The organism is Psychrobacter sp. AOP5-GZ1-6 (genome assembly GCF_052376345.1).
GTDB lineage: Bacteria > Pseudomonadota > Gammaproteobacteria > Pseudomonadales > Moraxellaceae > Psychrobacter.
Window position 1 is genome coordinate 1 of record NZ_JBQSVP010000003.1, and the last position, 57,671, is coordinate 57,671.

Annotated in this window: 52 protein-coding genes, 1 tRNA gene and 1 pseudogene (1 of these 54 running past the window's edge); 26 read left to right on the forward strand and 28 right to left on the reverse strand. The window is 40.4% G+C overall.

Features of this window, described 5'->3' with window-relative positions; genetic code table 11:
- The coding region (locus ACT3RN_RS00895; RefSeq protein WP_444518394.1) for an Mpo1 family 2-hydroxy fatty acid dioxygenase at positions 1 to 355 on the forward strand (355 nt) is incomplete at its 5' end.
- Positions 356 to 576: 221 nt separating this feature from the next.
- On the opposite strand, the gene ACT3RN_RS00900 is transcribed toward ACT3RN_RS00895, so the two are convergent.
- The 6 genes from ACT3RN_RS00900 to ACT3RN_RS00925 form a co-directional block, all read right to left on the reverse strand.
- A complete protein-coding gene (locus ACT3RN_RS00900; RefSeq protein ID WP_192992564.1) occupies positions 577 to 942 on the reverse strand; it encodes a hypothetical protein in 366 nt (121 codons plus the stop codon).
- Between the two features lie 584 nt (positions 943 to 1,526).
- On the reverse strand, positions 1,527 to 1,925 hold the full coding sequence (locus tag ACT3RN_RS00905; RefSeq protein ID WP_192520510.1) for a roadblock/LC7 domain-containing protein: 399 nt from the start codon (positions 1,923 to 1,925) through the stop codon (positions 1,527 to 1,529).
- 14 nt (positions 1,926 to 1,939) lie between these two features.
- Positions 1,940 to 2,473: a GTP-binding protein gene (locus ACT3RN_RS00910; protein WP_192992563.1), complete on the reverse strand. Its 534-nt coding sequence runs from the start codon at positions 2,471 to 2,473 to the stop codon at positions 1,940 to 1,942.
- Positions 2,474 to 2,477: 4 nt separating this feature from the next.
- Positions 2,478 to 3,221: a BLUF domain-containing protein gene (locus ACT3RN_RS00915; protein WP_192992562.1), complete on the reverse strand. Its 744-nt coding sequence runs from the start codon at positions 3,219 to 3,221 to the stop codon at positions 2,478 to 2,480.
- A 290-nt stretch (positions 3,222 to 3,511) separates the two neighbouring features.
- Positions 3,512 to 3,871, reverse strand: a complete 360-nt coding sequence (locus ACT3RN_RS00920; protein ID WP_192520507.1) for a hypothetical protein — start codon at positions 3,869 to 3,871, stop codon at positions 3,512 to 3,514.
- Between the two features lie 757 nt (positions 3,872 to 4,628).
- Positions 4,629 to 4,703, reverse strand: a tRNA-Gly gene (locus ACT3RN_RS00925).
- A 616-nt stretch (positions 4,704 to 5,319) separates the two neighbouring features.
- On the opposite strand from ACT3RN_RS00925, the gene ACT3RN_RS00930 reads away from it, so the two are divergent.
- The 4 genes from ACT3RN_RS00930 to ACT3RN_RS00945 all read left to right on the forward strand — a co-directional run bounded on the left by ACT3RN_RS00930 (position 5,320) and on the right by ACT3RN_RS00945 (position 8,254).
- Positions 5,320 to 6,132, forward strand: a complete 813-nt coding sequence (locus ACT3RN_RS00930; RefSeq protein WP_192520506.1) for a M48 family metallopeptidase — start codon at positions 5,320 to 5,322, stop codon at positions 6,130 to 6,132.
- Positions 6,133 to 6,820: 688 nt separating this feature from the next.
- A complete protein-coding gene (locus tag ACT3RN_RS00935; protein ID WP_192991992.1) occupies positions 6,821 to 7,144 on the forward strand; it encodes a BolA family protein in 324 nt (107 codons plus the stop codon).
- Positions 7,145 to 7,269: 125 nt separating this feature from the next.
- On the forward strand, positions 7,270 to 7,629 hold the full coding sequence (locus ACT3RN_RS00940) for a SirB2 family protein (protein ID WP_192991991.1): 360 nt from the start codon (positions 7,270 to 7,272) through the stop codon (positions 7,627 to 7,629).
- Positions 7,630 to 7,852: 223 nt separating this feature from the next.
- Positions 7,853 to 8,254, forward strand: coding sequence for a hypothetical protein (locus tag ACT3RN_RS00945; protein WP_192520503.1), 402 nt, complete (start codon positions 7,853 to 7,855; stop codon positions 8,252 to 8,254).
- Positions 8,255 to 8,407: 153 nt separating this feature from the next.
- Here the strand turns inward: ACT3RN_RS00945 and ACT3RN_RS00950 are convergent, their stop codons facing one another.
- From ACT3RN_RS00950 to ACT3RN_RS00960, 3 genes are all read right to left on the reverse strand, one after another.
- Positions 8,408 to 8,854, reverse strand: a complete 447-nt coding sequence (locus ACT3RN_RS00950) for a thioredoxin domain-containing protein (RefSeq protein WP_192991990.1) — start codon at positions 8,852 to 8,854, stop codon at positions 8,408 to 8,410.
- 107 nt (positions 8,855 to 8,961) lie between these two features.
- A complete protein-coding gene (locus ACT3RN_RS00955) occupies positions 8,962 to 9,144 on the reverse strand; it encodes a YgaP family membrane protein (RefSeq protein ID WP_192991989.1) in 183 nt (60 codons plus the stop codon).
- Between the two features lie 154 nt (positions 9,145 to 9,298).
- On the reverse strand, positions 9,299 to 10,171 hold the full coding sequence (locus ACT3RN_RS00960) for an MBL fold metallo-hydrolase (RefSeq protein ID WP_192991988.1): 873 nt from the start codon (positions 10,169 to 10,171) through the stop codon (positions 9,299 to 9,301).
- A gap of 349 nt (positions 10,172 to 10,520) precedes the next feature.
- Between ACT3RN_RS00960 and ACT3RN_RS00965 the strand changes: the two genes are divergently transcribed.
- The 4 genes from ACT3RN_RS00965 to ACT3RN_RS00980 all read left to right on the forward strand — a co-directional run bounded on the left by ACT3RN_RS00965 (position 10,521) and on the right by ACT3RN_RS00980 (position 13,660).
- Positions 10,521 to 10,811 carry an ArsR/SmtB family transcription factor gene (locus ACT3RN_RS00965; RefSeq protein ID WP_192520729.1) on the forward strand — a complete coding sequence of 97 codons (291 nt, stop codon included), beginning with the start codon at positions 10,521 to 10,523 and terminating at the stop codon, positions 10,809 to 10,811.
- Positions 10,812 to 11,042: 231 nt separating this feature from the next.
- Positions 11,043 to 12,752, forward strand: a complete 1,710-nt coding sequence (locus ACT3RN_RS00970; protein WP_192520727.1) for a SulP family inorganic anion transporter — start codon at positions 11,043 to 11,045, stop codon at positions 12,750 to 12,752.
- 115 nt (positions 12,753 to 12,867) lie between these two features.
- Positions 12,868 to 13,194 carry a beta-lactamase hydrolase domain-containing protein gene (locus ACT3RN_RS00975; RefSeq protein WP_192520726.1) on the forward strand — a complete coding sequence of 109 codons (327 nt, stop codon included), beginning with the start codon at positions 12,868 to 12,870 and terminating at the stop codon, positions 13,192 to 13,194.
- A gap of 133 nt (positions 13,195 to 13,327) precedes the next feature.
- On the forward strand, positions 13,328 to 13,660 hold the full coding sequence (locus tag ACT3RN_RS00980; protein ID WP_192520725.1) for a TIGR01244 family sulfur transferase: 333 nt from the start codon (positions 13,328 to 13,330) through the stop codon (positions 13,658 to 13,660).
- Here the strand turns inward: ACT3RN_RS00980 and ACT3RN_RS00985 are convergent.
- Complete coding sequence (locus ACT3RN_RS00985) at positions 13,649 to 14,545, reverse strand: LysR family transcriptional regulator (RefSeq protein WP_192991835.1); 897 nt, start codon at positions 14,543 to 14,545, stop codon at positions 13,649 to 13,651. The two genes, ACT3RN_RS00980 and ACT3RN_RS00985, sit on opposite strands and share 12 nt — an antisense overlap.
- 177 nt (positions 14,546 to 14,722) lie before the next feature.
- On the opposite strand from ACT3RN_RS00985, the gene ACT3RN_RS00990 reads away from it, so the two are divergent.
- Positions 14,723 to 15,469: a glutathione S-transferase family protein gene (locus ACT3RN_RS00990; protein ID WP_192518523.1), complete on the forward strand. Its 747-nt coding sequence runs from the start codon at positions 14,723 to 14,725 to the stop codon at positions 15,467 to 15,469.
- Positions 15,470 to 15,617: 148 nt separating this feature from the next.
- Positions 15,618 to 16,478, forward strand: coding sequence for a bile acid:sodium symporter family protein (locus tag ACT3RN_RS00995; protein ID WP_192991836.1), 861 nt, complete (start codon positions 15,618 to 15,620; stop codon positions 16,476 to 16,478).
- An 83-nt stretch (positions 16,479 to 16,561) separates the two neighbouring features.
- Here ACT3RN_RS00995 and ahpF read toward each other — a convergent pair whose 3' ends face one another.
- Positions 16,562 to 18,142, reverse strand: coding sequence for an alkyl hydroperoxide reductase subunit F (gene ahpF, locus ACT3RN_RS01000; RefSeq protein ID WP_192991837.1), 1,581 nt, complete (start codon positions 18,140 to 18,142; stop codon positions 16,562 to 16,564).
- A 490-nt stretch (positions 18,143 to 18,632) separates the two neighbouring features.
- On the opposite strand from ahpF, the gene ACT3RN_RS01005 reads away from it, so the two are divergent.
- Entirely contained in the window at positions 18,633 to 18,887 is a 255-nt protein-coding gene (locus tag ACT3RN_RS01005; protein WP_192518526.1) for a YdcH family protein, read from the forward strand.
- Positions 18,888 to 19,080: 193 nt separating this feature from the next.
- Here ACT3RN_RS01005 and ahpC read toward each other — a convergent pair whose 3' ends face one another.
- Positions 19,081 to 19,647, reverse strand: coding sequence for an alkyl hydroperoxide reductase subunit C (gene ahpC / locus ACT3RN_RS01010; protein WP_192518527.1), 567 nt, complete (start codon positions 19,645 to 19,647; stop codon positions 19,081 to 19,083).
- A 314-nt stretch (positions 19,648 to 19,961) separates the two neighbouring features.
- Here ahpC and ACT3RN_RS01015 point away from each other — a divergent pair, with 314 nt between their 5' ends.
- Together ACT3RN_RS01015 and ACT3RN_RS01020 are read left to right on the forward strand one after the other, a co-directional pair.
- Positions 19,962 to 20,870: a hydrogen peroxide-inducible genes activator gene (locus tag ACT3RN_RS01015; RefSeq protein WP_192991838.1), complete on the forward strand. Its 909-nt coding sequence runs from the start codon at positions 19,962 to 19,964 to the stop codon at positions 20,868 to 20,870.
- A gap of 2 nt (positions 20,871 to 20,872) precedes the next feature.
- A complete protein-coding gene (locus ACT3RN_RS01020; RefSeq protein ID WP_192518529.1) occupies positions 20,873 to 21,556 on the forward strand; it encodes an HD domain-containing protein in 684 nt (227 codons plus the stop codon).
- Here the strand turns inward: ACT3RN_RS01020 and ACT3RN_RS01025 are convergent.
- The 7 genes from ACT3RN_RS01025 to ACT3RN_RS01055 form a co-directional block, all read right to left on the reverse strand.
- Positions 21,530 to 22,132 (reverse strand): methyltransferase domain-containing protein, encoded by a 603-nt coding sequence (locus tag ACT3RN_RS01025; RefSeq protein WP_192518530.1) that lies wholly within the window; start codon positions 22,130 to 22,132, stop codon positions 21,530 to 21,532. The two genes, ACT3RN_RS01020 and ACT3RN_RS01025, sit on opposite strands and share 27 nt — an antisense overlap.
- Before the next feature lie 174 nt (positions 22,133 to 22,306).
- On the reverse strand, positions 22,307 to 22,909 hold the full coding sequence (locus tag ACT3RN_RS01030) for a M48 family metallopeptidase (RefSeq protein WP_192518554.1): 603 nt from the start codon (positions 22,907 to 22,909) through the stop codon (positions 22,307 to 22,309).
- A gap of 79 nt (positions 22,910 to 22,988) precedes the next feature.
- Positions 22,989 to 24,611, reverse strand: coding sequence for a DUF1513 domain-containing protein (locus tag ACT3RN_RS01035; protein WP_192991839.1), 1,623 nt, complete (start codon positions 24,609 to 24,611; stop codon positions 22,989 to 22,991).
- Positions 24,612 to 24,614: 3 nt separating this feature from the next.
- Entirely contained in the window at positions 24,615 to 25,760 is a 1,146-nt protein-coding gene (locus tag ACT3RN_RS01040) for an imelysin family protein (protein WP_192991840.1), read from the reverse strand.
- A gap of 107 nt (positions 25,761 to 25,867) precedes the next feature.
- Positions 25,868 to 27,523 (reverse strand): di-heme oxidoreductase family protein, encoded by a 1,656-nt coding sequence (locus ACT3RN_RS01045; RefSeq protein ID WP_192518533.1) that lies wholly within the window; start codon positions 27,521 to 27,523, stop codon positions 25,868 to 25,870.
- Positions 27,524 to 27,783: 260 nt separating this feature from the next.
- Positions 27,784 to 29,244, reverse strand: coding sequence for an imelysin family protein (locus tag ACT3RN_RS01050; RefSeq protein ID WP_192518534.1), 1,461 nt, complete (start codon positions 29,242 to 29,244; stop codon positions 27,784 to 27,786).
- 422 nt (positions 29,245 to 29,666) lie between these two features.
- Positions 29,667 to 30,320, reverse strand: a complete 654-nt coding sequence (locus ACT3RN_RS01055; protein ID WP_192518535.1) for an OmpA family protein — start codon at positions 30,318 to 30,320, stop codon at positions 29,667 to 29,669.
- A 542-nt stretch (positions 30,321 to 30,862) separates the two neighbouring features.
- Here ACT3RN_RS01055 and ACT3RN_RS01060 point away from each other — a divergent pair.
- The 5 genes from ACT3RN_RS01060 (at position 30,863) to minE (ending at position 35,625) form a co-directional block, all read left to right on the forward strand.
- Positions 30,863 to 31,816 carry an acyltransferase gene (locus ACT3RN_RS01060; RefSeq protein WP_192991841.1) on the forward strand — a complete coding sequence of 318 codons (954 nt, stop codon included), beginning with the start codon at positions 30,863 to 30,865 and terminating at the stop codon, positions 31,814 to 31,816.
- A 319-nt stretch (positions 31,817 to 32,135) separates the two neighbouring features.
- Entirely contained in the window at positions 32,136 to 33,233 is a 1,098-nt protein-coding gene (locus ACT3RN_RS01065) for a hypothetical protein (RefSeq protein WP_192518537.1), read from the forward strand.
- 139 nt (positions 33,234 to 33,372) lie between these two features.
- Entirely contained in the window at positions 33,373 to 34,197 is an 825-nt protein-coding gene (minC, locus tag ACT3RN_RS01070) for a septum site-determining protein MinC (RefSeq protein ID WP_192518538.1), read from the forward strand.
- A gap of 322 nt (positions 34,198 to 34,519) precedes the next feature.
- On the forward strand, positions 34,520 to 35,332 hold the full coding sequence (minD, locus tag ACT3RN_RS01075) for a septum site-determining protein MinD (RefSeq protein ID WP_192518539.1): 813 nt from the start codon (positions 34,520 to 34,522) through the stop codon (positions 35,330 to 35,332).
- 2 nt (positions 35,333 to 35,334) lie between these two features.
- The gene (minE, locus tag ACT3RN_RS01080; RefSeq protein ID WP_192518540.1) at positions 35,335 to 35,625 is read left to right on the forward strand and encodes a cell division topological specificity factor MinE; all 291 of its coding nucleotides are present in this window, start codon (positions 35,335 to 35,337) and stop codon (positions 35,623 to 35,625) included.
- 120 nt (positions 35,626 to 35,745) lie between these two features.
- Here the strand turns inward: minE and ACT3RN_RS01085 are convergent, their stop codons facing one another.
- From ACT3RN_RS01085 to pilG, 9 genes and pseudogenes are all read right to left on the reverse strand, one after another.
- Positions 35,746 to 36,273: a cytochrome b gene (locus ACT3RN_RS01085; RefSeq protein WP_192518541.1), complete on the reverse strand. Its 528-nt coding sequence runs from the start codon at positions 36,271 to 36,273 to the stop codon at positions 35,746 to 35,748.
- Between the two features lie 135 nt (positions 36,274 to 36,408).
- A complete protein-coding gene (locus ACT3RN_RS01090; protein WP_192518542.1) occupies positions 36,409 to 36,900 on the reverse strand; it encodes a hypothetical protein in 492 nt (163 codons plus the stop codon).
- Positions 36,901 to 36,917: 17 nt separating this feature from the next.
- Positions 36,918 to 37,922, reverse strand: a complete 1,005-nt coding sequence (locus tag ACT3RN_RS01095; protein WP_192991842.1) for a chemotaxis protein CheB — start codon at positions 37,920 to 37,922, stop codon at positions 36,918 to 36,920.
- Complete coding sequence (locus ACT3RN_RS01100) at positions 37,912 to 44,841, reverse strand: Hpt domain-containing protein (protein ID WP_192991843.1); 6,930 nt, start codon at positions 44,839 to 44,841, stop codon at positions 37,912 to 37,914. The genes ACT3RN_RS01095 and ACT3RN_RS01100 overlap by 11 nt, the downstream gene beginning before the upstream one ends.
- A gap of 30 nt (positions 44,842 to 44,871) precedes the next feature.
- A complete protein-coding gene (locus tag ACT3RN_RS01105; protein WP_318779512.1) occupies positions 44,872 to 45,843 on the reverse strand; it encodes a CheR family methyltransferase in 972 nt (323 codons plus the stop codon).
- Positions 45,844 to 45,977: 134 nt separating this feature from the next.
- A pseudogene (locus tag ACT3RN_RS01110) lies at positions 45,978 to 47,030 on the reverse strand (methyl-accepting chemotaxis protein); the annotation flags it as partial.
- 519 nt (positions 47,031 to 47,549) lie between these two features.
- The gene (locus ACT3RN_RS01115; RefSeq protein WP_192518546.1) at positions 47,550 to 48,080 is read right to left on the reverse strand and encodes a chemotaxis protein CheW; all 531 of its coding nucleotides are present in this window, start codon (positions 48,078 to 48,080) and stop codon (positions 47,550 to 47,552) included.
- A gap of 3 nt (positions 48,081 to 48,083) precedes the next feature.
- Positions 48,084 to 48,446, reverse strand: a complete 363-nt coding sequence (locus tag ACT3RN_RS01120; protein ID WP_192518547.1) for a response regulator — start codon at positions 48,444 to 48,446, stop codon at positions 48,084 to 48,086.
- 276 nt (positions 48,447 to 48,722) lie between these two features.
- The gene (pilG, locus tag ACT3RN_RS01125) at positions 48,723 to 49,100 is read right to left on the reverse strand and encodes a twitching motility response regulator PilG (RefSeq protein ID WP_192518548.1); all 378 of its coding nucleotides are present in this window, start codon (positions 49,098 to 49,100) and stop codon (positions 48,723 to 48,725) included.
- A gap of 683 nt (positions 49,101 to 49,783) precedes the next feature.
- Between pilG and ACT3RN_RS01130 the strand changes: the two genes are divergently transcribed.
- The 7 genes from ACT3RN_RS01130 to ACT3RN_RS01160 form a co-directional block, all read left to right on the forward strand.
- Positions 49,784 to 51,079, forward strand: coding sequence for an efflux RND transporter periplasmic adaptor subunit (locus ACT3RN_RS01130; protein WP_192518549.1), 1,296 nt, complete (start codon positions 49,784 to 49,786; stop codon positions 51,077 to 51,079).
- Positions 51,080 to 51,314: 235 nt separating this feature from the next.
- The gene (locus ACT3RN_RS01135; RefSeq protein WP_192518550.1) at positions 51,315 to 52,037 is read left to right on the forward strand and encodes a response regulator transcription factor; all 723 of its coding nucleotides are present in this window, start codon (positions 51,315 to 51,317) and stop codon (positions 52,035 to 52,037) included.
- 103 nt (positions 52,038 to 52,140) lie between these two features.
- Positions 52,141 to 54,228 carry a HAMP domain-containing sensor histidine kinase gene (locus tag ACT3RN_RS01140; protein ID WP_192518551.1) on the forward strand — a complete coding sequence of 696 codons (2,088 nt, stop codon included), beginning with the start codon at positions 52,141 to 52,143 and terminating at the stop codon, positions 54,226 to 54,228.
- 435 nt (positions 54,229 to 54,663) lie between these two features.
- Positions 54,664 to 55,434, forward strand: coding sequence for a methionine ABC transporter ATP-binding protein (locus tag ACT3RN_RS01145; protein ID WP_192518552.1), 771 nt, complete (start codon positions 54,664 to 54,666; stop codon positions 55,432 to 55,434).
- A 21-nt stretch (positions 55,435 to 55,455) separates the two neighbouring features.
- Positions 55,456 to 56,142, forward strand: coding sequence for a methionine ABC transporter permease (locus tag ACT3RN_RS01150; RefSeq protein ID WP_192518553.1), 687 nt, complete (start codon positions 55,456 to 55,458; stop codon positions 56,140 to 56,142).
- Positions 56,143 to 56,384: 242 nt separating this feature from the next.
- A complete protein-coding gene (locus tag ACT3RN_RS01155) occupies positions 56,385 to 57,359 on the forward strand; it encodes a MetQ/NlpA family ABC transporter substrate-binding protein (RefSeq protein WP_225739084.1) in 975 nt (324 codons plus the stop codon).
- Positions 57,360 to 57,592: 233 nt separating this feature from the next.
- Positions 57,593 to 57,671 carry the beginning of an aldo/keto reductase gene (locus ACT3RN_RS01160; RefSeq protein ID WP_192519707.1) on the forward strand. Its footprint extends 770 nt past the window's final position, so only the first 79 of its 849 coding nucleotides appear in the window; its start codon is at positions 57,593 to 57,595; its stop codon lies off the right edge, out of view.

The window sequence follows — 57,671 nt, forward strand, 5'->3', positions numbered from 1 at the left end:
AAAAATTCATTGGCTATGTGTTCCAACCATTTTTATCAGCCTGTTAGGTGTCGGGATGTCACTCTCTGTCTGGTTTACCTTAGTACTTAGCGCCTTGGTTTTATTGTTTTATATGCAATTATCTACGCCACTATTCTTAGCCATGGGTATATTCATCTTACTATGCTTATCTGTGATGGCGCTGTTACCTTTAGGCTTCAAAGTTTGGGCAGGTATATTCATTGTCGCTTGGATCGGACAGTTTGTCGGTCATAAAATCGAAGGAGAAAAGCCTTCATTCTTCAAAGATCTACAGTTTTTGTTAATTGGGCCAGCATGGGTCGCCAATAGCTTAATGAGCCGCAAAAATAGTTGATATCATTTATATTTTTTGTCTTCTTAAATACAAAAATCGCTATCCAACCAACAGTTGGATAGCGATATTCGTATTACAGTTGTCTAAATAGCGTGAAGCGTAACTTGCTGTGTCTCTTTATCTATTGACTGTCTTTCTAAGACAGCAAACAACTAGCTAGGCGCGCAAACAACTACAAAACCTCAATAAAATATACATCGGTTTAAGTCTGAATCACCGCATTATACTTCTAAGCTTTTCTCTACTGACAGTACTTTGCGACGTGCTAATGCAAGGTTAGCTTTTGATTTATCAAGTACCAAATAAATAAACAAATCTTCGTGGTTATGTGTAGGACGAATGATATGAATCTGAGATTCTAAAGTGATTAACATATCGTCAATTTCACCTTTAATACCAAGCGATCTCATGGTAGCAACTTTTGCTTTTACGACTTGTGCGTTACCTGCTGCGGCAAGCTCTAAATCAATACTACCACCAGCACCGGTCATACCTAATACCATACCTGACATGTAGTCGACAATACAGGCACCCATAGCACCATCAAGACCCATTAACTCTTGTAAAGACGCATCGATATTTGACATATTTTCTCTCATTCACTTGATTGTAATTAAAAAAGATAACGCTAAAATTGTGAGATATTTTTGTTAAAAAAATATCAATGGCTAAGTATGTTTTTCATATAAATAATGCACCACACTATTTAAAAAAACTAATATCACTTAGTAGTTGCTATTATACTACTTATGCCAGAACACCGATGTTTTTGAACTGACCGTTCACCACCTAATAACTACCGTTGAGTAGGAAAAATAAAGAATTTTATGAGTTTTTAACTATTAATCGAAGTAATTACTCTAATATGAGTGAATTTCGTACATAAATCACTATATTTAAGGCATATTCTCAACCTGAATATTAAATTTTAAATAGGTTAAACGTTGCAATTCTGCATCGAATAACTTACTAATATCTGAATATTATTTGTACAGCCCTCCTTATTTGGCTGCCATTTTTTATCACTATTTTCAAAATAAGAACATGCTCTAGTTATACCTAGCATCAACATCTAAACCACGAAAAAAAAGCACCACCCAACCATTAGTTGAGTGGTGCTTTTTATTTGGCACGTAAAGCGCGCTATACTAAATTGTCCTGAGTACCCTACCTACTCTGTGATAGCAGATATCTCTCCGATCAGTTTTTTAGTTTTATATCTTGCTTCGGCCAAGGCCATCTTATTATGCGCCACAAGCGTCAAGACACAAGGTTTTCCAATATAGTCCGTTTTTACGAATAATATATTCCCAGAGGTCGCTTCAACGATAGTAATATCACACTGTCCTTGCTTCATTTGATTCGCAGACGAGTCACTCAGTGACGATAACGTACTACTCATTGCCGCAAATTTATCCGCTTGATTGCTCAGTTCACTGACGGAAAAACAACTGATAGGAAAGCCATCTGTCGTACATAGGCTGACCAGCATAATTTCTCTATTGGCATCGCACAAGGTTTTGATGTGATGTAACAGCGCAAGTTTCGCTGGTGATTTTTCATTTGGCATAGTCATATCCAACATTAGTCTTGGTTGTTAAGAGTATTGAATAGTGATAAAAGAGATACAGCCGATTCTCTACTTCTAGGATCGGTATTGATCACTGGCGCTACCACGTTATGCTGCATTAGCATAATTCTTATTTCTTGACCCAACGTTGCAAGCTTCTCTTTATCAGCATCTTCACTGTGAGTAATACCGACAATACAAGTGGTCTGGTTTTTTTCTGGTGCAAAAAACTTTAACAGTTTATCTATGTTGGCGTAGTCTGGTGTCTCGCCATACTTAATTAAAATGAGTAAGCCCCATAAAGACTGGTTGACAAACTCCCATAAAAAAGAAAAACGCTCTTGACCTGGCACCCCATAGATACCCAAGGCCATTTCATCTGATAAGGTGATACGCCCATAATCAATGCCTACCGTGGTGTATTTCTTACCGATATCGATACTAGATTCTGCTTCTGTTTCGATAGGATTGATCTCACTTAATGTGTTGACCAACTGAGTTTTTCCGGCGCCCACTTCACCAATGATAGCTAGCTTTTGATAATTCAATTTTTTACCTCATTCCTAAGAATTTTTTGATCGCACCGTAAAACTTACTAGGTTTTTTCTTGCTGACCACTTTCTCTTCTAATGGCTCTCCGTCAGTGACGCTTAGTATGCCTGATTTCTCAAACTCTCTGACCATCTGTGTGACTTGCTGGTGTGTTCCAAACTCACCACTATCCACCAAAAAATTGAAAGGATAAGGCTTTTTGGTCAGCTTTATACATAGGTTCATAACCATTTGAGGATCACTTTCATTATTCAGATCAGGCCAGGCTATCAACCTTAAGTTCTTGCCTTGATAATATTGATCAGGAACCGCATCAATCTTTTTTATGTCAATAAAAGGCTGAATACGGTCTTTCTGCTGTTCATTAAAGATATTAAAAACTGCTCTATTGCTCTCTATAAAATTATCAAAGAAAACACCTTTATCCACAAAATTGAAGACACTAACGCTCCAATTAGGAAAGATACGCTCAGTAATGCTTTCGTTTAAAAAGACCCAAAGATCTTCGTGTCTAGGATCAGCTGCTATCTTAGCCATCAATGTGTCTATTTCCAAATCAGACCCTTCTAGTATTTGAAAATACTGGCCCTCACGGTAAGAGATGATTCCAGTAATTTGCGCTTTTGGGTTATGCTTACTAGAGGCACTAATGATGTCTGATAATCCAGTAGGCATACGTACACTATTATTACTGATAAGCGCTCTACAGATAGGTGCTCTACTAACGTATGCAATACATTTCATTTTATCACCATTTAATAAGGCATCTAAGGGTTAGCTAGATCATCGTCATACAGCCAATCCTATATAAAGCTGATACAATTTTAGCCTTGCGCAGTTTGCTATTTATCACGCTTGAACTGGCTTTTAGGTATTCAAATTATATTAAACTGACTATATATAAAAAGATTATATTCGTTATATAACATATTTAGATAACAAATATAATCTTGCTACTTGTGCTTTTCAGAAAAGCAAAAGTAACAAGAGCATTTGGATTAAAAAATTCGATTATCCAAATATAAAAAATCAAATTATATTTCTATTTTAGTGTCTACTGTTTGTACTTTACGGCGTGCTAGTGCAAGGTTGGCTTTTGATTTATCAAGTATCAAATAAATAAACAAATCTTCGTGGTTATGTGTAGGACGAATGATATGAATCTGAGACTCTAAAGTGATTAACATATCTTCAATTTCACCTGTGATACCAAGCGACTTCATGGTAGCAACTTTTGCTTTTACGACTTGAGCATTACCTGCTGCGGCAAGCTCTAGGTCAACACCGCCACCAGTCATACCAAGCACCATGCCTGACATGTAATCAACAATACAAGCGCCCATAGCGCCATCAAGCGTCATTAAATCCTGTAAACAATCATTGATATTTGACATTTTTTTCCCCTATTAACTTAGTTGTTGTTCAGTAAAGCAATGCTGTTGCAATAGTTTAATACTAAACTAAATTTGATTTATAGTTAACCAGTTCCACTTATTACTTCTTTTTAGATAAATCTAAATTTGAAAAATACCGGTCATAATAAAGTCATAAATAACTAAGCATGCTTTTTAAGATAAGCCATACATCACACTTATTACAAAACTTAACATTACTTAGTAGATTTTATTATACACATATATTAACACTAAAAACATATTTATTAGAGGCTTTCATCATCAAATCAATAATACGAGATGCAGAGAAATAGAAATACCCAAGAAGTCGCAAAAGAACTTAAATAATTATTGCTACTAATAACTATTTTTATTCAAGAAACGCTATCATTAATCATCACTATTTTTTTGTTCCAAAAGATGGCCAACAGTCATTCTTATAAAACCAAAGAACAGCGTTATATAACAGAAAAATCATAGAATAAATAAGCTAGGATAGCCATAGACAGTTCAAGATATGTCGGTTCAATTTAGAGGTAGTACAAGACAACCAAATATAAAGATATATTTAATGTTTAAAGCGAGGCTAAAGCAGTCGTACTTTTATAGTGGCGGGACAGGTATCTTAACCCTCCTATGTATTGAAGCAACTATAGCCATTAGAAGAACCATGGTCGCATACTCAACATGCTCTAGTTATTTTTAATATTTCATGCACAAAAAAAAGCCTCACTGTTAAGTGAGGCTTTTTAGAATTTGGAGCGGGAAAAGAGATTCGAACTCTCGACCCCAACCTTGGCAAGGTTATGCTCTACCACTGAGCTATTCCCGCTAATTATCAAGTTATAATAGTTAACTACTACGTCTCGATAGGATGGCTATTTTAGCAAAAATTCTGAGTGTGTCAACACCTTTTTCAGTATTTATTTCTAATAAATTTACCGACGTTATTTTCTTACTATATAATATCAACTAAGCATTTGATTTAATGACAAATACCTACCGTAAGAGAGTAAAAATAATTTTACGGTAATAAAAGTAGTCTAAGACTATCTAATCAAAAAAGTACTAAATAACATGTATCGCCATCACTTGATTCTGTTTTTGAAGAGAACAAGGCATAAATATTACGTCTTTCTCCTAATTTCATGCTTATACATGGCTGTTTTGCTTACAATCATACCTTGTATTGTTACTTTTTCTACATTGGTTTTGCTGCATTCACATTATTATACTTAGATGGAGCTTGTGTCTTAAATTCGCTCGCTAATCATCTAAATAAGCTAAAAACTAAGACACGCCCTAATAACAGTTCAAGTGATTTTTTATAATTGAGGCAGAACAACATATGTTAGCCAATTATCGATAATTAACTGACTTTCGACTTATGCTACCTCCCCATACTTTGTTCAACTTTTCCTTTTATCATTTACAGCGAGGATGTTTTTATGAAAAAACTACTGACTACTACCGTCATGGCAGTATCATTATCAACATTGACTTTAGCCGGTTGTACTAGCACAACTAATACAGGTACCATTGGAGTTGATCGTCAGCAGCTGTTATTAGTTTCTAGTGAGCAAGTTTTAGAATTGTCAGCACAAAGCTATGCTAATACGATACAAGAAGCCAAGTCGAGTGGCGTACTAGATACCGACTCTGCACAACTCAATCGCCTAAAAATTATTGCCAATCGTTTGATTGGTCAGGTTGGTGTCTACCGCACAGATGCGGCAGCGTGGGATTGGGAAGTACATACCATCAAATCCGATGAGCTAAATGCTTTTGTGGTACCTGGTGGTAAGATTATGTTTTATTCAGGGATTATTGATCGCTTGAGCCTAACTGATGATGAGATTGCCGCGATTATGGGACATGAGATGTCACATGCACTACGAGAGCACTCACGTGAGCGTCTCTCTCGTGAATATGCAACGCAAACAAGTATCGGTGTGGCTGCCAGTATATTTGGTTTATCACAAGGACAAACCGAGTTAGCAGGTACTGCCGGTAATTTAGGCTTAAGCTTACCTCATAGCCGTACTCAAGAGTCTGAAGCCGACCAGATTGGTCTTGAGCTGATGGCGCGTGCAGGTTATAACCCACAAGCAGCAGTTAGTTTGTGGCAAAAAATGCAGAAGGCAAGCGAAGGCGAGCCGCCACAGTTTTTAAGCACTCACCCATCTAGTAGCAATCGTATTTCTCAGCTGCAGTCCCTAATGCCTAAAGTGATGCCACTGTATGAAAAGGCTCGTCGTTAATTTATTATGTCGTTGTAGACTCTGTACACTAAGTCAATACGAATTACGCTTTAAGAGCAGAGTGCACCTATCTATTGTGCCCTGCTCTTTTTCTTTTTTAACAAGATATGCTATTACTCAAAAGCCTTGTGGTTTATTAGGGCGTGTTGAACATTCAAATGTGGTGCTGGCAGTGACTATTTTTTAGACAATATGCAGTGAAGTTTTTGATGCCTAGTCATTCTAGGTGAAACAATTTCGCCATGTATTGGCAAAAAAGAGTACTGCCCTCCACTCGAGCATAGCTCTCGCCTTGCAAACGGGCAAAGCAGAGCTTTGCTGGATCCGTTCTCAAGGCTGATGCTAAAATCACCCCAAACGTCGTTACAAGCCTAGTTAAGGTCTCGACATTATCGTCGGCTTGCGCCTAGTTTGGTGCAATTTTAGCGATCAGCAGCCCTAATATTTGAATGTTCAACACGCCCTACTATATTTTTGACAACTTGATTCAAGTAATGATTGAACATGACAGCAGGACCTACAAATTAATAGCCCACTGTTCAAATAATGACGTCTGCTATAATACATACAATATATTATTCACATACTGCTAATGGCTATTAGGGCTTTATCCTCAACTTAATCTATAACTATCTCACTAGTCTAAAAGTGAGAGCACACTCTACGTAAAATATATAAAAGGACTGCTATGAGTACCACACCAATCGCTGATGCGCTCAATACTGAGCTACAATCTTTACAGCCAAAATATTTAGAATTGATAAATGAATCGATGGATCATGCTGGCTATTTTGATGGCAAAGAAAGCCATTTTAAGCTCACTATTGTCAGTGATGTTTTTGAAGGTAAACGATTAGTCGCACGCCATCAGTTAGTATATGAACAGGTTAATTCACTGCTAACATCACAAGGTGGTCAAGTACATGCATTGGCTATCCATGCCTATACACCAATCGAGTGGCAAGGACAAAGTCCTAATAGCCCATCATGTGCCGGACAAAGTAAAAAATAAAAAACCAAATAGATATTAGGGTCTGTTGAACGTTCAACAGACCCTATTTGAGCGACATTTTTTAGACGATAATTGAATTCTATAAACCAGCTAAGCACATGCCACTTTAAGGAAAACGATATTCAATGAAACATTTACATATGCTCATCGCCTTGCTGATCATTGTGCTATTCTTATATCAAAGTTATTTGGTATTAAGCGCGAATAGACGAGCACCACGTCCAGTTAAGATAATCTCTCATATGCTCTATGCCTTTTTGATTGTATCAGGGGCTGTCATGCTAATGCAGCTAATGAGTGTTAATGCGCCTGTACAGTGGGTGTTCGCCAAAATAATTTTACTTTTTGCAGCTATTAGCTCTAGTGTAAAAGCTTTTAAGAATCACTCCACACCCAATCAACAGAAAGCAGGTATTCTCATTGCTGGTATCGCATATCTAGGTATTATAGTACTTGCCTTTGCAAAACCTGGTAACTTATTTTAATAGCTCTTTAGCATGACGACATGCTCTATGTTTTTAAAAACAGCTATACTGCTAAAAGCATTTGACGCGTGTTGAGCATTCGACCATGGCACTGAAGAGTGCTATTTGTGAACATTCAATGCGCCCTATATGTGATAGTCGATATACTTTCAATATCTTAATTATGTTATCTTTGCTATCTTAAATGAATATAACTACAACCATTTAGCCTCATGGAGCTACGATGAAAACTCTTGCGACAGCGACACTACTTGCGATTACTGGCATTTTCGGGCTCTCAGGCTGTGCTTCTACTGGCAATGTAACGCCGCAGTATGTGCCACCAAGCACTTATCAAAGCTACGACTGCCAAGCACTTAACCAAGAATATGCTCGTGTCAATCGTTATGTAGATGCGGCACTTAATGAGCAATCAACTCTATCTAGTACTGGTGTGGGTATCGGTGTCTCGGCAGGTAGTTGGGGCATTTCTCCTAACATCAGCTTTGGTTTGGGTAAAAGCGAAAACACCAAAGCACGCGATGCAAAATTATCGCGTCTCTACGGTGAGCGTGATGCGATTGTGCAATCTGCCCGTCTTCAAAACTGTGACTTTGTCGATGGTATCAAGATTTATGGCGAGTAATATTCAAAGTAGTATCACTGATGGTTCACATTGAACTTAGCCTTATATTATCATCACTATAAAAAAGCCAATACGCGATAAGCATATTGGCTTTTTTGTATTTATATGAGGATGCTAGCAGAAAGAATGGCGTTTTATGCTAAGCGTTTTGTGTTAGGCCTTTAAACTCCGCACCCACTGGACAATTTGATCACTTGGCAACGCACCTGATTGGCGTGCTATTTCTCTGCCATGTTTAAAAGCCACCATGGTTGGCAAACTTCTAATATTATATGGTGCAGCGGCTTGTTCGTATTTATCCGTCTGCAATTTTGCAAATACTACTTGTGGTAATTGACTGGCCGCCACTTTAAACTGCGGTGCCATCATAATACATGGCTGACACCAACTTGCCCAAAAATCAACGATAGTCAATACGTCATTCTTTCGAATGACTTTATTCGTAGTTTGCGCGTTCAGTTCTTGAGGGCTAGCCGTCAGTAGTGGCTGACCACATTTACCACACTTCGGCGCCGCATCTAGTTTTACTGCTGGTACACGGTTAGTCGCTTGGCAGTGTGGACATACCAAATGATAGTCTTGCATCTTTTTTTCACTCATATGATGACTCCTATACTGAGCATATATGTTTTGAACACAGCAACTTTGATCGACACGCTTGACCTGTTTATTACTTTATCATGAAATCACCTAATAAGTGAGTCATGTTAACGTTTACAAGTATTGGCACCCAGCATTTTGTATAGTGGGCAGAAACGGAACAATCCCGTCAATAGTGGCACTAAACCAACCACACCCCACCAACTTTGATAATAAAAACCAACCGCAATGATGACGACACCAGCGATAATACGAAGTGTACGATCGGTACTACCAACATTGATACCCATGATGATCTCCTTAACAAGACTAAAAAAACAACCGTTACGATAAGCATTCAGTTGACAATCAATCGTGTTTGAATACGACAAACAGATATGATGACAACTGACGCTCACCTTGTACTTACATAAGATTTCAGTTCTTACTTACGCTTATATCCGTTCATTGTCCAAGAACATTAATTGGTACTTTCAAATAACGAGTACCATTGTCTTCTGCCTTTGGAAAATGACCTGCATCAATATTGACTTGTACTGACGGAACAATCAGACGTGGCATTTCAAGAGTGGCATCACGGCGCTCACGCATTTGTACAAACTCTGCTTCATTGATACCATCTTTTACATGGATATTGCCCATCTTTTGCGCAGCAACGGTAGTGGTTGGGCAATGCTTGCGACCTTTGCTCGGATAGTCATGGCACAGATACATAATCGTATCTTCAGGCAGTGCAAGCAGCTTTTGAATTGAGTGATACAAAGTTTTAGCATCTCCACCTGGGAAGTCACAGCGAGCCGTGCCCACATCAGGTGCAAACAAGGTATCGCCAACAAAGACCACCGTTTTTTCATTGTCAGCAGCAATATAAGCCATATCAGCCGGTGTGTGACCTGGCACATACATAACGGTAATGGTGATGTCGCCAAGCATGAAGCTCTCACCATCATCCGTTAAAATATCAAACTGACTGGCATCAGTCCGAAAGCTGGTGTCAAAGTTAAAAATTTGCTTAAATATTTTTTGTACTTCGGTGATATGCTGGCCTATGACGAGTTGCCCACTAAGTAACTCTTTTACGTGAGCAGCAGCTGATATATGATCTGCATGGGCATGGGTTTCTATGATATAGCTCAGTTTCCAACCATGCTCACGCACAAACTCAATCACTCCATCAACGCTAGTAGTACCAGTACGTCCTGACTTGGCATCAAAATCTAATACTGGATCGATGATGGCACATACTTGATTTTGAACGTCTGCGAGTACGTGAGTATAGGTTTCTGTATCGCTGTGTAAGAAAGAATGTACTTGCATGGCTACCTCTTTTCTTTTAGATGAATATTTTATTTTTTTATAAATTCTTAAGTATAATATGTGCTTGGTTATCGTATTTACCATTACATACTGACTTGCTATGTATGCTAATATAGCAATTGCCTAACAATTTATCAATTTATATAATGTAAATAAACATAACTTGATATGTCTTACAATATCATTGATAATTAAGTATGTTTATTCATAAATCTTAAACTTCACCATTTATACTCTATATAAGGAGCTCGCTCTGAATACCTCAGTACTGAGCACATCGAACATTAGCGCTAGCGAAAATATCTCGCCTAGTGAAACAGACCTTGTACCTTCAGACCTTGCTGAGCAAATGCAACAAGCCTCTATGCAAGCTAGTCAGTTACTAAAGTCACTCTCACATCCTGATCGCTTGTTACTCCTATGTCAGCTAACTCAAGGAGAATACTGCGTCAGTGAGCTTGAGAAACTGGTTGGCGTTGGGCAGCCAAGCTTGTCACAGCAGCTAGGAATCCTACGCAAGGATAAGCTCGTTTCAACACGCCGTGAAGGTAAACAAATCTACTATAGCATCGCCAGTGATGATGCTTTAGCAGTACTAGACCTACTTTATCAACGCTTTTGTGCCAAAATAGACAGATAGCTTGTACACTAGGGCGTGTCTTCAATTCATTCGATAGTTATCTCAATGGGCTAAAAATGGCTGCATCTTGTTAAACATCGTCAAATAGTTGGTTAATATCCCGATATTATCTGCGCTATTTTCCTTGTTTAACGGCAATTTATCTCATTTTTATCACCATTTTTGAAATGAAGACACGCCCTAAGTACCTAGATGTAGTTAACTTTTTTCTTATGATGACGACCTATTGTTATGCCTTCTATTGCCGCTCGTCTGATACCTGCTTGGCTACGCCAATACAAGCTATCTGCGCTGCCGACTGACGTCATCGCAGGGTTGGTAGTTGGTGTGCTTGTCATTCCACAAAGTTTGGGCTATGCAGTGTTGGCAGGACTGCCACCCGTTTATGGCCTATATGCGGCTATCGTTCCTGTCATTGTCTATGCGTGGATAGGCTCAAGTAACGTCCAAGCGATAGGGCCTGTGGCTATCACAGCAATCATGACAGCCAGCAGTCTACATCCCTACGCATCAGATGGCGCTCAGCAATATGTATTGATGGCCAGCTTACTGTCATTAATGGTGGGGGCGATGTTATGGTTAGCAGGTCGGCTCAAGCTTGGCTGGATTATGCAATTTATCAGTCGGGGTGTTTCTGCTGGTTTTATCAGTGGTGCTGCGGTGCTTATTTTTGTTAGTCAGCTTAAATACTTGACTGCTATCCCTATCTCAGGGAACGGATTATTCGGTTATTTATCGAGTATGCAACTATATTTCCATCAACTACATCCGCTAACCTTGCTTATCGGCATCATCGCTTTTACTTTACTCATTGCTAATCGTTATGGCAGTAAATGGGTATGGAAATCTTGGTTACCACTAGCTTATGCCAAATGGGCAGAACGTTTGTTTCCGCTTATCCTGCTTGGTATAACGATTATCTTAAGTATCAGCTTACATTGGCATACGAGCGGTGTGGCAACGATTGGTAGTATTCCGCAAGGGCTACCCAATTTCACGCTTCCCTATGTACCAAACTTTGATGTCGCACTGAACCTATTACCTAGCGCAGGACTGATGGCACTGATTGTATTTGTATCAAGTAGTTCAGTGGCGAGCAATTATGCGCGCTTACGCGGTGAGACCTTTGATGCCAACCGCGAGCTAACTGGACTGGGTGCTGCTAATATCGCGGGTGGATTTTTTCAGAGTTTTGCTGTCGCCGGCGGCTTTTCACGCACCGCAATCAATGCTGATTCAGGTGCCAAAACGCCTGTCGCTAGTCTAGTGACTGTGATAGTTATGCTGGCCGCTTTGATCGCTTTTGGCAATACTTTATCACCACTTCCTTATGCCATATTAGGCGCGACCATCATGGCCTCTATCATCGGCCTCATTGATATATCAACCTTAAAGTCAGCATGGCAACGTGACCGTATCGATGCGGCTAGCTTTATGGCAGCCTTTGCTGGTGTTTTAATGTTTGGACTAAATACTGGCTTAGTGATTGGTTTGATGGTGTCTTTTGCTAGCTTGATTTGGCAGTCAAGTAAACCGCACGTGGCCATCGTCGGGCAGTTAGCAGGTACAGGACACTTTCGTAATATCAATCGTCATGATGTGGTGACATTCGACAATTTATTGATGCTGCGTACCGATGAAAGCTTGTTTTTTGGTAACAGCGAAGCCGTTCATCGGCGGGTAATACAAGCGACCCAACAGTACCCACAAGCTCATGAGATTATCCTCATTATGTCAGCAGTCAATCATATTGATTTGACTGGACAAGAGATGCTGATCAGCCTTAATAAAGAGCTTCTCAGCCAAAATAAGCACTTAAATTTTAGCTTTATTAAAGGCCCTGTGATGGATATCATTGAACATACCCCTGTGATCACTCACCTCTCAGGCTATGTTTATTTGAGTACCATGGATGCAGTAGAGGCTCTAAAAGATAGTTAATTCTAGCTATACTAAAAGCTGTGTTATGCTAACGCCTAAAAGTACAGTCTAAATGACAACTTTAAAAAACATTCTATATTCAAATGCCTTTTAATATCTGCGACCGAAGTAATTTATGACCGATAACTTAACCATTTATAAGCAAATTTATCCAAGCCAATGTAACAAAATTGCCGAGCTTGGCTACCGCTCTGTGCTTAATATCCGTCCTGATGCTGAGACGGAGACGCAGCCCAATAGCTGCGACTTTGTCCATGCAACTGCAGATGCCAACTTGACCTATCATCATCTGCCGTTTGATGATGAGCGACTAAGTCTGCTAACTATAGAGCAATTTGCCGAGTTTTATCACTCTATGCCCAAGCCCATACTCATGTTTTGTGGTACTGGCGCACGTGCCAAGCTGCTGTATCAAAGTGCATTAATGCAAGGCCTGTTATAGTTGGTTCAAGATAATACTGTAATACCCTTTACACAGTACCTCTTTAGAAAGTTACACATTCAGCTTAGGCTTAGCACTGTACTCAAATAATAAACCTATCACCTACTTATATAGAAAATAATAAGGAATTCTTATGAGCCATCAAGTTAACTTCACTGGACAAATCACTCCTGACCAAGTAGCCATGATTGCCGAAAACGGTTTCAAAACCATTATTAACAATCGCCCAGATGGTGAAGAGGCAAACCAACCGACCAGTGCTGAGATTGAAGCGGCGGCTAAAGAAGCAGGCCTTGCTTATAAAGAGGTTTCTTTTGCAGGTAGTGAGCTGAACCAAAACCATGTCGAAACCTTTGCTGACTTTTTCAATCAAGCTGAGCAGCCAATATTGATGTTTTGTCGTACAGGCAACCGCTCAAACGGTATCTATGAAGCCGCCAAGCAGATGGATTTGTTAGACGACTGAGTGATCACTCATAGATTGTAAATAGTTATCACACACTATCGATAATTGCGCCCGTCCAAAATTTGGATGGGCGTTTGCCGTTATGACCATTTCGATAATAACCTCTGGCAATTTTGGTAAGACAAAAGGCAATGGATTATTAGCTTTTGTTAAGGCTGTCATCTGACCCAAGCTGCTTTTAGCCACCACAGTTATCCCTTGCCCTGTCAGTATTAAACTACTTATTGCACCAACGCTATTCGCGCTACAGACCACTTGACTAGCAACATTGATTTGGCTCAACCCTTGGATAGCTGCATGATGAAAATGGCAGCTTTCATCAAATAAAATTAAAGGCACACTAGCATTATTGTCATAGCTTTTTGCCAAGCGACTCGTATTGCCATCAAATGCCCAGACACCATTGTCTTGCTGCAAGAAATGCCCTGCCTCTTTAGCGGATGAACGTGAGACGATAGCCGCGTCCAAGACACCTGTGCTTAATAGCTCACGTAAGCGAATTGAATTGTGACAATGAATATGCACGGGTAAATTAGGTACGCATGCCTTAATATATTGGATAACTTTAGGCAAAACTACTTGTGCGTAATCATCAGGACATCCTAATTGTAAAGGTCTAATAATCTGTTTGCTCTGCTGCATTTGTCTTAATGCATCATCATGTAAGCTAATGATATGACGCGCATAGCCGAGCAAAAACTTACCGTCTTCAGTTAATTCAAGCACACGTCCTGATTTAGTAAATAATGACTTATCTACCTGTTCAGCCAATTTTTGCATTTTTTGGCTAACGGCACTTTGACTACGGTGCACCTGCTCGGCTGCCTGCGTATAACTGCCTGTCTCTACCACTGCGATAAAACAACGTAATACCTCTATGTCCATTCGCCAATCCTTTGCCTGTCGATATCTTGTATATATCAGAGAGTAGCACATTGTCATTTTTAATAAACAAAACTAATGCTGCGAATCTCTTATAGGTACTGTTAATATTTTGCGTTGGCCACTTACGGTTCGTGAAGACATAATAAAATTTCATTCAGCAGATTATAGGGAATTGATATGCAAAAACCTCTACTCATTATCGGTAATAAAAACTATTCGTCATGGTCATTGCGGGCTTGGCTATTGCTAAAAGCCTTTGACGTTGATTTTGATGAGCAATTGATTGAGCTTTTTGATGACTCTGCCCGTCCTATTCTCGATGAGCATGCGCCAACGGGAAAGGTTCCTATTTTGGTTTATGGTGAAAGTGCTGCAAAAGTCACTGTTTGGGATACCCTAGCCATCGCCATTCATGCCAATGACTATCTAACAGATATAGATATTTGGACCGGATTAAGCAAATCTGACGCTAACGCACAGAATAACAATCAACACCGAATCAACAGTGCCTACTGCCAGAGTATCGTCGCTGAAATGCATTCAGGGCTAATGGGTATTCGTAATGAGATGCCAATGAACATCCGAGCCACAGCAAAGATACAACCGAGTCGTGCTTGCTTAGCTGACCTCGCTCGCATTGAGAATATTTTTGCCGATTGCTTAACAGCTCGCTCAACAGACAGCTACTTGTTTGGTCAATTCACCGCTGCTGACGCTTTTTTTGCCCCTGTGGTTCTACGTTTGCAAACGTATGCTGACGCCTCGACCATAGAGTTAAAACCAACAACCAAACAGTACTGCGAGACGATGCTAAAAAACCCTCATATACAAGCGTGGCGCAAAGCTGCACTAACAGAAACCCGCATCATTGACGAAGATGAAGCTGGTCAGATAGTCTCATTGGTTGGGGACTTGGCCGATTAAACTTAGATGAAACATAGATCAAGCCCATATCAAACTTAAGGTCAAAGGTTTACTAAATTTTTAATAACACTTAAGATAATAGAGACACAAGGAATGTGTCTCTATTTAAAAAGCCGTTTATGGCTTTTAATTCAACAAGGAATGTTTTATGAGCGGTACTGCTCTAGCTTTACTCCCCTTGGCGCTTGCCTACATTATGTTTACCTTAGGGACAGGGCTAAAACCCAGTGACTTTAAGGTTATCATCAATTATCCCAAAGCTTTTTTGATAGGCCTGATTAATCAGGTTATTTTTGTACCTTTGATTGCTTTAGCGGTGGTCTTAGTGATGGCGCCGCCACCAGAGATTGCCTTTGGTATTATGCTGATTAGCTTTTGTCCAGGCGGTGTCACGAGCAATATGCTCACTTACTATGCCAAGGGCAATGTCGCACTATCAGTCGCCCTCACTGGCGTGGTCAGCCTGTTATCTGTCATTACCTTGCCTATTCTAATCACCTTAGCGTTTAACCACTTTATGCAAGACCAAACGGGATCTATTAGCGCGGTAAAGATTGGCGCTGTCATGTTTTTGTTGACGACGTTACCCGTGACTCTTGGTATGCTAGCTCGCTATAAATTCACTGATTTTATGGTACGCAGAAGTAGCATTCTAAATGGCTTGGCCAGTATCTTTTTTGTGCTGATAGTCTTCGCTGCGATCGCGTCTAATTGGGAGTTGCTGAAATCACAATTGACATCTATGGGGCTTGAACTGGTTCTTATTATTATGGCTTTATTTATATTTAGTATTTTGACCTCTAAATTATTAAAGCTGAGCTGGTTTGACACCAAAACCATCTCTATAGAGACGAGCATTCAGAACAGTACCACGGCGATTACTTTAGCACCTATCATTATGGGAACAGCCGTTGGTCTGCCTGCTATCGCTTTACCCGCGGCGGTATATGGGGTATTGATGTATGTGGTTGCGCTGCCAGTTATTGCGTTGATTCGGAATAAGAACTGATTTTAGTAAACATAAAAAAACCACCTCAAAAGAGGTGGCTTCTTAGATTAAGCTTAGCACTGTAGAATTTAGATTTGAGCAGCCTATTGCATCACTAAGTACTCGAACGCTGCTAATGCTGCTTTACTACCCTCACCCATCGCAATATTAATCTGCTTGAATGGCACAGTCGTTACATCACCACAAGCGAAGATACCTTTGCGATCGGTACGGCAGCGCTCATCAATCTCAATCTCACCGAAACGGTTTAAATCAACAAAACCTTTAACAAATTCAGTATTCGGTACTAGACCAATTTGTACAAACACTGCGGCTAAGTCTACTTCTTTAGTCTCACCAGAGTTGCGATCTTCGTAGACAACAGAGCTAACTTTACCGTCTGTGGCTTTGATCTCTTTCGTAGCCGCGCTGGTAATGATATCAATGTTGGCCTTTTCTTTGGCTTTATTGATCAGCACTTGGTCAGCTTTTAGATCATCGGCAAACTCAAATACCGTGACATGTTTTACGATACCTGATAAATCAATGGCAGCTTCGATACCAGAATTACCACCACCAACGACTGATACGTCTTTACCTTTAAAGAACGGACCATCACAGTGAGCACAGAACGCCACGCCTTTACCGATGTTCTCTTCTTCACCTGGTACGCCAAGCTTACGCCATTGGGCACCAGTGGCTAGGATAATACTGCGAGTCTCAAACGTCTCACCAGTGTTCAGATGAATACGATAGTTCTCATCTTCAGTTTCGCCGATTTCTTTTACGCTCACATGCTCTTTTAGGGTGATATTGTACTCATGCAAGTGCTTCACAAAGTTATTTGATAGCTCGGTACCGTTGGTTAGTGGTACTGAAATCAAGTTTTCGATGTCTTGCGTGTCTTTAACCTGCCCACCGATACGGTCAGCAACCATAGTGACTTTTAAGCCTTTACGAGCGGTATAAATCGCAGCCGCTACCCCTGCAGGACCAGCACCGATGATAGTTACATCTTGCTGCTCTAGTTGCTCAGCATCATCTTCATCAGCATCGCTTAATAAATCAGGAAACTGCTCTTGCAATTTCTCAATCAATTTGCCCGTATCAATCTTACCATTGGCAAACGGTTTACCGTTCAAGAATACCGCTGGAACACCTTGAATGTTATTGGCATCAACTTGTTCTTGGAACAATGCACCATCGATCATCTCGTTACTGATGTCATCGTTTAGTAGCGCAAACTGATTCAGCGCTTGCACGACATCTGGGCAGCTATGGCAAGAGAGCGATACATAGGTCTGAAACTGTAGCGGCTTGTTAAAACGTTTGACTAGCTTTTGGATACCTTCGTCTAGTTTTAACGTGTGACCGCCCGCTTGCAAAATTGCCAAAATCAGTGAAGTAAACTCATGACCACCAGGAATCCCGCTAAAGACGATACCCGTGTCAATCAACTCGTCATCAGCATGGCCGCGAACTGCAAAACTGATCGGGCTAGGTAGACTGTCATCGTTCGCTGTCGCATCAAAATTAATTTTATCTGTCGTACCAGCGATTTTAGTCAAAAAATCAATCAATTCGGCACGCTTACTATGCTCACCGCTACCCAATACAAAGGTAATAGGACGAGTCATATTTTCGCTGTAGCTCTTAATCGCGTCTAATAAACTTTGGTCTATCATGTTTGTTCCTTATTATTACTGAATATGTAACGGCAACTACTATATTGCACGTTTAAATAGGATTTATTTACTGCTAATAGTTTGACCTAAAATGTTGTAAGCAAGAGACTTATGCCCTTTGATGTCTCTATTATCATAGCTTTCAGGATTTCGGGCAAGCTGAGAAATTCAAACCTCATGTTTTATAAAACAAATCGTAAACCATGGTTAATATCTAATTATTAAACCATTAACAATGTGATAGTCATGGTACATAGTCCATTTTTTCGCTACAATCAAGTTAAGCAAATAAGAAAAATTCCTATTTGTCTCATTGCAGTTTGGCTTTTATGTGAACTTATTAAAGCGCTTTCTGCTAGTGCTGAACCTTATCACTATTGCATCAACTCATGATTTGGTTGAGTGAAAATCACGTCTCAAAATCATAAAAATCTTAACGATAATGCGCGAATCTTATGACTAATTTGCGCTTCACAACAAGGATGAACACATGAGAAAGACTGATACATGGCAAGACAATAAAGACATCATTGCCGAACTTAAGCTAACAGATAGCCATTTTGCGAGTGTTTTTGATGAGCACGCTCAGCTCGATCAAAAAATCAATTACCTCGAAAAAGATTTGGTAAAGCATGCCAGTCGCGATGAAGAAATAGAACAAATGAAGCGTCAAAAATTACATCTCAAAGACGAGATCTATAAAATTATTGACGCGAGTAAAGCAGATGATGCCAATCAAGCATAAGTGATACTAGGCGTACATCATGATTTGACACAAATTATGATACAGATAATACAAAATTGCATAGACGTAAAAAGACCCCATCAGTAATCGCTAATGGGGTCTTTGTTTGTATGTCAGCTGATATAACAGTCACTGCCTATCAGCCAACCTACTATTCTAGTACCTTGTAGATACTCTCTAAGACTTTATGGTCTTAGATTTTACCAACTAGATCTAGACTTGGTTTTAGCGTTTCTGCGCCTTGTTCCCAAGCTGCTGGACAAACTTCGCCATCGTTTTCACGAACATACTGTGCTGCTTTTACTTTACGTAGCATGTCTTTTGCGCTACGGCCGATACCGCCAGCATGAATCTCAGCAACTTGGATTAGGCCATCTGGGTCTACTAAGAACGTACCACGTTCGGCTAGACCAGCTTCTTCAATCATAACGTTGAAGCCACGAGTGATTTTACCAGTAGGATCGCCGATCATTGGGTAGTTTACTTTACCGATAGCGTCTGAAGAATCATGCCATGCTTTGTGCGTGAAATGAGTGTCAGTAGATACTGAGTACACTTCTACGCCAAGGCCTTTTAGCTCGTCGTAGTGAGCTGCCATGTCTTCTAACTCAGTTGGGCAAACAAACGTGAAATCAGCTGGGTAAAATAGGAAGATTGCCCAGTTGCCTTTTACGTCTTCTGAAGTAACGGTTTTGAATTCACCGTTTACATACGCATCTGCTGAAAATTCTGGGATTTCTTGATTGATAATAGACGCCATGAGTGGCTCCTTTATAGTTAAGTTAATTGGAATTTTTGGTATAAGTATCTTTGTTAAGCCTTTAATAATCTGGGCTACCTGACAAACTATACGCGAATTTTATTGTTAATCCAGTTAAAAGTTTTTAATGTGATGTTTTGTTTTATTAAACTTGTTAAACTATTATCTCTATTTTTTATCATCAGTGCGCGATATGTCATTGACTATATAACCTATAGATTACATTAAGATGAAATCGAATGCAGATATCTCATTGTTGCACTGCATGAGTTAACACATATATCGCTTTAAAAGCCCATTAATAGAGAGATTTTATGATTACTTTACGTCAGCTTGAGTTTGCCTTAGCAGTGGCTAAACACCGTCATTTTAAACGTGCAGCGGAAGACTGTAATATCTCTCAGTCTGCGCTGAGCTTGGGTATAGCCGAGTTAGAAAAACAATTGGATACGCAGATTTTTGAGCGTAATAACAAACAGGTATTAATCACTCCTATCGGTGAGGACATTCTAGCGCGAGCACAGCGTGTGTTTTCTGACGTCCATGATCTAACTACACGTGCTCATAGCCATCAATCGCCGCTTGCTTATCCGATGACTGTCGGTATCATCCCAACGATTGCACCGTATTTACTACCAAAAGTATTACCAGCCTTACGAGCCAACTATCCAGAGTTCCGTATGACCATCGTCGAACAGCAGACAGAACGCTTGTTAGAACAAGTACGTTACGGTCATATTGACACCGCTATTATTGCCCTACCCTATGCAGTAGAAGGCTTACACAGTTTTGAGTTTTGGACAGAGGATTTTTTTGCAGTATTTCCAAAAGACGATGTACATGCCCAGCTTGAAACCATCAATGCAGATGAACTGACAACAGCCAATCTTATGTTACTAGGTGAAGGGCATTGCTTGACTGATCAGACACTCTCTGTTTGTCATTTTGATCGTGCACAGATGAAATCAAGCTTTTCAGATGCCAGTTTGAACACGCTTATTCAAATGGCACTTGCCAACATGGGAACGACATTGGTACCCGAGATGGCATTAGACCAGCTTCATCTACAAAACCAAAACGCTGTCGCGGTACCACTAGCAGAGCAAGGACCACATCGCCATATCGCCTTTGTCACTCGTCTAAACTATGCTCGTGTCGATGACGTCAATTTGCTTGGCAAAGTATTTAAGCAAGCGCTTGAAGAAGATGCTAATAAAAAGTAAATATGAGTGATTTGTCTCAAATAGACATTGAGTTAAGTAATCGTTTTTACTTACACCTATCTGCTATCAATAGCGATGTCACGCCAAAAAAATCACAAATACTTTGGCAGGATATTGCTGTGCGTTATGATGAGCGCCAACGCGCTTATCATAACGCACAGCATATTCAGCAGTTATTTTCTCAGTTTGAACAAGTGAAGCACCAGCTCAGTGAGCCACATATTATCGCTTTGGCAATATATTATCATGACGTCATATATGAACCAACACGCTCAGACAATGAGTTAAAAAGCGCAGAATTTGCGGTAGAAATATTAGAGCCTTACTTAAATGCTGAACAATGCCAATATATCTACGCACTGATTATGATGACCGCCTCTCATCAACTGAATAATGAGATGGGTTCTGACAAAAATAGCGATGCGGCTTATTTATTAGATATGGACTTGAGTGTTTTGGGAATGCCGTACTCAGAGTATGAGCAGTATGCAAAAGCGGTACGCGAAGAGTATGTACATGTCACTGACAAGAACTACCAAAAAGGACGGACTCACGTATTAAATCAGCTGTTGGCACACCCCACCTTGTATATGACAAACTACTACCGTAGTAGGCTAGAGGCGCAAGCTCGGGATAATATCAAGCGCGAGATTAATTCCTTACTTTGCTCGCAGCTTAATAAATAGCTCATTACCCTGCCGTGCAGGATATGAGTTGTAGCTCAGCTCCATCAATTCAATATCGAAAAGACTCTCGAAACGCTGGTGGTACTCTCTTTTTGTACCGCCAAACGGTGGCCCGCTTTTTTCAAAAGCTCTATCAAATAGCAGACCAACCAGCTTCCCGTTCGGTTTCAATAATTCTGACATTTTTTTTGCATATTCATCACGGCGTGCTGGATTTATCGCACAAAAAAACGTCTGCTCTAGCACCCAATCAAACTGATATTGCTCTGGTGATAAATTAAAGAAGTCTGCACAAATTAAATGCTCAGTTGGAAAGTCAGGATAACGCTCGGCAAATACCTCAATCGGAGCGGGCGCAAAATCAACCAAAACAACATTAGTAAAACCTTGCTCATGTAAATAGCCGACTTCGTAGGCATTACCAGCACCAGCTACTAAAATAGATTGGTTTTTTGTAGAGGTAGGTAACTGATCAATATAAGCTTTGAGAGGTGGCGAAACCTCCCCCATATCCCAACCAATACTATCTTGCTCATAACGCTGCTGCCAAAAACCAGCCTGATTCACACTTTCCATATGACATCCTTATCTATCTAGTTTCATCATTGAAACACAAACAATTATAACAGCAAAAATACACTGTTAGCCCCTACCTTGTCAGCCTTGTTTCTTTCTGACGTATACCATCAATATAGGACGTGTCATCACTAAGGTTGTGAGGCTTATAGTCTTAGCGATGATACGCCCTAGCTACCCTGTTTTACCTGCCAGCATATTATGCCAATGCTGATAGTCTGGTATTGCTGTCGCTACTGTCTGCCAAAATTCAGGGCTATGATTGGCGTGATGCAAATGACACAGCTCATGAACAATGACATACTCAGTACATTCAATAGGATAAGCAGGTAAGTAAACAGACAACCATACTCGGCGCGCGCGTGTATTACAGCTACCCCAGCGGGTATGCATTTTTTTTAGGCGTATTTCATTGGCATAGGCACCAACGATAGGTTGCCATTTATCAAACAAAGAAGGAATAACGTTAGAGAGCTGTTGCCGATAATAGGTAATTTTTTCATCGGGGCTAAGCGTAAACGACTGCACTATACCCCATAATAGTAGAGGGCTATCACCAGTCAGGGAGTCTCTTGAGGCATGCTGTTTACGCTTATATTGTTCCAATACTTGCGCGTGGTTAGCTACTGCCCACGATACACGCTGAGCCACAGCCTGTGCAATCTGTGCTGTATTCATAGATAGTGGCACAGATACCATCAGCAGATAGGGTTTCAAACGAAAATTGATATTTTTAACACGCTTTTTAGTAACCTGCAGCTCAATGCCTGCCTGCATGAGTTGTTGCTTGGCGAGTATTGATATCGATGTCGTACTCTGTAGCGCCACCTTTATCTCCCTCCGCCTCTCTCACTTATCACAACAATGCCTGCAAATGGTTATCGAAAGACATTTTATGGCGTTTACTGTCTTTAACAACACGATCAGCTAACGCCGGTTTGACAGCTGATTCTTCGTCTGGCTGGGTTTCCATTTTCAATGATGAAACCACCGTCAAAGTTGTCAGTTGCCCTTGTCCATCACTGACGATAAAACCTGATAGCTGTTTATTTACTGTCTGGCTGCCAACGGACTGACTATCGTAAGATAATACAGATGCACCTGCGCAATCTGGCAAACTAACATCATCAATAAACTGCCGAGTATTTAAGTCGTATACCGCTGCACATCCACCAATCGGTGTCGTCACACATAACAGGTTACGCTCGCTGTCCACCGCCACACTAGCGATATACTGATGAAAACGTTGCCATTGATTGTTTGGCATCATGAGCGGCTTAAAGTCAGTATCACCGCGCTGATGCGTGAGTACTAAAGGTACGTTAATATGACGCTCACCTTGGAACTGAATGCCAATCATCACCGTACCATCGTCATGCATAGCTAAATGGCGTACGCTCATCTGATTATGTTCAGGAATGACCTGTTCGAGCAATGCCCCATTATGCCGGTTTAGATACACCAGTGATGGTCGCATCGTATCCAAATTTAGCTCTTCACGAGAAGCTTGCTCAGTTTTAATACCACCATTCGCGATAACAAGTGTCTCACCATCTGGATGCATAATCAGTTCATGTGGACCGATACCATATGAGTCAAACTCTGCAACTTTTTGATAACCTTGGCTGACATCGTAGATACCAACTTTACCCGCCAAATCAATCGTATTATTTTCGGTGACATACAATAATGTGCCATCTAAGTTGTAGCAAGCATGACCATAAAAGTGACGATGAGTAGCCGCTTTGATAGCCGTCTTTACTTGACCAGTTGCTGTGTCCAATACCCATAGCTTTTCACTAGGACGACGACCCATAACGACGACATCGCGAGTTGCTTGGCTATTAGCGTCAGCTAAAGATGGCTGAACGACAATATCATGTACACGCTCTGGCATCGTTGTTTGCCACACAATTTGACGATCGGCATCAATACCAACGACACCATAGCCATCGACGCTCTCCTCATCGCTCGTTAAAGCAGCTGACTGCGGCATTGAGGCCACGCCACTTACCCAACACACTGGTCGCCCTAACATGGTCGTAGTGTGATCTGCTGAAAAATTTGGCGCTATGTCAGCACTATCGATAGGGTTGTAACCATTAAAATCCATGTCCGATGAATAGTTTTGATAAGCTTGATGCCAAACATTGGCAGTCTGATGATAGGCATACTGCAACCTTGACAATTGCTGCGTAGCGGCTGACTGTGGTGATATTAGTAATAATAGCTGTGATGTCAATTGTGACGATAGTGCCTGAAGTTGTGTACTCACTCCTACCACATAATCTTGCAAACGCGCAGATGGATAACGCTGCTTGCGATAAAGGTGGTGCACCCCAACCAAAGCTGCCGTACTAAACGCTGTCAGTGCCGACGTTTTCAGCACCTCTTTCTGAAGGTGTCTATCCAACAGACCTACACGCTTAATACCGTTTATCATGGTGGCTTCTTTTACTGTATCACCTTGTGTCTGCATTGCTTAATCACCATCTGTACTATTAAACCCGACACGAATACCAAGTGTTGGAATCAACTGACGTTTAATCAGGCGTGTTATCGTTGTCAAATGCTCATACAGTGCTTGCTGCGTGTCTTTATCTGCAGTCGCCAAGTCCTCTGGCATTTGTGCCAGTAGCGTGGTAGTTTCAGCCAGTACAGTGGATAAGTTGTTACCGACCTCACTATCATTATTGCTATTTAGCATTTCAGTCAATACTGGATCCGTCAGCGCTTTATTCAATGTGGCGAGCTTAGCATTGATAATCGCACGACTTTGGGCAGCAGTAGCAGCGGGTAGATGCCCTTTTGCTTTACCAGTTAGGCCAAGTGGTTGATCGATAGCATTAGACTTCATAGTTTCGACCAACGATAGCAAAGAGTTGAACCATTGATTTAACCCTTCATCACTATCAGCCACTTTATCGATTGCCAATAGTTCAGTTGAGTTCTGCTGCCAGTTTTTCTCAATCTCTTTTAAACGTGTGCTCAAAGCACTGCTTGCACTGATGACATAAGCACATTGGCCAGCGTCTAAACTATCATTGGCATATAGTGCTTCTTCTAGCCCTGGAACGCCTTGGACAATCGCACTTTCGTTAGCGAGCTGCTCAGGAGTCAACTTGGGATTAGCAGCGATTAGATCTGCCACGCCACTATGTACCAAACCGCGTTCGTCGGGATAATAATTGATATACAGGTTGCTCATACTGGCAGTCGCAGGACCAAAATTGATCATCTCAGCACGTGCCCATGCCTGTGCCAAAACTAGCCACTGATCGCGCAGCGCTTGTAATTCATCTCCACTGACTGACTCTGACTGACAATGGGTTTGAGCTAAATCATGCAATAAATCACTTTGTTTGGTCACATCAGCATACGCTGGAATGACAATATCATTAGCCACATGAGTCAGATAAGCGGTTTCAGTATCAGTACTGATGTCTACTACATTAATTGTAGCAGTAATATCATTATTCTCTTCTGCTGAACTATTAACACTGTCTTGCGCGACCTCTTGGCTATCCGTCTCTGGTGCTTTATTTTCATCAGCAGGCTTGGCACAGCTGATAAGCAACCCAGCACTTAGGGCAGACAATGCCATTGCTAAAGCATGATTTATTTTCATAGGTTTCTCGGTATTTATATAAGTAATTGTATCTATAATAGATAAGGCAGATCATCTGATTAATATCTGCCTATTTAGGGATTAACAGCGAATAAACAACAGCATTTTTATAGAGACTGTAAGAACGCATTCAATTCAGCACGCCCTTGTTTATCAAGCTTAAGCACTTCTTTCTGTTGTTTTTCAGCTTCTCCACCATGCCATAGAACCGCTTCCATCAAAGTACGCGCACGACCATCGTGTAAAAATGTCGCTTGCGAGTCAACAGTCTGCGCCAGACCCACGCCCCATAAAGCAGGTGTGCGCCATTCATAAGAGTTGGCCAAAAACTCAACTTGCGCATCTTTAGGTGGTAGATTGCCAGCAATCGTACGATCAGCAAGACCATCACCCATATCATGCAACAACATATCGGTATAAGGATAGATCACTTGTCCATGCTGCTCAAGACGATCATCGTTAGTGTGTGGCAACTGATATCTAGGTGTATGGCAGCTTTGGCAGCCGATGTCATAAAAGCGTTTTTTTCCAGCTAAGACCAATTCATCATCAGCATTACGACGATGCGGCACGGCTAAATTACGTGTATAAAACTCAACAAACTTGGTCACTTCATCATTGACTTCTACAGGCGGTTTACCATTACCTTGCTCATCAGCACCCGTTGTTGCATTCACACAAGCCGTCTGCGTTGGCATACAGGACTCATTAGGACGGATATTTGATGTTAGTCCCATATCTTCATTAAAGGCACTTTGGTTTTGGGTAATCAGCTTGGTTTGACCTGCTTTCCAGCCAAAGCGTCCGAGTGCCTTCTCGCCAGTTTGTGGATCCATCACCCAGTTAAATTTTCCGCTAATATCACCGTCTGCCTGAGTAGCTTGTTGTTTAATAGCCTCCTCTGGAATTTGCTCGAGCAAACCAAGCCCAATCATAGGTAATGCCACACGTGGTGAAACCATTAATTCATCATCGAACTTACCATAACCTGGTTGGGTTAAGTTAAAAGTAGGATCACGCAACGTTTCGACATAGCCATCAGCAAAAGTAATTGGTTTGTCTGCCCACTGTACTGAAATTTTTGCCTCAGCAGGCACACCTTGAATACCACGGTCTTGAAGCTGACCACCATACATAGGGTGCACGACTTTTTCGATAAGAGAGTTATTTAGCTGTTGACGTTGTTCATCAGTGGTCGCAGGCATAGCAAGACGAATGAGCAAGCTATCGGCATCATCATCAGCATTCATTGGTGCATGCCCTCGACCATCTTTTATATGGCAAGACTGACAAGCAGCAACATTAAACAATGCACCTAGACCGTCGCGGCTATCAGTACTGGCAGGTGCAATGACCCAAGGCTGCTTAAAGAAGGCATTACCAATAAAAAACGACCCTTTACGTGAGGCGGTCAAGTTAGAAGAAGGTTTAGAGTAGCTCTCTGCACTACTGATACTGATACCTGTATCACCACCCTGTTTGACCTCTTGCGGATCAAATTTCACTAACTGCTGCATGGATACGCCAGCGAGCTTTTCTATCGTTTGGAGACGTTCAGGGACTAAAGCTTGAGATTTTTCATTACTTTCTGTAGCTTGCTCTTCATTAGTAGTATCGTCAGAATTACTGTCGTTCGGCTGACAAGCGCTGAGAGATAGGGCACACAAGATACCAAGGGTCAGTTTTGGTAGTACACCATTAATGATGGAAGCAGAATAAAATGAGGCAGATTTTTTGATTTTTAAAACGTTTGCGGTGTTCATAGAAAAAGTACCTTAGTTCTAGCGTAGAACCATTAAAATCGCATGCTGTAAAGTGTTTCACTTCTAATCAATAAGGTTCAGCGAAGTACCAACCTATCAAGCTATTTTAATACGGTAAAAAAACACGTTGCCAACTGTGGTCGACAACGTGTTTATTATACCTAAATTACTATGCTATGAAAATAATTCTCATTAGCTTATAACAAACTCTTCAGGCATTAATAAATAACATGTAGCTGTTGGAGTTCAGATGCTTCAACTTAAAACTGTGAGCCCGCATCAGCATCTAAATTGTCGATACCGACGGCTTTAGCAGCATTTTCAATACCAACGGTCAGCTCTTGCAAACCAGTGATACCAGCCTCAACCCATCCGCGGCGAACGTTTTGTTCTTCAGCAGAGATACCGTCTTTGCTCACCTGACCTACGGTAGCGATCATTTGATCAATCTTGATACCCTCTTTTTCACCTTTTTCTACGAGTACATCAAAGGCAGATTCTACTTTAGCAAAATCAGCAACCAATTGGTCAGCTACCGCTTTGTTGTCAGTATCAACGAGATAGTCTTTAAGACCGTAACCGCCAACTGTTTGACCATCGACTGTTTTATAGCTACCGTTAAAGACGTTTTGAATACCGCGAGCATTATTCGCATAGCTTAGATGTGTCAAATCACTAAAGCACTCATGCTCATCTTCAGTAGAACCAGTAACAAACGCGACCTGCATACGCTCAGATGCAAGCTCACCTAGTGCAAGACTGCCCATTTGATACATAATCTGGCGTAAACCATTATCATATTTACGTGCCATCAGATCGCTACGCAACGTGTTTTCACTTTCTGGCTGCCACTCGGCTTCCATCGCCGTTAGATCATCTACCAATAATTGAGCAGCGGCTGTTAAGAATTCACCACGACGCTCACATATACTGGCATCATCATTGACAGTATCACCACTAGTACATTGACCTGCTTCTGTTGCATAATCCGTCACAGGGCGGTTGCCTGCACCTTCGCTAACACCGTTTGTATCTTGACCCCATAGCATAAACTCGATAGCGTGGTAACCAGTTGTCACATTGGCTTCACTACCGCCAATCTCATTCATTTCTGCTAACAGTTCAGGAGTAATGCTACTGGTATCCTGCTCGACACTACCAACCGTAATACTGTCGCTATTGATGATATTGTTTTGACTATCGTACTCACCTTCGTAGCTGTCACTAACATAATCAATCAATGCTTCATCAAGTGGCCAAGCATTCACTTGTCCTTCCCAGCCATCAACGCTGCCAATTGCACGCTGATCATTGGCAGTGACGAAGCCTTCGTCAAAACGGAAAACTTCCGTTTGCGAGTACGGCTGACGGGCAACTTTATAGGCAGCTTTTGCTGCTTCTAGATTTTCCTGTGTTGGTGTGGCTACATATGCCTCTACTGCAGCTTGCAACAATTTGGCAGTATCTAAAGAGTCTTTATAAGCCGCATGTGCCATGTTTGCATAGCTATCCATCAATCTATCAGTATCGGCCTGCTCAGTGGTTGACAAGTCTGTAGTATCGGCAGATTCTGTACTTTGTACTTCTGCTTGGGCCTCAGTATTTGCATCTGTATTTTCTTCGGTTTGTTTGGTACAACCTGACACCATCAGTAACCCTGCAAGCGCAGCAGCTAAGGTAGTTGGTAAAATTTTACGGTTCGTTACTGTAGTAATCGTCATACATATCCTCGGAAATATAGCAAAAAAAGTTGATGTTTGTGACTCGTTATCAATGATATTAGTGTGTGTTGTCACAAGATATTCTAACGATGTATATGGTGTATTTATCATGTGCGATAAAAATATTGTATTGCAACGTTAAGAAAACTTTACAAATTATAATATAATTGATAATCATTATCAATATTTAATTTTAAATAATAATATACTTAATGATAGAACAATAAGGCAGTGCCTTAGAAATACGTTTTAAACAAATAACGATTATCAACAACTTCATATCAACCATGCTTTAGGCATATAAAACACGTTAAACCAAATCATCAAATGAAAGACATAAAAAAAGACCAGCTGAACGCTGATCTTTCTTATATTGGCATTTGATACATCTAGCCATCACATAACTATCGTTATGTAGTGAGTTAGTTTACACTCTGTGGCGCATTAACCGTTAGCTCAACACGACGGTTTTGCTGACGGCCATAATCTGTACTGTTGTCAGCTACTGGACGTGACTCTCCGTACGCTACAACATTAATACGGTTAGAAGCCACACCCTGAGCGGTTAGATAGTTTGCTACTGAGTAAGCTCGATCACGTGATAGACCCATGTTATAAGAATCTGAACCTTGGCTATCAGTGTGACCTGCGATAGTAATAGTATTTTGGTTATATTGATTCATGGTGCTAGCCAGCTTATCAAGTGTTGGCTTGAAAGATGAATTTAGCGTTGCATTGTCAAAAGAGAAAGTGATGCTACCTGGCATAACTAAATCAATATTACCTGTTGTGGGATCTTGCTCAACAGTCACACCTGTACCGGCCATTTGCTGCTCAAGCTGCTTAGCTTGACGCTCCATATAGTAGCCAACACCAGCACCTAGCGCAGCACCAATAGCGGCATCACGGCCAGTCTCTTCACCGCCAGTCGCTTTAGAGATAGCAGCACCACCAAGTGCACCCGCTAAACCACCAATTGCAGTCTTATTCAGACGTTGTTGACCATCTGCGGTAGTGGTACAACCACTAAGGACTAAACCTGATGCTACTGCTGCAATCATTAATTTATTACGCATAATATTTCCTCTGAATTTTAGATAAAAGTTTAAATAATTGTGAACAAGCCGTGCTTTTTTTAAATATTTTCTATTAGTTAGGGACTACTTTTTACAGGTGCTCTCCATTATTATGGCAATTACAATCTAACTATATGTAATATTTTGTCACAACTGTGTATGAGAAGTGCGGATGAATTTTTAGGTATTTACGCCCTTCTCATTTGTTATGACCCATCATAAGTTGCTATCGTAAGTCACGTTTACACTCTTACACTCTAATTGATTTCTGCTAAAATTACGTCACGCTATTTATCAGCGCTAAGCAATACAGTCGATTCAATTTAAAAGTAGTACGAGGCAAGCGAGGTCAACGCAGTAATGTTTTTATAGTGGAATGACTATACAAATTACCTTATCGACTAAATAATCGTCTTTAACGGTAGTTTCAGGTTTTTCTCTAGCCGTCTAAAAGCATAAACCTCTTTGAAAGCCTTTTGATAAAAGCAGTATCAGCAATGGATAACTTATAGACTCGTAAGATAGATCAAAAAGGATTTAGTATGCGCCTGACCTCTACTATTAAAAAAATACATCAAAGCACGCCTAAATTAGGAAAAGCTATCTCGCTAGCGACAGCCACAGGCGTCATTGCGGCCAATAGTTTTGGCGGCAGTATTCCTCTATGGTTGATGGGCATGGGGAAAATTATCACGGGCGCCCCTATTGCAGATAAAACCGTGATTAAAATTGCCACTCATTGGATTAGCAGTAATAATGCTTTAATTGATAATATGCTACCACGCAAAGACTGGCGTATCAATTTGCCTGACGAGGTGCATACCGATGGTAAATACTTACTCGTCAGTAATCATCAATCTTGGGTCGATACTAGCATCGTGCAGTATATTAGTGAAAAGCGCTTGCCATTAACGCGATTTTTTACCAAATTTGAGTTAATTTACATTCCAATTGTGGGGCAAGCCTTTTATTTTTTAGACTTTCCAATGATGCGTCGCCATTCAAAAGAAGCCGTGGCCAAGAACCCTTCATTAAAGGGTAAAGATATTGAAGAAGCAAAACGTGCTTGTGAGCTGTTAAAAGACAAACCTTTTACTTTGTTAAATTACTTAGAAGGTACCCGTTTTACCAAGGCTAAACATGCTCAGCAGCAATCACCTTATACTCATTTATTAAAACCACGAGCAGGTGGTTTATCGCTCGCCATAAATGCCTTAGGTGCAGATATCGATGGTATATTAGATATGACTATTGTCTATCCTGATGGTGTACCAACGTATACTGATCTGTGGAAAGGTAATATCAAGCGCTTGGGGGTTGATGTCAGATATATCGAGATACCTGACTCGTTGTTTGTCGGAATTCAAAACGGTGGCTACGAAAACGATGAAGCTGTAAAGAAGCAAATGTTTGATTGGGTTGAGCAAATATGGTACAACAAAGACCAACGGATTACCGAGATGTTGGCTGATTTTGAAACCAACCCTCAAGCCTAAAATAATTAAAAAAACAAAGTCAAAAAACTGCCACGTTATTTAAGACAGATTAAAGTCTGTTGAACATTGACGATGTTAATAGCGCTATACTGCGGCATGCCTTCAAGCTGACCATTGAGCTTTAAATAGGGTGAATTTTACCAAACTGCGTCAAACAGCTTGATCATACCTCGATATTATTTGTGCTATTCTGTTCGTTTGACTATAGTTTATTGTTTAACTACAGTTTATCCCAGTTTCATCATTATCTTCCAAATAAGAACACGCCCTATACCCACTGCTTATTTTTTATACCATTTATTATTTATAAGGTTTGACTGTGCCCGCCTCTATGACAACTACTAACCCGCAGCTCGACTCAGCACCAATATCTAATCAATCACATCACCTCTCGAACAATCAATCACCGCAACCCCACCACCCACAACCAAGTCGATTAAAACTTACTTATGATATTTTGATGATTATCATCATTAGTATCGACCTGTTGTTGATTAGTGTTGATGCAATATTGATGAGTAACTTTAGTACTCATGCCGCCGAATGGCTGACGATTGGTGAGTCATTAAGCTGGTATCAAAATACTGTGCATGTTCCATTACGTACTGCCGGTGGTTTTTTTACCATATTCTTAATCGCTGAGTTATTTGTGCGTTGGATGATTGCCATCACACAACAAACCTATTACCGATGGTTCTTTTTTCCTTTTGTACATTGGTATGAAGTATTGGGTTGTTTTCCGCAATTACGTGCGTTACGTTTGTTTCGAGCAGTGGTCATCGGACGTCGTTTATACCAATTAGGCTACCAAGTACTACCACAGTCTTGGATCGATCGGATTAAGTTCTATATTGATCTATTGCTAGAAGAGCTCTCTGACCGTGTCATCTTGACAACCATCCAGAACTTCCGGCAGGAATTGACCAATTCAGATACTCACAAATCATTTATCGAATCTACAGTTGCACGAAATCGCGATGAGATTGAAGCGGCATTATTGTCTGTACTACGTACCGAGCTGGTACCAAAACTACAGGCGTTAACGACCGATTCAGGCGGTGGTAATATATTAGCCAATGAAGTGGGTAACGCTATTGAAGAAGGTTTGGCTAATACACCTGAACTACGTCGTTACTTACGTATGATCCCCATTGCCGGTGGTCTGATTGAGTCACAGTTGCAACATGTAGGACATAATATAGGTGAAAACGTTGTTTATGCCTTAAACGAACGGCTCCTTGATCCTAAGATTCTAGATTCATTAATGGTAGAAATTGCTCGTGGTGTTGCACAAATAAATACTGATAATACAGCGCTAGATACCTTGATTTCTAGTATCATTGATGACAGTTTGACTGAGTTGGAAGCGCAGGTAAAAGTACAGCAATGGAAACATCAAGATATGCTCAACTTATAATGGTTACTTTCAAGGCTTGTCTTCATTCAAAAAATGAAGACGCAAATGAGAAAAACGGTTATCAAACGAAAAAATTAACACAGATAATAAAAATAGCACCGTGAACACAGCGACAGAATTACTTCTTGAGGATGTATATATGACAGTTTCAGATAACGATGACCAAACCTCGAATGCCGCACCAGCATTAGCTTTTTATGGAAAAATGCTAACTTTTTCACGTTTACAGTTCAATACAAATGATCTCAGCACGATTGAAGCACAGCTGAATGAGACTTTTAGTAATAAATCTAGCAACATACCTATTCTCATTGATAGCGAGATAGAGCAAGATTTATCAGCATTGGTAGCGTTGTTATGGTCGTATGGTCTTCAACCCATCGGTGTGGTAACCAGCACAATGGACTCACAGGCACGTGATCTGCACTTGGCAATATTTCCAGCCGACGGCAAACGCATTGAGCGTATCGTATCCACTAAAAAATCCGTTACGCAAAATAGCAAAGTCTCAGAAGATAGCGATACAAACGCTACTACTGACGACCAAACCACTATAATCAACGAGTCACCTACTGAGACAACGATATCTGAAGTCTCAACAGAGTCTCTAGTAAGTGACGAGCAGATGAGCAGTATGATTTATGATCAAATGCTACGTTCAGGACAAAGCCTCAACCACGTTGGTGGCGATCTGATTTTGACCAATAGCGTCAACAGTGGTGCTGAAGCAATCACTGATAACAGTCTGCATGTTTATGGTCGCGCTCAAGGTCGCTTGGTTGCAGGTGCTACCGGTGATAAAGATGCACGGATTTTTTGCCAGGTTTTCAACCCTTCATTAGTATCGGTTGCAGGGACCTATTGCCTACGAGACAATTTACCTCCGCATGTTGTGGACAAGGCTGTACAGGTCAGATTTGTAGAAGGCGAAGGATTGGTATTTACCGTGATAAATGAAGCATAAGCCGAAAAACTTTAAATAACATAGCAAGTTTATTTAACAAAACTGTTCTATGATGAATCATTGTTTATGACAATATTTATACTTTTCATGAGCATTTATTTTATTATTCATCATAGACAGTATTGACTAACAAATTTTAGGTAGCAAAGCCTTATAGCTTATATAGAAGTTGTTTGCTTGCTTTAATACAGACTCGCTATAAATTTTTGTTTATTTATGCTAGGCTAGCTTCGCAGGGAGTACATATATATAATATTATGAATAATATACAATTGTGCTCTTTTACAAAAGATATCCCATTGATTCATAGGAGTGTGCCATTGTGGCGAAGATAGTTGTAATCACTTCAGGTAAAGGTGGTGTGGGCAAAACCACAACAAGCGCCTCTTTTGCTGCTGGTTTAGCATTGCGTGGCTATAAAACAGTCGTTATCGATTTTGATGTAGGTCTACGTAATCTAGACTTGATCATGGGTTGTGAAAATCGAATTGTTTACGATTTTGTTGATGTTATTAACGGTAACGCGCGCTTGTCGCAAGCACTGGTTAAAGACAAACAGCTTGAAAACCTATACATATTACCTGCTAGCCAAACACGTGATAAAGATGCCTTAACAGATGAAGGTGTAACAGAAGTTATGGATGAGCTGTCTAAGCAGTTTGACTATATTATCTGTGACTCACCTGCTGGTATCGAACGTGGTGCGCAGTTAGCGATGTATCATGCTGATGAAGCGATTATCGTCACTAACCCTGAAATTTCTTCAGTGCGTGACTCGGATCGTATTATTGGTATTTTACAAAGCCAAACTAAAAAAGTTAAAGAGAATCAAGGCTCTGTACGTGAGCATTTGGTTATCACTCGTTATAATCCTGAGCGTGCAGCCGCTAATGAGATGATGGATATCGATACGATTTCTAACGACATCCTAAAAGTGCCTTTACTGGGAGTTATCCCTGAAAGCCATGCAGTACTTGAAGCTTCTAACCATGGTGAGCCAGTTATTCACTATACCGACTCTGTTGCCGGTCAATGTTATGATGACATTGTCGCCCGATTCTTAGGTGAAGAACGTCCACTACGTCATCTTGACGTGAAGAAAAAGAGTTTATTACAGCGCTGGTTTGGGGGTTAATAATGAGTAAGAAAAAAGGATTCTGGAGTAGCCTATTCGGCACTGACGACAGTAGTAGTAAAGGTAGCGCTAATTTAGCCACTGAACGTCTTAAAGTAATTGTTGCTAGCGAAAATCGCCTAAACAACCGCTTAACTGTTGATCGTATCGAAAAAATGAAACGTGAAATTTTAGAAGTCGTTAATAAATATGTCAACGGTGTACAGATTGATGATGTTAATATCAATCATCGCTCTGAAGACAGTTTGGATGTGCTAGAGATGAATATCAGTTTGCCTGAGCATAAAAAATAAAGTCGTAGTAATTGACTTAAATTATTATAAATTATCCTAAAAAAGCCCTAAGTAATTATACTTAGGGCTTTTTTTAGGATATATCATGATATTTTACAAGAATAAATTTTTGAAAGTACACTATTTCATACGTGCCATTAAATTGTCTTTTTTGACAAACTGATGATACAAGGCTGCACTGATATGAACAAACGTGAATGCCAGAATGGCTTGCCAAATAACATCCGTATGTAGATTATTATAGAATCTTGCCAAACTTCTATCAGGTGTGACAAACACAGGGATTTGAAACAAACCAAAAACATCAACAGGTCGGCCACCATAGACAGACATCAATAGACCGACCATTGGCATTGCTATCAACAAGGCATATAATCCAAAATGAGATAAATGAGACAATAATAATTGCCATTTAGGCATCGATATAGAGGGTGGCGCTTTAGTAACGACACGGTTAATTACCCGCGCTATCATCCAGAATAATAAACTCACACCAAAAGATTTATGCAATCCAATATAAAGGCTGTTATCAAAATTATTGTTCAAAAACATCATTGCCCAGGTGATCAATAATAAAAGTGCACTGATCCAGTGAAAAATACGGCTACTTACTGACCATTTTGATACGTTTGAATTCGTATTGCTCATACTCTACCTTGTTACCTTCATCGCTGGTTATTTACCATTAAAAATATATAAAAGACATCTACTTATTTAGCGACTAAAGACCATTAAGATGATTGAATCATTTACTTAATAATAAATATTTATATAAAAATTAGGCTATAGATCTACTAACTGATGCGCAATCTTATCCAAATCTGGTACCAAATAAGCGGTATCACCTATCATAACAGTTTGAAAAAGGTAGGATAGCACAACATTTTCATTAAAGGCTATCGCTGCTTCATCAATATTTGTGTCCTTAAATTGTTCGGGCATCTCAATGTCTTTGACCTCTGAAATACGAACTTGTAATTGGCGTAACTCACCTGCTGTTTGTAACGCTAAGCGATGTTCTGTAGTATTACCTTCTAAAACAATCATTTTCTCTGCTGTCATATCTTGTGCCAGTAAAGAAAATACAGCCACTTCCTGCTGCTGCCAAGTATAAGTTGAAGTGCGTTCGTTATAATCATCCACACTCAAAACTAAGCTGCTTGGAATTACCCAGTCAGGCTGGTCAAATGCCGGAATAATAGTAACATCCAACGTGCCGTTGGTCGTGGTCAACAAACTAACTGCTTCAAACGAATGTTTCAAAATTTGTTTCATACATCACTCACAATAAGTTAATGTGAAGAGGCTGCATTTGCCTTTTCACCAATATAATCTGTCAGTTTCTGTGCTAAAGCCGTTGGACTACCAATAAAACTACAATATCCTGAATCAATGATAGCCTGAGGCTGACTCGGACAGGCACTTACACTAGGATCCTGCGCCCACAATTGACTATTATTATCTTGAATGAGGTCCAAATATTGAGAGCCATCATTACCCATACCTGAAAATATAATATTAATAAGCTCACTACCATAAACATCGCTGGTATTTTTGAGAATCTGACCAATCGCGGGCTTATACTCGCCTTCCCAAGCTTGTTCTAAAAGAATAACTCGGCCTGTCGAGTCACACACAATTTGCTTATCAATAGGCGCAATAAGACACTTACCTGCTCGTAGCCGTTGCGACGATGTAATGACCTGACAATGCCAATCATTATGACGGTTGAGTATGCGTGGTAAGGTATCAATCATGGTTCTGTTAAAATGATGCGCCAATAAGATACAAACAGGCAGCTTGACTGATAAATTATCCAAAAACTCTTTGATCGCGCTAGGACCACCCATAGAAGCACCTAAAAACACCACATAATCCCAGTCTGTATCAATCTTATTGGGTTTGTGAACAGGCGTATCTATCAGCACTGGTAATTCAAGCATATGCGCAAGCTTACGCTTTAGCTTACGCTGCCATTTAGCATATTGTGTGGCTTCATTAAGATATGGTGCCTGACTAAAACCTACCAATACGGTTGCTGGTTTAGAAACAGTGGTTGCAGTCACAATACTTTCATCAAAGTCACTATCTATTAGCCATATATCAATAACTAAATCCGAGAGCACAGGTTTTTCTTGCAACTGCTCCCGTGACATACAGCCAACAAGGGTAAAGCCACAACTACGGACAGTATCAGAAAAGGCCATACGCTGATGATGCTCTTCTGCAACGACCATCACCTTGATATCAGCTTTGTCTTTATCCTTCAGTGCTAAAACACCTATATTATCCTTCATGAGTTAGACTGACCTTTTGACCCAGTATCTGTTGGATCTTACTAAGCAGCGCTTGTTCTTGGAAAGGCTTACCCATGTAATCATTCACTCCAATCTCTAGTGCACGCTGACGATGCTTTTCACCAGTACGTGATGTAATCATGATAATTGGGATATGCTGTAAGCGCTTATTGTATCTAACTTGGGTGGCGACCTCGAAACCATCCATACGTGGCATCTCAATATCTAGCAACATCACGTCGGGTATCATGTCTTGTAATATTTCAATAGCATCAACACCATCTTTCGCAACTGCCACGTTGAATCCTTGACGTTCTAAGAAGCGTGATGTCACTTTACGTACAGTAACCGAGTCATCAACCACTAAGACAGTAGGCTTAGACTCTAGGCTATTTTGTTTCACATCCTTAGTTTGCGGTATGTTTTTGACCATCTGTGCATTACGCATCAATGCAATCAGATCTAAGATCGGCATCACAGAGCCATCACCCATGATGGTCGCTGCAGAAATACCTAGTAGGTGCGATAACTGTTGTCCCAAAGGTTTTACAACCACTTCAATACGTGATCCTGCAATTTGATCAACTTGTAGGGCAATATTTTGTCCGGTACGGTTTTTAATGATGATGAGCGGTAAGCTTGTATTGGTGCTAACAACTAACTCATTTAGCTTATTACCTGACAGGATCTCATTTAAATAACGCACCCGATAATCAACATCTTCAAACGTCAACGTTGCATCACCTGACTGATAATAATCGTATAGCTTTTCTGGATTAATACGAACCACACGCTCAATCTGAACCAACGGTATCGCATAGTAACGATCTGCAGCACGAACGACCAAAGCATCAGATACGGCGACAGTCAAAGGTAAGCGCACAGTAAAGCGTGACCCTTTACCTAGCTCCGAGACCACTGATACTGAGCCGCCTAATTGACGAATCTCACTGATCACCACGTCCATGCCTACGCCGCGTCCAGAAATCTGTGTCACTTGTTTGCTGGTCGTCAATCCTGCATTAAAGATATATTGCATAATATCAAGGTCTGTGAGACTTCTATCATCTGCATCAATAAGGCCTTGAGAGATCGCTTTGGCACGAACAGCTTCTACATCAATTCCTCGACCATCATCTGATAACTGAATGACAATCTCACTACCCTCGCGATTGATTTCGAGAGTAATATGTCCACTACGTTCTTTACCTGCTTTTAGACGTGTTGAAGTATTTTCGATACCATGATCGACAGCATTACGAAGCATATGCTCAAGTGGAGATGTCATACGCTCTAGAATGGTTCTATCCATCTCGTCTTCAGCGTTGATAATCGTTAACTCAACAGACTTGTTCAATTCATTAGCAGTCTGGCGTACGATACGTTCAAGGCGCGGAGTCAAACGCGTAAACGGTACCATACGTGAGTGCATCAGACCATCTTGCAACTCAGTTTGCGTGCGTGATAGTTGCAATAAAAGACTTTCACTATCACGAGTCTTTTCTAATAGTGTTTGATTAATATCGATCAAATCCGATGCTGACTCTGTCAAAGATTTTGATAGCTGGTTCAAAGAGGAGTATTGATCCATTTCTAGAGGGTCAAAACCTTCATTCTGAATAAGTTCGTCATCTATTTGAGACAAGATTTGCGCTTCAAGCTCAATTTCCATTCGGCGTAACTGATCAGCCAGTCGCTGTACTGTCGTACCCATCTCTTCGAGGCTGTTAGTCAAACTACTCATGCCCATATCGATATGAGCACGGTTAATGGCGGACTCACCAGACAAGTTGATCATATGCTCAACTAAGCCCCCTGAAATACGAATCATCTCGCTATTACCAACACTCCGATCTTCTTCATTCGTATTGATAAGCATAGATGGTATTTCACTGATATCTTCTGCCAGATATTGTGAATCCTGCTTCTCTCTAGCAATCAAGAGTGTTTCACGTTGTGCTTTTAGAGATTCTTTAGGTACTTGCTTTAAGCTGTCAGGGTTTTTACTAAATTGCTGCAATGCTTCAATTAGTAATGCCGGCGTTGGCGGATTGACTTGTTGTCTAAGCACAGAAACTGCATCAGCTAACCAATCATGACTGGCAACCAGTAACTCTAATACTTTTTTAGTAGTCGGACGGCGGTTATCAACAAAGTCTTTATAAACCGATTCCATCTCATGCGCCAGATCTGCGATACCAGTAGCAGAAACCATTCGCGCACCACCTTTGATGGTATGCAGGTCACGCTGTAATGCTTGTAGTGCTGTTTTATTTCCTGTGTTTTCTAAGAATAGTTGTAGATACTTATTACGATTAGTAAGCTCTTCTGCTTCTTCTAAGAATACCGCTAATATATCAGGGTCTGGTAAACCATTAGCCCATGACTGCTTAATCATGCGATCCAGGCTTAAGCCATCTAATACTTCATCGCTACTGTTGTTCGTATTTTGGTCAACAGTGTTTTGTACCTCAGGTTCAAAATGATTTTTGGGTACAGGGACGGTCAGCTCTACCGCTTCTGGCAGGCTTTGTGCTTTTAAAAGCTGTTGTAACTGCTCAATGAGTTCTGAGGCAAAAAAAGATTTTTTATAACTCACAATATGCATCACTTGCAATGACATTGTGTCTTGCACTATCTGCATAATATCGAGCCACTGAGTGGTTGGTATTCGTCTGTTTTCTACAAAGGCTTCATAGACACTTTCAGCTTCGTGGGTCAGATCACCAATACTACGGATACCTGCCATCCGTGCGCCGCCTTTGATAGTATGCAAATGACGTTGCAACACTTTCAGTGCGTTAACATTACTAATATCCGAACGCCATTTATTGAAACTTTCGTCTAATGCAGCATCAAGCTCCTGCGCCTCTTCTAAAAAGATCTCTAAGAGTTCCGCATCAGTATCAATAGACTCAAGTTGCAACTCGGGTGCTGAGATGGCTCGAACCACAAAATCATCTTCAACTTCACGACTGTTATCTGCTTGACAAATACTCTGCAAGTCAGCAAGAACCTGTTGATCGATTTTTAATGATGTACTACCTGCCAATGCATCGAATAAGCCAACTAACTGAGCATGACCAGTATGCAAGATTGCTTGGTTATCTGCATCTCTTGCTTTTTCAGGATTGTCATTTAAGTAACCATAAGCGTTACCTAACGCATTGAGAATGGAAGTGAATTTTGGAAATTCTTGCGCTTTCTTAGCTAAATATTTTATTTGTGATAGTTGCTGCTCTATATATCCCTCAATATCAGCTATTTCAGCTTGATTAAGCGCATCATCCAGTTCCCATTGAGCATCCAATAATTCATCAATATTATTATCTAAGAGCTTCGCTATCGTTGGTTTATTATCAGATAGGACTTTAGTATCAGAAGCGATATCTTGCTCATCAAGCATCGCTTGCAATGATGCTATCTCTTGATCTTGTTGGTTTGGTATATCTTCTGCTAAGATATGTTTCGATTGAACATTTTTCTTATAGCTATTTAGATAACTATAAATCAGTGTAGATGACTTGGCTAAGGCCTCTAAGTGCTGAGCGTTCATAGCCTTATCTTGCTGTTGTAATAACTCTAAACTGTGCTCTATAGTCGCACTCACTTCACTAATGGCAGCAAGAGCTCTAGAGCCAGAAGAACCTCTTAAAGTATGAAAAGCACGGACAATATCATCCGTTACTTCAACATGAGATTCACCTTGATGTTCATCGACGAATTGGTCAACTTTTTGCAATAATCCCTCTGCTTCATCGATAAATATCTCACAAAATACTTTTTCTTCATCGCTTTGAGGTGCCAAAACAATAGAAGCCTCTGCAATCATTTCATTCACAGAATTGATTGTTTCCAGCGTAGCATCTATCCTTTCTTCGCCATTATTTTGGTTAAGGTTGTCCTCTTCTAAATCAGACGGTAACAATGATTCCTGCGTGGTTTTGGCAGCAGATGTATTTGACAATGTGTCATTATGATATAAATCAGAGTAACTGAAGTCATCACCATGCTGTTTACTATAAGCATTTGCACAGGCAATCCAGAGCGGTAACATACTAGGGTAATCTTGACGATTATTTTCGAATACTAGCAACATCGAAGGATAGGCTGCTAATACATCTCCAACCAGCTTTCTCATATCTACTGAGGCAGCGATACTATTATCCAAGATGCGATTAAGCATGTTTTCTATCGCCCAAGCCAACTCAGCAGTGTAGTTAGCACCTACCATACGGCCCGAACCTTTTAAGGTATGAAAACCGCGGCGGATATCTGCCAATCCACTTAAATCAGTTATTGACAGGCACCAGTTTTCATATAAAGGTAAGATTTCAACCAATACTTCATTGGCCTCTTCTATAAATATCTCTTTAATATCTGGATCTGCATCATTAGCATCAGCAGCCAACTGTTCTGGGGTCTGCATAAATGGTACGAGTACCGATGGAATCTCGATATCAGACAGTGATGCGCTCATATCTCTACTGTCACTGTCATCATTTATTTTTTGAGATTCATCAGTCGTGTCATTATCAGTTACTAACTCAGTATCATGAACTGTTACGCTTGCTTCTTCTTTTAAGCTACTTTCTGATGCAGAATCGACTGACTCAGGTTCAGGTAGACCTAACCCGCTATTAATTGGTTGCTGCGTCATTAAGTTATGGCTTTTTAGCATAATAATAGCAGGATCAAAGCTTGGTACTTGTTCCGCTTCAAAATCTGTGACCAATACTGGTAAAATTTTTGCCGTTTCCATTACTAGGCTGACGACATTATCGGTTACAGGTAATGTCTTATCTAACAAACGATTAAGCAGGTTTTCGATTGACCACGCCATCTCACTGATACTGAAGGCGCCAACCATACGGCCTGAACCTTTTAAGGTATGGAAACCTCTACGCACTTCGGTAAGTGGTGTAAGATCTTGCGCATCTTGCTCCCAAATGGGTAGGAAGTCCTCCAGATCAGTGATTACCTCTCCCGCCTCCTCAATAAAGATATCCCTGATATCTGCATCCATCTCAAACTCATCAGGCTTAACTTGCTCTCTTACTGCTGCTAACGCCTCACTCTCTATGTTATCAACTGCCGTGTCCTCTAGCTGTTGCGTCATCTCATCATCTTCATTAGAGTCAGTCACAGCTTCATCTTGAATATTCTGTTCACTAGCAGGGGCAATTTCACCACTATCATCGTAACGCAGTACATTGGTTGCCGCTGGTTTTTGAGTAAGAAAAGTATCATTGACCGTATCTGGTGCTGCAATATAATCATTAAGCAGCTGCGTCGCTTTGGCTGTATATTCATTTGCCTGAGTGAGTAGCTTTTGATCAAAGACTTGCTGCGCAAGGTAATCAAGTAACAACTCAATAGAGGTCAACCCTTCAGCCACTGCCTGTGTTACATCCCAACTAAGCGCCTCAATCTCATGATCCACCAATTGTGTAAATATATTAGACAGCGTGTTAATGGTTTCACGTACCTCTGGCACACCCATATCAGAAAAAGCGTCACCAATACTAGAAAAATGGGTAGCAGTAGGCAATAAATGGCTGTCTTGACGCTGTACATAATCATTGAAGCTTTGCTTGACGTCTTCTACTGCAGTACGCAGCTCACGCAAATCACTATTAGCAGTGCTCGTAACCTGATAACTGTCAGACGGTGTATCAGTATTATTAAGCGTGTCAGGCAATGTGACAAAGGAAGCTGCATCTCCTATCTTAAGAGATATTGTCTGTTCAGTATTATAAATGGCGTTATATAACTCTTGCAGCTGCCGCTCAATTTGCCACTTGCCTTGTGTAAAGCCATTCTCTGATGAGAGTACATCCTCGATATTAGTAAGAATTGACTCCACTTGTCCCACATAATATATCCAACCTCGACGCTCAAGCTGACGTTGAATTTTTTGTAAGTGGTTTAGCAGTGTGTCTGGCTTATCCAAGTTAAAGATAAGCATTTCCAGTTCACTAAGTATTCGCGGTAAAAAACGTGGTGCTGTACCTGTATTTTGCAATAAGTTATTTAGTATAGACTGAGTGGTTTCGTTACTTTGTGCAAGACTACTTAATTCAAAGTAGACTCTAATAATTAGATTTCTGATAGCGGTTACTGACAGTTCAGCTTGCTCAACACGAGACTCTATCACTTGTTCCAACTGACTTAGCACTGGTGCATAATGCTCAGGTAACGGGGTATCGTTATCAGCAAGATCGTTTAACCACAAGTCGGTTAAATACCAAAGTCGTTGTACGTCTTCGTCTTGAGCAGTTTGCCATAAATACTGGCTAACGCATCCTAGTACTGTTAATACAGAAGATTGGTTCGTATTGGCCACCAACAGCTCTCGTACTTGCTGTCGCCAAACCAATAATAACTGTTGATAATGATGATGAGCCAAAGGTGTAGTAATGTTACTGACTGGAACCATTACGTCTATACTATCGATAACATTATCATCGACGGCATTATTATTTGAACCCTCATGCTGATGTCTACCCACAAGGCTTACCGATGGCTCTATGACGACCCCTAGCGCTGACAATGCTTGATCAAGATCATTAGCAGCGTTATTAATTAACATCGTATTGTAGCTACTGGTACGCAAGTATTGATTCAGCTCACACTGTAGCAATCTATGCGCAAACTGACCGATACGGCGGTTGCTGACAGAAATACCATCATGATCACTTGCTTCTACCAGTGAACTCAACTTATTGGCAAGATCGGCTAACAAAGGAAGACGAATCATAGTCAGCGCACCGCTAACCTGATGATAAGACTGCACCATCTGCTCACTATCAGTGTTGCCGTTATCTAACTGCCAGCCATTAAATACCTGTGATAACTGCTGATTAAACAGTGGTAACAACCACTCAAGCGTCACTATGTCATTGGGCTGGTTTTTCATAGGGTTATCCTAACTCGTCTAAGCACTAATTTAGGCATTGATTTTCTGCCACACATTAACCTGTGGGTGCGCAATACGGCGCATATTTGAAGGACGCCAAAATAGCGCCTCACCTGGAGCCAATATAATGTACCCACCTAACACGCACTGCTCTGATAGCCTCGCTAAAATGTCACGCTGATCAAACTTGCGAAAATAGATCAACATATTTTGGCAAATTATGATCTGCTGAAGGTGCGAGGTAGGTGGGGTTTTTTCCATAATATTATGTAAAGCGAAACTAACGTTTTGTTGCAAACTTGGTGCTATCTGCCAGTGTGCTTGATGACTTGTTGTCGCTTCATTAGTTGTGGCCGAATCACAAACATTCGGCTTTCTAATCACACTATTCTCATACAATGGTTGAACAAACTGCTGATAACTAGGAGGTATCAATAACTTTTGTCTATTATTATAGTACCCTAGTTCTGCATTTATAATAGCTTGTTGGCTAACATCAGTACCTAGTATTACGTGATTTTTCAATTGCTGTGCAGCTAAACTCATAGCCAATGACCATACTTCTTCACCACTTGCACAACCAACACTCCAAATTCGAAACAACTCATCAGAAGTATTGACAACACCACTATTACCGCCTGATGCAATCCTTAATCGCTGATTGTCTAATGCACATTTTTTGACAAATTCTATAGAAGGCATATAACGGAAAAATCGACTTTCATGAATCAATACGTTATCTAATAGCTGTTGACGCATCTCATTATTTTTTGGTAGCTGATTCCATAGTTTTTTAGCAGTCAACCCATAGGATAATGCAGTATTATCAATCGCATTGATCAACCATTTCCGCTGAACATTGGGTAGCACAAAACCGATCTCTTGCTCTATGTATCGTTGCCACTGCTGCACATCAAGACTATCGTCTTGCGACGATGCATTAACTAGTGTTGGCTTGATACTCTCAGTAACATTGCCACCCATTTGAATAAATTTATCCACGTCACCTGCTATAGTTACTGCTACAAAATCACTATTCGCACAGCATTTTAATTAACATATGAATATGAAGTATGATAAGTCCTCTAACACTCACTTAATGCTAGAGCCTATCATTGCACATCTACTTATAATGTTTATTCTGTATCTGATGTTTCGCCATCTAACGACTCATCATCATCTGATATTTTAAAGCCAGTCACAGACTCTTGAAGCGCTGCTGCCATTTCACTCAACTCACCAATAGAACGTGCAGTTGCCATCGTACCAGATGAAGTTTGCGACGTAATATCTTGAATGATATTCATCGTGTGAGAAATATGGCCTGCAGACTCAGCTTGTTGTAAAGCCGCATTTGAGATGTTTTGAATCAAGTCAGCCAGCGTATTAGAAACGCTCTGTACTTCTTCTAGTGCTTCACCAGCATCTTTAGCTAATCGAGCACCACGTACAACTTCAGAAGTCGTTGATTCCATTGACACAACTGCTTCATTAGTATCTGCCTGAATGGTTTTTACCAATGTTTCAATCTGTTTGGTTGCATTGGCTGAACGTTCAGCAAGACGTTGAACCTCATCAGCAACAACCGCAAAGCCTCGACCTGCTTCACCAGCCATCGATGCCTGAATAGCAGCGTTTAATGCCAAAACGTTAGTCTGGTCAGCAATGTCATTAATCAAACTAACGATATCACCAATCTCTTGCGAAGACTCACCAAGACGTTTGATACGTTTTGATGTCTCTTGAATCTGATCACGAATAACGTTCATACCTTCAATAGAACGCTGTACAACATCTGCGCCGTTATAAGCAATAGCAACTGAACGCTGAGCAACTGTCGCAGATTCCGAAGCGTTATTTGACACTTGGTCAATTGATATCGTCATTTCATTAATAGCGGCTGATACACCAGCAATTTCTTGTGCCTGATGCTCAGATGCCTCAGCAAGCTCAACCGCATTCATCTGCGTCTGATCTGAAGACTGCGAAACACGGTCAGCGGTATTGTTAATAACCAGTACCAATTGGCGCAATTGGTCAATCGCAAAGTTCACTGAGTCAGCAATAGCACCAGTAAAATCTTCTGATACAGTTGCATTAACGGTCAAATCACCTTCTGCTAAATCGCCTAATTCATCAAGTAAGCGCAAAATAGCTATCTGGTTACGTTCGTTCTCTTCTTGAATTTGACGTGCTCGTTCAGACTCTGTTTCTGCTTCTTGACGACGACGCAACGTTTCTTTTTCAATAAGTAATCGTTCTGATCCACCGCGCTGTTTCAGTAGCTGATACGACGCAAATAAGATTCCTAATACACCTATCACAAATACAACTACTGGCAAGACAACAGACTGATTAAAATCAGGGAAATATTGACTCACTGATGATAAGGAGCTGCCCAACCAAATCAAACAAGCCACACTTATCGAAGCAAAAAGTACTAATAATAATTTCCACTCACTATTAGCATCTTTGCTAAGTGCTGCTGTATTAAGCGTACCAGCTGCAGGGTTTTTTATAACATCACTCATCGTGCGTATTCCTTTCAAACAATCATCAAAGTCTGATCTTGATTGACTTTGACAATCTTATTGTTATAAAAACAACAGTGATTAACAAAGCCTGTGTGAATGTTGACATCCAACCGTATTCTGTCATTCGCTACTATGTCATCATAGCGCTAACAGCCAGATATCTGTTATTAATAACTATACTGCAGCATCAGTATACTGCTTGTCTTGTGCGAGTAAACTTGGCATGAAAACATACCAGTCTTGCTCATCTTTAAAAAACTTACCATGATTATAAGGGGCAAAGGGCGAGTTAGGCTCAATTGCCTCTGCCCTGTATTGGTCATGTGTAAACTGCTCAATACCAATAACATGATCTACTACCAGACCCGAAAAAAGATTGTCATGATCGATGACAATAACTTTGCGTTGGCTCATTTGCGTCAAACGACTAGGGACCTGCAGAAACTTGGATAAATCTGTTATGGGCAGTAGCCGTCCACGAATATTGGCGATACCTAGCATCCAAGGCTTTACTAAAGGCAAGCTAGTATACTCTGGCATGGCTAATACTTCTGATATCTGACCCATTGGTGCAACTAAGCGTTGTCCACCAATTTCAAACACCACACCTTGCCAGTCATACTCTTGTCCACCGCGGCGACCACTTTTGCGCGCACGTGCTAAATCTGCTAGACGCAGAAGCTCAATAAACCCTCTGGAAGCCACAAGCTACTCCGTTACTTTGCGAATGATATCAACCAAGCTATTCTCTTCAACCGGTTTGTTCATATATTCTTTAGCGCCTTGGCGCTTGCCCCAAACTCTATCTGTTTCCTGGTTTTTGGTACTGATCATAATCACAGGGATATGAGCAGTGGTTTTACCACGAGTAATTTTTCTCGTGGCTTGAAAACCATTCATTTCTGGCATAACCACATCCATCAAGATGACATCTGGCAGGTGATCGGCAGCCATTTGACAACCTTGCTCACCATTTGTCGCTTCTAAAATTTGAAAGCTATGTCGAGCAAGCATATCGCGAAACTTCGCCATCTCAGATGGTGAGTCGTCAATGACCAAAACAGTAGTCATAGAAATTTCCTTTATTTTCGAATAATACCCAAAAGGATATGTTGTTATATTATTGATACAACCCGAGTAAAATCATTTACCAAAAATAGTAGTATTCATTTCTCAACAGTTGTTATTGAATATTGAGCAATTATTGTAAATTGTCACTCATATTAGGTTTTTAAATCTATCAACCCAGCCTCAAAAAATTGCAAAAATCATACCAACTAAAATCGTATATCCAGATTTTCACTTACAAAGGTACATATTCCATGGCTATTATTAGCAATTTTTGTACTAACGGTATTGATTGATTGCCTCAAACAGCTCGTCTTTGCTGAATGGTTTCGTTAAATATTCGTCAGAACCAACAATACGACCACGCGCTTTATCAAATAAGCCATCTTTAGATGACAACATAATTACTGGTTTGTTTGCATAGTCAGGATTGTTTTTTATCAATGCACAAGTCTGATAACCATCTAAACGTGGCATCATAATATCAACAAAAATAATATCTGGGTTGTTATCAACAATCTTTGCTAAAGCATCAAAGCCGTCAATAGCAGTCACTACTTCGCAACCAGCTTTTTGTAGCAGTGTTTCCGCAGTACGGCGAATGGTTTTTGAGTCATCAATTACCATCACTTTCAAACCATCAAAATCATTTTCCATTATCATTGTCCTATAAACGACTATTTATTCGTAATACTATCTATCAACACAAGACGTCAACGTGTCATACCATTTATTATTGGATTGATACGAGCCGCTAATTTTGTGTTGCCATGTGTTATGACAGTGAACCTACCATCTGTCAACATTTACCTATTAAACATGCTATCAGCATAGGTTACTATACGCACTTTTTTATTAATAAGCTTACAAAATCGTTCCTAATTTTTAGCTTTTTGAACAGACAGTTTTGTCTGACTTTAACGGTTAAAAATCCGGATTGTTTTGATTTCACCAAAAGCACGTCCCTACTGACCATGATAATTGCTATCTGAGCATAGAAAGTTCAAATCAGAATAATCATCAACTTCATGATATTTCTACATTATATAGAAACGATAAAAATATTGCTGAATAATCTTATATTGTAATAAATATGTATCAAACTTTCTCTATACTAAAGTTGTTTTTAGCACAATTATCGGCCCGTTTCCAGTCATAATCGAATCAATATTCAAACTGACTGGTAATATAAAAGTGTATCTGAAACGCTATTACTGTTATTTTTGATACTTATTTATTTTAATTGCCATATATTCATAAGTCTAGATAAGTGTTTAATGATCATTTCACCTCTATACAATTCACTATATAATAAAATAATGATTACTAAGGTGAGTGTTATGACAGCTTCCAGAATATTGAAAACCAGTAGCTACTTATCAGGCGTTTTGCTGCTTATTGCCTGTCAGCCGCCTCTACCTGTTGATGAGAATACTGCCGACGAAGACAGTACAGTAGTAGATGCGCCAGTGGTCATCACCAATGATAGCGTAACCATCACACCTGACCATATTTTAAGCATAAAATCCTCACGTTACCAGCCCAGTCTTGGCTTACAAGGTAAGATCAAACCTATAAGACAAACCACATTCATCACAGCATACCCAATCAACGTAGAAAAAGTATTAGTTACTAAAGGTCAATGGGTAGAAAAAGGTACGCCGTTACTCATTGTTCGACGTCTAAACACAGAAGCACAAACAGCGAACTTACCCAATACATCAGAAGAGTCTGCCTCACAATCAGATAACTCTGAACAAGAGACTCCCATTCAGCATACCGAGTTGACTAGCGATACAGCTAATATCAAACCAAAAAATACTGAAAGTACCGATGCAAACGTGACACGTGCAGAGACTACGACAAATAATAGTGACACAACCGAAAAGAGTAACCCCGTTGATACAGAAAGCCCGGCAACAGCGAACTCAGCGATAGAAGTAGATAATGCCGACATCAACGCTCATGATAAGCAAATAAATAGTAATAACAGCCCAAAACGCTCACAAAATCAGTACGGCTTAACGACTGTTTATGCTAGTTTTTCAGGGCGCGTAGAAGACCTATATGCCAAAGTAAATCAAACGCTAAAGGCTCGAACGCCGCTGCTAACGTTTAACGATGAAACTCATTTATACTTTACATCAATCCTACCAGTCCAAGCTGAACCGCAGCTTTCAGTAGGCCAGACGGTCAATTTCACTGTTGAAAATATGTCAGAAAAATTTACTGGACAAATCAGTAAACTAACCATAACCAGTCAACCAAAAAAACTCTTAGTTAATGTAGATGTGATTGATAACGAAGTAGGTAGTGATAAGTTATCATCTAATATGAAAGCAACAGGACGAGTTAATTATGGTCAAATAGATGTAGGTACTACTGTGCCTAAGCGTGCCCTGCACGATGTTGACTTGACAGAATTACAAACGCCACCATATAAACCACTTATGCCATTAACTGCTAATGTTTGGATTATTGGACAAGATCAACGATTGCAGCAACAGCCTATTGAAGTGGTCGAGTATAATCCTGATACCAACCAATATTTGATTGCAGGCATTAGTAATGACAGTTTGATTTGTCTGGCTGACTTACCGGTGAGCTCAAATGGCAAGATAGTCAAGGTTTCATAGTCTTCAACACAGACTGTTACATTGTATAGAAACATTAACAAAGTCTATCTTGTTTTGTAACAGCTTAATTAGGCAATATAGCCATATGTCATAGAGCATTATATTTTTTTCAATCTTAGAGGCTTAACGGTTTGCATCCTTGAACATTTAAACATCATTGATGTATTGATCATAAGTAATACATGACAGCACGTTAGACTTTTTACGAACCATAACAACAACTAGAGGACAACCCATGAGTAAGCAAATTTTATTGATTGAAGACGATCCTGATTTAGCCGAGTTGATCAGTGACTACCTAACGATGAATTATTACGATGTACATCATGCAGGTCTTGGTCAAGAAGGACTTGACTTATTAGACACTAAAGAACGCGATATAGACTTGGTTGTCCTTGATTTGATGCTACCTGATATGGATGGTATGCAGGTGTGTCAAAAAATTCGTGGTAATAAGAATAACATGACCAATAAAATCCCAATTATCATGCTAACAGCGAAAGGAGATACGACAGATCGCGTATTAGGTCTTGAGATGGGTGCTGATGATTATATCGCTAAACCTTTCGAGCCACGTGAACTACTAGCACGTATTCGTGCAGTGATTCGTCGCCACGAGCAACCCAATCAAGCAGACAGTCAGTCAGACAGTTTAACTTTCGGTCGTTTAAGTGTGTTCCCTGATAGTCATGAAGTAACCATCGATGACGAGCCTGTACGTTTGACAACGCATCAATTTCAATTACTGCATTACTTTGCTACTCACTCTGGTAAAGTACTAAATCGCGAGCAGCTTTGGCAAGCCATGCCAAATGATGATAGCTCAGACAACATCGATCGTGCTATTGACGTCCATATTTCAAGACTACGAGCTTTGATTGAAGACAATCCACGCCAACCAAAACGCATTATTACAGTACGCGGTGTTGGTTATCAATTTGCCACCGATCAAGTTTGATCATCGTAAAAAACAGCTAACCAATCGAAAAACAACCATGCTATTTGATTTGTAGGTCAAATAGCATGGGTCGATATAAGCGTCTAATAATAGAGATGGTTTAATGCAGCAATTGGGTTTTCGTTCCGTATTTGCCAAGTTATTTGCCAGCGTCATGCTAGCACTTACGCTATTTGCAGTCGCTATGGTGCTATTAACGCAGCTTGTGCATGACAAAGATGCAAGTATTCGCTCAGAAGTATTAGCCACACAAATTTTGGGACAAATAGACCCATTTTTGCATGAGCTCAATAACTCTGTTAGCCGAGACAATCGCTTACAGTCCCGCTTCATGCTGGCAGTGGTCAAAAAAAGCTTTGATATTTTTGATGAGTCATTGCAAGCCAAGATGGGCTTATATGACAGCCAAGGTCGCTTGTTGATGCAAACAGATAACAGTGATTTACCACTAGAGCTGCCACCTCCTCCTTCTTTGTTATCACGTGCTTTTCCCTCATTTGCAGAAAAAGCTCCTACTCAACAAGCTCAAGTTTATAGCAGCACTGGCTATACCCTGTTATATGAATCACGCTTACCTCCAAAAAAACCCGTACTCTCTTCTGCACTGAATTTGTTCACTGGTACATTACTACTGCTATTCATCATGGCGGGCGTATTATGGTGGATTGCTCGTACCATTACTTGGCGCATCAATCAAATGAGCCAGCAAATGACACAATTGGGTGATGGTGACTTTACGGTACGAGTTAATGTTAGTGGTAATGATGAAATCACTTCATTGGCATGTGGATTCAATCAAGCCGCCCAAAAAATCGAACAGCTCATCGATGCCAATAATTTACTACTAGCACATGCCTCTCATGAGCTACGTACGCCCATTACTCGTATTCGCTTACAGATCGAAATGATGGATATGCTCACTAATGCTTTACCATCTGACACAAAAGCAAAATTTGATAAGCGGGCTCAGGCAGTCAATCGTGACTTATCAGGACTTAACGATTTGGTAGAGAGCATCCTATTAGTCAGCCGTATGGATGCAGGTCACGCTTTACAACAAGTTGAACGTTTAGACTTATACGACCTAGTCAATCAAGAGCGCCAACACTATCCTGAAGCTACGTTAATTGGTGAGCATGTTACTATTGATGGGCAAGCAGCGATGCTGACTCACTTAATTCGTAATCTATTGACCAATGCAATGCTGCATGGCAAACCACCTGTAACGGTATTATTGTACGGTGTGCAGATGATTGATGAGGCTGGCATCATTCCTGATTATCTGTTACAAACAGTGCTTTGTGATGGCTTCATTGATTGTAATGGTGTGGATTTTGAATCTTATGATAAGCCACTTGATACTAATGACGGCAGTGTACAAAATACTGTGCCGCTAAATAATACATCAACCACTAGTGACAACGGCAACACTGAAACAACAGATTCGATCGCTACACTACCCGCACCACTTATTTATAAAAATGGTGAAACTATTGTTGCCGATACTGATACCGATGCCGCAGATCATGAGGCTGAGGTAGCGTTATTAGGCAGTCGCACTAACAAGGATACATCTGAGACAAACGCTACTAAAAATTTAGCCACTCATGAAAACACATCGAGTACTATTAATGAACCTTTATTGAGCGCTAATTATCATCGCTTTACCAATGAATTGACTGCTAAGATTAAAAAATCTATTTGGAAGGCTGTTCCTGATACTCAAGATAGCTCAACAAACAAAAACGTTAAAAACAAAAAATCTGATGAAGCAATTATTGAGTCAACCGTTAACAGTAATAGCCCTAAAAATAGTACGAATACACAAGACGACTCTAAAAACAATGCTCCCAACACTACTGAGGCTTTAAACACTCCGCGTAAAGAAGGCTTATTTGCCAAACACATGAAAAAAGCCAAAGCAGAACCTGTACATCCCCTACCAAAATATGCAGTTTTGTCAGTCATTGATGAAGGTACAGGTATTCCGGAAGACAAACGTGAAGAAGTATTCAGTCCATTTGTGCGTTTACAGCAAAAAAATAAAGGCTCTGGTCTTGGTCTATCTTTGGTATCACAAATTGTTACTGCCCATCAAGGACGCATCCTCACCGATACCTTGAATGGTCATACTAGATTTTTAGTTATCATACCCGTTAAGCATGACCCAAATTACCAACAGAACGATTAAGGTGTATCTCCCATTCACTCGATAGTCATCTAAATGGGCTAAAAATAGCTAAACCTTGCCAAACATCGTCAAATAACTGGTCAATATCCAGATACCATTTTCGCTATTTTGCTTGTTTGACGATCATTTTTATCACTATTTTTGAAATGAACGCTTTGGCCAATCACGCTATTACCTTGATAGCATGTGTTACCCACTGGCAGAATCTTAGCTTCAGTGTTCAACGATCCTCAATACTATTATGACTGGCTAATAGCTACTGTTCATAAGCCTGTCACGGATGCGCATATCCAAAGTGCCTAATAATATGCTATATTAACGCCCCTTATTATAGGGTTGTTAACAGTTGTTTTTTTAATTGGCTTCTTAAGTAGCAAGTAGAAGCAAAACAACACGTTCATGACTATTAAAAAATTATTAAATTTTGAGCCCTCCATGAATGACATGATTGTCTTAAACGATGTGACCAAAAGCTTTTTAAGCGACCGATCAATCAAGGACAAAAACGGCAAACCACATTGGTTTACTGCTGTCGAGCCAACGTCACTGTCTATCCAACAAGGTGAAATATTTGGCCTAATGGGCTACTCTGGTGCCGGAAAGTCCACCTTATTGCGTCTGATTAATATGCTCGAACGTCCAGATTCAGGTCAAGTCATCATCGATGGTACCGACTTAACGACTTTGTCTGCCAGTGAGCTACGTATCGCTCGTCACAATATCGGTATGATATTTCAGCAATTTAATCTCATGTCTAACCAGACTGTATTTGACAACGTAGCATTTAACTTAAAAATTTCTGGTTATCCAAGTCGTGATATTCATAAACGTGTGATGGAATGCCTAGCGATTGTAGACTTAACCGACCGTGCTGGCCACTATCCTGCTCAGCTATCAGGTGGACAAAAGCAACGTGTTGGTATTGCCCGTGCCATTGCGCCAAGTCCAAAAGTACTACTAGCCGATGAGCCCACCAGTGCGCTTGATCCTGCAACGACCCGCAGCTTACTGACTTGCTTACGTGATATCAATGAGAAGCTTGGTGTGACCATTGTCATCGTAACCCATGAGATGAGTGTCATTCGTAGACTCTGTGATCGCGCAGCATTACTGCATCAAGGGAAACTATTGGAAGTGGCAAACGTAACAGAAGGTCTGATTGAAGCAACCACCACAATTGGCCAAGGCTTAGTGCACGAAGACTAATGAGAGGCAGGAGAAATAAATATGTTAACTGATAGTGGATTATCCGCCTCTATAGACAAACTGTTGGCTCTGCGCAAAGAAATTATCGATGCCTTTATCGATACCTTTATTATGCTTGGTATATCCACAGCAGTAGCCATAATTATTGGTGGGCTGTTTGGGGTATTCTTGTTTTTATCCAGTGATCGACAGTTTTTGCAAAATAAGACACTATATGGTGTGCTAGGTGGCATTACCAACTTTATGCGTGCTTTCCCATTTGTCATTTTAATGATTGCCATGAGTCCTTTTACAAAAGCGATTGTAGGCACAGGCATCGGCCCTATAGCTGCATCGCTGGTATTGGCCATTGCTGGTTCGTTTTATTTTGCCCGTTTGGTCGAGCAAAACTTACGTGAGGTACCACGCGGTATTATCGAAGCCACCGAATCTATGGGAGCCCGTCCTTTTACTATCATTAAAGTCCTACTTAATGAAGCTCGCTCAGGACTGGTGCTGTCAGTGACGATTCTTTGCATCAGCCTACTCTCTTACTCAGCAGCGGCTGGTATGATTGGTGGTGGTGGTTTGGGTGATTTGGCCATTCGCTACGGCTATTATCGTTATCAAACTGAAGTAATGATATTTATCGTGATTGTCCTTTCAATCATGGTGATTTCTATTCAAGCCACTGGTAACTGGTTGGCTACTCGTTTGGATAAACGCTAAAACCTTTATCCAAAAATAGAATAGTGTCAGAGTAAGGGCCATCTGAGCTAATGCTAATATGAATAATATTCAAGGTTTGATGCCAATTTATCCTAAGCAAAAAGCTTGACTTTGTTACTGAGACCCTTTAATTTTGTTACTAACTTAACAGCCGTTAACTCAGCAGCATTACTATTGATAATGTTGCTTTTTTAATGGTCGCTATTTAACCTTTTACATCATACCTTTATTAAGGAAATTCAATGAAATTAACAGATATCAGCCGTCAGTTGGCCACAGCATTTGCGGCAGTTGGCGTATCAAGTCTAGTCTTAGTTGGCTGTAGTAATTCATCAGCGCCAGAAGCGAGTCAAGAAGCGGTAACCGAAGGTTCAACAGCAGAAACTGCGGCAAATGACATCGATCCTGATCATACAAAAATCATTATCGGTACGACCGAAGGTGATTTTGCTGACATGGTACGTAACCAAGTAAAAGGCTCGCTTGAAGCACAAGGCTACGAAGTTGAGCTGATTCCATTTACTGATTACGTACGCCCTAACTTGGCATTGGCTGAAGGTGACTTGGACATCAACATCTTCCAACATAAGCCTTATCTTGATAACTTCAAAGCAGAAAACAATCTTGATTTGGTCGAAGTCTTCCAAGTACCAACCGCACCACTTGGTATCTACTCAGGTAAAAAGACCTCTTTTGATGACGCTTATAAAGGCATGAGTGTCTCTGCACCAAACGATCCAAGTAACTTTGCGCGCGCTTTGGTTATGATGGATGATCTTGGTTGGATTAAACTAAAAGATGATATCGATCCACTAACAGCTTCAAAATCTGACATCGCTGATAACAGCAAATACGATATCGATATCATTGAACTAGAAGCCGCTCAGTTACCACGCGCCCGTGACGAAGTAGACTTTGCCGTCATCAACGGTAACTATGCAACAGATGCTGGCATCGATCTGACCGAAGCGCTGTTCCAAGAACCTAGTTTTGCTTATGTCAACTGGTCTGCTATTAAATCTGCTGATACTGGCAAAAAATGGGTCGAGGACGTTACCAACGCTTATAACTCAGAAGCCTTTAAAAAATATGCTCATGAGACTTTCCCAGGTTATAAATATCCAAAAATTTGGGGTGCTGACGACAGTGCACATGCTGAAGGTGATGAACACGAGCACGAGCACGAACATGCAGAAACAGACGCAGCTGCCCAGTAAGTAAGCACGTATTTAGATGATAAAAAATAGCTATTTTAAATAGACAAATCATCTTTACGCTTAAATAAAAAAAGCCCATTACTTAAAATAATGGGCTTTTTTTGGTCTGATTTTTAAGGAGAATGACGTTACAGCCTGTTAGTCCTTTGTAGGAAACCGTCACTCGCTCTTTTACTTCGTGCTGATTTTTTTTATAGTAGATACGCTTAATAACAAACTATAAGGATAATAATATGAGTGCTAAAAACTATAAAATTCGTACCGCTGGACAAGCAAACATCCCTGTACTCGGTCTAGGTACATGGCAGTCAA

Bases quoted from the DNA above. Each gene is read 5' to 3' on its own strand.
- ACT3RN_RS00905 (WP_192520510.1), bottom strand. From the start codon at position 1,925: ATGCCAAATGAAAAATCACCAGCGAAACTTGCGCTGTTACATCACATC.
- ACT3RN_RS00945 (WP_192520503.1), top strand. From the start codon at position 7,853: ATGAAAACTCTTGCGACAGCGACACTACTTGCGATTACTGGCATTTTC.
- pilG (WP_192518548.1), bottom strand. From the start codon at position 49,100: ATGGAAAATGATTTTGATGGTTTGAAAGTGATGGTAATTGATGACTCA.
- ACT3RN_RS00915 (WP_192992562.1), bottom strand. From the start codon at position 3,221: ATGAAATGTATTGCATACGTTAGTAGAGCACCTATCTGTAGAGCGCTT.
- ACT3RN_RS00975 (WP_192520726.1), top strand. From the start codon at position 12,868: ATGACCGATAACTTAACCATTTATAAGCAAATTTATCCAAGCCAATGT.
- ACT3RN_RS01150 (WP_192518553.1), top strand. From the start codon at position 55,456: ATGTTAACTGATAGTGGATTATCCGCCTCTATAGACAAACTGTTGGCT.
- ACT3RN_RS01100 (WP_192991843.1), bottom strand. From the start codon at position 44,841: ATGAAAAACCAGCCCAATGACATAGTGACGCTTGAGTGGTTGTTACCA.
- ACT3RN_RS01015 (WP_192991838.1), top strand. From the start codon at position 19,962: ATGATTACTTTACGTCAGCTTGAGTTTGCCTTAGCAGTGGCTAAACAC.
- ACT3RN_RS01060 (WP_192991841.1), top strand. From the start codon at position 30,863: ATGCGCCTGACCTCTACTATTAAAAAAATACATCAAAGCACGCCTAAA.
- ACT3RN_RS01120 (WP_192518547.1), bottom strand. From the start codon at position 48,446: ATGACTACTGTTTTGGTCATTGACGACTCACCATCTGAGATGGCGAAG.
- ACT3RN_RS01095 (WP_192991842.1), bottom strand. From the start codon at position 37,922: ATGAAGGATAATATAGGTGTTTTAGCACTGAAGGATAAAGACAAAGCT.
- ACT3RN_RS00990 (WP_192518523.1), top strand. From the start codon at position 14,723: ATGCAAAAACCTCTACTCATTATCGGTAATAAAAACTATTCGTCATGG.
- ACT3RN_RS01020 (WP_192518529.1), top strand. From the start codon at position 20,873: ATGAGTGATTTGTCTCAAATAGACATTGAGTTAAGTAATCGTTTTTAC.
- ACT3RN_RS01155 (WP_225739084.1), top strand. From the start codon at position 56,385: ATGAAATTAACAGATATCAGCCGTCAGTTGGCCACAGCATTTGCGGCA.
- ACT3RN_RS00900 (WP_192992564.1), bottom strand. From the start codon at position 942: ATGTCAAATATCGATGCGTCTTTACAAGAGTTAATGGGTCTTGATGGT.
- ACT3RN_RS00955 (WP_192991989.1), bottom strand. From the start codon at position 9,144: ATGGGTATCAATGTTGGTAGTACCGATCGTACACTTCGTATTATCGCT.
- ahpC (WP_192518527.1), bottom strand. From the start codon at position 19,647: ATGGCGTCTATTATCAATCAAGAAATCCCAGAATTTTCAGCAGATGCG.
- ACT3RN_RS01140 (WP_192518551.1), top strand. From the start codon at position 52,141: ATGCAGCAATTGGGTTTTCGTTCCGTATTTGCCAAGTTATTTGCCAGC.
- ACT3RN_RS00950 (WP_192991990.1), bottom strand. From the start codon at position 8,854: ATGAGTGAAAAAAAGATGCAAGACTATCATTTGGTATGTCCACACTGC.
- ACT3RN_RS00920 (WP_192520507.1), bottom strand. From the start codon at position 3,871: ATGTCAAATATCAATGATTGTTTACAGGATTTAATGACGCTTGATGGC.
- ACT3RN_RS01145 (WP_192518552.1), top strand. From the start codon at position 54,664: ATGAATGACATGATTGTCTTAAACGATGTGACCAAAAGCTTTTTAAGC.
- minC (WP_192518538.1), top strand. From the start codon at position 33,373: ATGACAGTTTCAGATAACGATGACCAAACCTCGAATGCCGCACCAGCA.
- ACT3RN_RS00960 (WP_192991988.1), bottom strand. From the start codon at position 10,171: ATGCAAGTACATTCTTTCTTACACAGCGATACAGAAACCTATACTCAC.
- ACT3RN_RS00965 (WP_192520729.1), top strand. From the start codon at position 10,521: ATGCAACAAGCCTCTATGCAAGCTAGTCAGTTACTAAAGTCACTCTCA.
- ACT3RN_RS01085 (WP_192518541.1), bottom strand. From the start codon at position 36,273: ATGAGCAATACGAATTCAAACGTATCAAAATGGTCAGTAAGTAGCCGT.
- ACT3RN_RS01090 (WP_192518542.1), bottom strand. From the start codon at position 36,900: ATGAAACAAATTTTGAAACATTCGTTTGAAGCAGTTAGTTTGTTGACC.
- ACT3RN_RS00970 (WP_192520727.1), top strand. From the start codon at position 11,043: ATGCCTTCTATTGCCGCTCGTCTGATACCTGCTTGGCTACGCCAATAC.
- ACT3RN_RS01055 (WP_192518535.1), bottom strand. From the start codon at position 30,320: ATGCGTAATAAATTAATGATTGCAGCAGTAGCATCAGGTTTAGTCCTT.
- ACT3RN_RS01045 (WP_192518533.1), bottom strand. From the start codon at position 27,523: ATGAACACCGCAAACGTTTTAAAAATCAAAAAATCTGCCTCATTTTAT.
- ACT3RN_RS00940 (WP_192991991.1), top strand. From the start codon at position 7,270: ATGAAACATTTACATATGCTCATCGCCTTGCTGATCATTGTGCTATTC.
- ACT3RN_RS01040 (WP_192991840.1), bottom strand. From the start codon at position 25,760: ATGAAAATAAATCATGCTTTAGCAATGGCATTGTCTGCCCTAAGTGCT.
- minE (WP_192518540.1), top strand. From the start codon at position 35,335: ATGAGTAAGAAAAAAGGATTCTGGAGTAGCCTATTCGGCACTGACGAC.
- ACT3RN_RS01005 (WP_192518526.1), top strand. From the start codon at position 18,633: ATGAGAAAGACTGATACATGGCAAGACAATAAAGACATCATTGCCGAA.
- ACT3RN_RS00985 (WP_192991835.1), bottom strand. From the start codon at position 14,545: ATGGACATAGAGGTATTACGTTGTTTTATCGCAGTGGTAGAGACAGGC.
- ACT3RN_RS01135 (WP_192518550.1), top strand. From the start codon at position 51,315: ATGAGTAAGCAAATTTTATTGATTGAAGACGATCCTGATTTAGCCGAG.
- ACT3RN_RS00995 (WP_192991836.1), top strand. From the start codon at position 15,618: ATGAGCGGTACTGCTCTAGCTTTACTCCCCTTGGCGCTTGCCTACATT.
- ACT3RN_RS01035 (WP_192991839.1), bottom strand. From the start codon at position 24,611: ATGCAGACACAAGGTGATACAGTAAAAGAAGCCACCATGATAAACGGT.
- ACT3RN_RS01030 (WP_192518554.1), bottom strand. From the start codon at position 22,909: ATGCAGGCAGGCATTGAGCTGCAGGTTACTAAAAAGCGTGTTAAAAAT.
- ACT3RN_RS01050 (WP_192518534.1), bottom strand. From the start codon at position 29,244: ATGACGATTACTACAGTAACGAACCGTAAAATTTTACCAACTACCTTA.
- ACT3RN_RS01130 (WP_192518549.1), top strand. From the start codon at position 49,784: ATGACAGCTTCCAGAATATTGAAAACCAGTAGCTACTTATCAGGCGTT.
- ahpF (WP_192991837.1), bottom strand. From the start codon at position 18,142: ATGATAGACCAAAGTTTATTAGACGCGATTAAGAGCTACAGCGAAAAT.
- ACT3RN_RS00935 (WP_192991992.1), top strand. From the start codon at position 6,821: ATGAGTACCACACCAATCGCTGATGCGCTCAATACTGAGCTACAATCT.
- ACT3RN_RS00980 (WP_192520725.1), top strand. From the start codon at position 13,328: ATGAGCCATCAAGTTAACTTCACTGGACAAATCACTCCTGACCAAGTA.
- ACT3RN_RS00930 (WP_192520506.1), top strand. From the start codon at position 5,320: ATGAAAAAACTACTGACTACTACCGTCATGGCAGTATCATTATCAACA.
- ACT3RN_RS01025 (WP_192518530.1), bottom strand. From the start codon at position 22,132: ATGGAAAGTGTGAATCAGGCTGGTTTTTGGCAGCAGCGTTATGAGCAA.